Origin of the sequence: Lysinibacillus sp. HST-98 (genome assembly GCF_016757845.1) — a bacterium.
GTDB lineage: Bacteria > Bacillota > Bacilli > Bacillales_A > Planococcaceae > Lysinibacillus > Lysinibacillus capsici.
In genome coordinates this window covers 1-57,671 of record NZ_JAENHX010000007.1, presented here as the reverse complement: position 1 = coordinate 57,671, position 57,671 = coordinate 1, and the positions used below count along the sequence as shown (strand labels likewise).

Here is a 57,671-nt window from a genome sequence, read left to right as displayed (position 1 = left end):
AACTTTGCAGAAATCTATTGTCGTTGCACAAGAAGCGGCTGATGAAGTGAGAAGAAATTCTCAAAAAGAGGCAAAGCTCATTGTAAAAGAAGCTGAAAAAAATGCTGATCGCATTGTCAATGAAGCATTGACGAAGGCTCGTAAGGTGACGATTGAAATTGATGAGCTTAAAAAGCAATCTAAGGTATTTCGTAATCGTTTCAAGATGCTTGTAGAAGCACAGCTGGATTTACTTAATGCAGATGACTGGGATCATTTGCTGCAATATGATATCGATTTAACAGAAATTCAAGCATCTGTTGAAGAAGCACAGGATTCTGAGGATATTTAACTTTTCTTTTTAATTGCTGTAATTGACAAATGAAACTTGACGCGATTGTTTGAATTTCATATACTTTGTAATAGTAATTATTTTGAACAGATATGCATAAAAGCAGAGACGAAGACAGTATTTGTTAGGCGTTGTTAAGCGATTTGGGGACAGTGAGAGCCCAAACATACAACTAGCATTGAACATCACTTCTGAGCTAAATAACTGAAAAAAGTAGGTTATTTCGTGATGCACGACGTTAAACGTGCTTTTAAGAGGTAGTGCAAATTTTTGTACTACAATTAGGGTGGTACCGCGAGTAGAAGCTTCTCGTCCCTTAGTGGGATTGAGGGCTTTTTTTGTTTGTTTCCGAATCGTTTTAGATAATTTTGCCAATAACTGTCTTATGAGAAAAATGTCTACCTGTTTGTGTAAAATAAAGGAGGAATTTTAATGGTTGAATACAAAGATACTTTATTAATGCCAAAAACAGATTTCCCAATGCGTGGAAATTTACCGGCAAATGAGCCAAAAATGCAAGAAAAATGGAATGGCATGGATATTAACAAATTACAGATGGAGCGTACGGAAGGTCGACCAGAATTTGTTCTACATGATGGTCCTCCCTATGCAAATGGTGATATCCATATCGGCCATGCTTTAAATAAAGTATTGAAGGATATGATTACACGTCATCGCTCCATGACTGGCTACCATGTCAATTATATTCCAGGTTGGGATACACATGGTTTACCAATTGAGCAAGCATTGACTAACAAAGGTGTAAAACGTAAAGAAATGTCAGTAGCAGCATTCCGCCAACTTTGTGAAGAGTATGCTTATGAGCAAATTGACAATCAACGTACCCAATTCCGCCGTCTAGGCATTCGAGGTGATTGGGAAAATCCATATATTACATTAAAGCCTGAGTTTGAAGCTCGTCAAATTGAAGTATTCGGTAAAATGGCGGAAAAAGGTTATATCTATAAAGGGTTAAAGCCGGTTTATTGGTCTCCTTCTTCTGAATCTGCTTTGGCGGAAGCTGAAATTGAATATAAGGACATCAAATCTCCATCCATTTATGTAAGCTTTGCAATTAAGGATGCGAAGGGTGTTGTTCCAGCAGATGCTAAATTTATCATTTGGACAACAACACCATGGACATTACCAGCAAACTTAGGGATTTCTTTGAATCCTGAATTTATCTATGTAGTAGTTGCAGTGGCTAATAAAAAATTCATCATTGCCAAAGAGTTATTAGAGTCAGTGGCAACTACGCTTGGATGGGTAGACTATGAGGTTGTACAAGAGGTAAAAGGAGAGGCATTAGATCGTATTGTAGCACAACATCCATTCTACGATCGTGAATCGCTTATTATGGTAGGTGAACACGTAACTGCTGAGGCGGGTACAGGTTGTGTTCATACAGCCCCAGGGCATGGTGAAGACGATTATCATATTGGTAAACAGTATGGTTTAGGTATTCTTAGCCCTCTTGATAATAGTGGCTGTTATACAGATGAAGCACCGGGCTTTGAAGGCGTGTTTTATAATGATGCGAATAAACTCGTCACAGAAAAACTAAAAGAAGTAGGAGCGTTAGAAAAGCTTGATTTCTTTACGCACTCCTATCCACATGACTGGCGTACGAAAAAGCCTGTTATTTATCGTGCGACACCACAATGGTTTGCATCTGTTGAAGCATTCCGTGGGGAGCTATTAGAGGCTGTAAAAGCAACAGCATTTACACCAGCTTGGGGAGAAACTCGTCTTTATAATATGATTCGTGATCGCGGAGACTGGGTAATTTCACGTCAACGTGCGTGGGGTGTGCCGATTCCGATTTTCTATGCTGAAAATGGTGAACCTATTATTACACCTGAAACAATTAGTCATGTCTCAGCATTATTCCGTGAGAATGGATCAAATATTTGGTTCCAAAAAACAGCAAAAGAGTTATTACCAGAAGGCTTTACACATCCAGGTAGCCCGAATGGCGAATTTACAAAAGAAAATGATATTATGGATGTATGGTTTGATTCCGGTTCATCACACCAAGGTGTACTAGTAGAGCGTGGTATGAAATATCCAGCTGATCTCTATTTAGAGGGCTCTGACCAACATCGTGGTTGGTTTAATTCATCTCTTATTACATCTGTAGCTATTAACGGCTATGCACCATACAAAGGACTTTTAACACATGGTTTTGTTCTTGATGGTGAAGGACGTAAGATGAGTAAATCTTTAGGGAATGTGATTATTCCACAAAAAGTAATGGATCAGTATGGAGCAGACATACTTCGTTTATGGGTTGCTTCTGTTGACTATACAGCAGATGTGCGCATCTCGATGGATATGTTAAAGCAAGTATCTGAAGTGTATCGTAAAATTCGTAATACTTTCCGTTTCTTACACGGCAATATTGCTGATTTCGATCCTAAGAAAGATCGTGTAAGTTATGCTGAGCTTCGTGAAATGGATCAATATGTATATATGCGCTTACAGGATGTCTTAAAAACTGTGCGTGCTGCCTATGATCGCTATGATTTTGCTGCTGTCTATCATGTAGTCAATAATTTTGTTGCTGTAGAGTTATCTTCATTCTATCTTGATATTGCCAAAGATGTAGTCTATATCGAGGGTCATGACAATAAGGATCGTCGTGCGATGCAAACAGTTATTTATGATACATTGATGACATTGGTAAAAATCATGACACCAATTATCCCACATACAACGGATGAAATGTGGTCTTATCTACATGCTCAAGGTATTGTAGAAGAAGTTTCTGTTCAATTAACAGATTTCCCAGAGGTAGATGTTCAAGCGAATTTTGACAGCCTACGTACAAAATGGGAAAAAATTATTGATGTACGCGATGATATTTTAAAAGCATTAGAGGAAGCACGTAATGCGAAAACAATTGGTAAATCACTTGAAGCAAAAGTCACTGTCTATGCGAAAGAAGATGTTGTCGCATTATTGAACGATGCCAACATTGACTTTGCACAACTTTCCATCGTTTCAGCTTTTGAGGTAGCTGCCATCGAGGAGGCACCTGCTGAAGCTTTAACACTTGAGCATGTTTCCATCGTTGTTGAGAAGGCTACAGGTGAGAAATGTGAGCGTTGCTGGTCAATTTCTGAAACAGTTGGTTCAAATCAAGCACAACCTACAGTATGTGCTCGCTGTGCAGAAGTTGTAGAAAAGTATTACGTTTAATCTATAAATAACAAGAATCTGCATTTTAATGTAGAGGATGTGCAAGTCTCCTTGATGGAGGCTTGCTTTTTTCATGGAAGTTTTTTGCAGATTCTTTTCTATTATTTAAATAAAATTTCTGTCGTATTGCGATAATCTGTTGGAGAGATACCTACATATTTTTTAAATGTTAAACTATAGTAATTTGGTGTATTGAAGCCACAGGTGGAGGAGATTTTTTCTATGGTGTAGTCGTACTTACGTAAAAAAGGTAAGGTTTTGATAATGCGTGTATAAGCAACATAGTCAACAAAATTGCGACCTGTTTCTTTTTTAAATAGTCTACTAAAATGAGTTGGGCTAAAGTTAATATATTTTGCAACATCACGAATGGTCAGTTGTTCGTCGTAATGTTCTTCAATATACTGAATAGCTTTTTGAAGCTGCTCATGCTTTGTTAAATCTTCGTAATATCTGATGTGTATATTATGGATAGGTGGTTTTCTACGCGCTTTTCTAGCCTGACTATAGGATTCCTTCACTTGCATAGCATCCTGAAATACACCTCCAACCCCCATAAAAAGATGAATAGAACAATCCCTTTTTAGGGTCTCGATAACCTCTAATAAACTGGCTTCACCCTCGGTCCAATGTTTGAAAGAGTTGTACTCACTAGGAATTCGCATAAGAAGTAATAAATAGCGTTCAAAATGTAAAAAGGATAAGGAGGCTTTCTCAGCAAAGTGCTGACGAAAAACAGTTGTAATACTACTACTTGCATCGTGTGGGACAGCTTTCTTATTAGCCCCATCAATATAGCCTTGAATTAAAAATACAATATTAGGTATACAGCTTGTCGATAAAAATGAAGCAGATTGTATTATTTCTTGTTCATTGTCAATTTCTCCACGGATCAGGCGTTTTAAAAATGCTTCTCTAAATGGAGAGGTATGTTGTTGGGATACTTGTTGTGATAGCTCAAGCATTGTAAGTGTACTCGCCTTTTTTTCCTGATAGAACGTATACAGCTTTTTTACGATTCGTAAAAATTTTGATTTTTGTAATGGTTTTATGAGAAGTGCAGGTAAAGCTAATTCAATTGCTATACCAGTCGAGTAGGTAAGGTGTTCTGTAACAAACGGGACAATAATACTATTAGGATAATTTCTTTTTAATCGATTAATCTTTACCCAATCAAATAACCGATTGACTTCATAGACAATAATGACCTCATCTTCTGGCTTTGGCACTTTACACTCCTCTAAAGCGTTTGGTAAAACCTCTTTTAACCATTCACTCATTTGCTGCTTGTCAAATGAGCTTTCCATATACCATACCACCTTTAAAATGCTATCAGCCCCCTACGAATAAAAAGATAAAAATATTTTAACTTAAAATAGCAATTTTTTGTACTAATACAGCAATATTTTATATCTATATTAAAGTGGAAATAGAATAGAATAATTGTAGTGAATAATAATTTGAAATTTCAGACAATTATTCATTTATCAGAAAAGGGGGAGTTAGCTTATGGCGGAAGTAGGCAGTCATGATTATGACTATGTAGAAGCAGGAACAATTGATGTGAAAGATCTACCACCTTTAGATGCAACAACAAACAAAATTATGAAAGATGAATTTACAACAGGTTTAGGTTTATCGATATTTTACTTTATTTTGATTTTTAGTATCCCTGTTATGAATTGGTTTGCGCCAGCATTTGCGTTTAAGAAGATGTGGGGTGGTATGACAGTCACATGGTTTGTGACAACGATTGTAATGATGGCTATGGCATTTATTATTGCATATGTTCATACGGCCATGTACGAGAAACGTCTAAAAAAATACGATATAGCAAATAAGTAGTTGGAATAAAGGGGGAAATGTTGAATGATGGAAGCTCTATTAGAACCAAAGATGTTAATGACCATTGCTTTAATGGGAACAATTGTATACATTACGTATTTAACAAAAAGAAATGCAACAGCATCGGATTTCTTTGTAGGTGGCCGAAGTTTCGGATGGTTTACAAATGGTTCTGCGATTGGTGGGGATTACTTAAGTGCAGCAACATTCCTGGGCATCGCAGGGTTAACATTTCAACTTGGATATGATGGTGCTTATTATGCGTTTTGCTTCTCCATTGGGCTAACATTATTAGCGATTTTTGTGGCAGGTCCTTTAAGACGCTTTGGTGCATTTACCGTTGCAGATTTTTTAGGCTATCGTTTTCATAGTAGACGAGCACGCCTTGTAGCGGTAGCAGTGGTTTTAGCGATTTCTGGATTTTATGCAGCTCCCCAATTATTAGGTGCTGCACAAATTTTAAGTATGTTTTTCGGTACTTCTTATGAATTCGGCATTATATTTACTTGTGTTGTTATGATTTTTTATGTGGGTATTGGTGGTATGAAAGGAACAACCATCAACCAAGCACTAGAGTTGTGGATTCGTCTTGGTGCGTTTATCGTGATGTTAATTGCAGCAGTTTATGGCGGTTTACATTATGATAAAATTTTAGCAGCCATCCATTCATTTAGTGGTCCAATCACAGGCACTTCACCATATGCTTTAGATGGCAATGATATCAATTTTGATGGTGCTGCTTGGACAGGCACGGGCTTCTATTTCCCCACGTTCTGGCAAACAATTAGTATGACGATTGGGTTAGCGCTAGGAACAATTGGACTTCCACATATATTATTGCGCTTTTATACAAATCCAAGTGCTAAAGCAGCCCGTAAATCTGCACTCATGGCTATTGGGATTGCAAGCGCGTTCTTCTTGTTAGCTGTTTATTTAGGTGTTGTAGGTCGATCTATTTTCATTTCTGGGACAGCTAGTGAGGAAGTTATGCGTGATTTAGTGCTGGGTGGGAATAATATGGTGATTCCTACTACAGCCCTTGCACTAGGTGGCAAATGGCTACTTGGATTAGTTATTGCAGGAGCATTTGCAGCTATTTTCTCCAATCTTTCAGGATTGTTTATTACAAGCTCAGGTGCACTAGCTCATGATTTATATGCCAATATCATGAAAAAGGATATTACACAAAAACAACGAGTGATTGCTGGGAAAGTGGCTATTGTATTATTAGGTATTTTATATGGAGCATTGGGTTTACTTGTAAAGGATGCATCCATTGGTCATTTAGTGGCGCTCGCTTTTACTGTCGCTGCAAGTACATTTACCCCAATATTCATTTTAGGTATTTGGTGGAGAGGCATGACAGAGAAAGGAGCCATTGCAGGATTATTAATAGGACTTGGCGTGTCTATGTGGATGATCTTTTTACCAGGAACATTACCAAGCTTCTTGCAGTTTAAAATTCCAGGTATTGTGACAGTGCCTGTGGGCTTTTTATCTGTTATTATCGTGTCATTAATAGATCGCAAAGTTCCTGCTGATGTTAATGACTTCATGAAGCGAGTACATTCAAAAGAATCTGAAACTGTCTAACCAATAAGTTATGGCTATTTCTATTGCTTAAACGTAATAGGGATAGCCTTTTTATATTTCTTGGAGAGATTTAGAATCAGCCATATTTAGATATGATATTAGTTATTGTGAATGGTACTGTTATGGTAGAATAGGTAAGATGTTGAGTGAACGGAGGAATGTCTGTGTATAAATATTATGGATTAGCTGCTTTTGTCGTTTTACTGGATCAATGGACAAAATGGCTGATTGTGAAAAATATGGAATATGCTGAACGCATTGCTGTATGGGACCCCTGGTTTGGTATTTTGTCTCATCGAAATAGAGGGGCAGCATGGGGGATGCTAGAGGGGCAAATGTGGCTGTTTAGTATTGTCACAGTTGCTGTTATCTGTGCGATTGTCTATTTCTATCATAAAGAAGCAAAGGGAAAGCCTGTTTTTCAAGTTGGCTTAATGCTCTTGCTTGGTGGTGCAGTAGGAAACTTTATTGACCGTTTATTTAGAGGAGAAGTGGTCGATTTTGTAGATGTTTTAATTCCAATTATTAATTATGATTTCCCTATTTTTAATGTGGCAGATGCTGCATTAACAATAGCAGTTGTCGTGCTGATGATTGGCTTAATTATGGAAGATAAAAAAGAGAAGAAACAGGTGAAACAATGACGCAAGTAACATATACAATCGAAGAACAGCAGCAAGGAGAGCGCATTGATAAAGCACTTTCCAGCTTACAATCTGAGTGGTCACGTACGCAAATTGGGAACTGGATTAGTGATGGAGTCATTAAAGTAAACGGTGATGCTGTAAAGGCAAAATATAAGGTTAAAGCTGGTGACATCATCGCTATTGATGTACCAGAAGTGGAAGAATTGGATGTTGTCCCGGAAAATTTAGATTTAGATATTGTTTATGAGGATGCAGATGTTCTTGTTGTGAATAAACCAAAGGGTATGGTGGTACATCCAGCACCGGGCCATATGGGAGGTACACTAGTAAATGGGTTAATGTATCATTGTAAAGACTTATCCGGGATTAATGGTGTACTACGACCAGGGATTGTCCATCGTATCGACAAAGATACATCGGGTTTATTGATGGTGGCTAAAAACGATACGGCTCATGAATCATTAGTCAATCAATTAGTTAATAAAACAGTTACTCGTAAATATATTGCTCTTGTCCACGGGCATATTGCACATGATAAGGGGACAATTGATGCACCAATTGGACGTGACCAAAAAGATCGCCAAAAACAGGCAGTTGTCGATAATGGTAAACATGCTGTCACACACTTCCAAGTTGTTGAACGTTTTGGTGACTATACGCTTGTGGAATGTCGTTTAGAAACGGGACGTACACACCAAATTCGTGTGCATATGAATTATATTGGTTTCCCACTTGTTGGAGATCCAAAATATGGACCGAAAAAGACAATCGACTTTGGGGGACAAGTTTTACATGCAGCGACTTTAGGATTCGATCATCCTTCATCTGGAGAATATTTGGAGTTTGAAACACCACTTCCAGCTGATTATGAACAATTATTAAACGATTTACGAAATAGGCATTGACGTATACGAAAAGAAAGTCTATACTAACGACAGTGAATGAACAACATAACTAAATATTCACCTTTAATGGCAGTCCAGAGAGGCTGAGAAGGGACATGTGATAGTGTTGTGAAAATTTGTGCTGCAAATTTTTCCAACATGCTTTTTCGACACGTATACAACCCTCTCAGGCTATTCGCCTCGAGAGGTTTTTTTATGGACACATGGCCGATAATAGATTGAAGAGAGGAGGATACGAATATGGCACAAAATGAATTATTAGATGGCCCATCAATGACACGAGCATTAACACGTATTGCCCATGAAATTATTGAACGTAATAAAGGAATCGATGAATGTATTTTAGTTGGCATTAAAACACGAGGTGCCTTTCTAGCCAGACGTTTGGCGCAGCGAATTGAAAAAATTGAAGGTAAACCGATTCGTACAGGGGAACTTGATATTACACTTTACCGAGATGATTTAACAACGAAACATGAAAACGAACAAGCACATGTAGAACAAGTTGATATCGAGTATCAAGTGAAAAATCAAAAAATCATCTTAGTGGATGATGTACTTTATACAGGTCGAACAGTACGTGCAGCTCTAGATGCTGTAATGGATTTAGGAAGACCTGCACAAATTCAGCTAGCTGTTCTAGTAGATAGAGGACATCGAGAGCTACCAATTAGAGCAGACTATGTGGGAAAAAACGTTCCAACTTCTGGCTCTGAGCGCATTGTTGTCAATTTACAAGAAGTAGACGGAGAAGATTGCGTCATTATTTACAAAGAAGACGAACAATAAAGTGAGGAAACAGTATGTCAAATGCAGTTTTAGATATTAAGGATAAACCGACCCCGCTCCAGCTAGTGACATTAAGCTTCCAGCATATGTTTGCGATGTTTGGTTCAACGATTTTAGTACCGCAGTTAGTAGGTCTTAGTCCAGCGATTGCCCTTTTAACAAGCGGAATTGCTACATTATTCTTCCTATTAATTACGAAATTCCAGGTACCGGCTTATTTAGGCTCATCCTTCGCCTTTATTGCACCAATCCTACTTGCTGCAGGTGGTTTAAATGAAGACGGTTCGAGTGTAAACCCAGGCAATGCCATGATCGGTGCTATGGCTGTCGGCATTACGTACGGAATTGTATCCTTAATCATTTGGAAAAGTGGTTATAAGTGGATTATGAAAATCTTGCCACCGATTGTGGTAGGTCCAGTAATTATGGTAATTGGGCTTGGACTTTCTGGTACGGCTGTGAATATGGCAATGAACGTTAATGGAGAGTATAGCTTTTTACACTTCTCAGCTGCTTTAGTTACGGTCTTTACAGCTATCATCTTTACGATTTTCTTTAAAGGAATTTTAAGCACTATGCCAATTTTGATAGGCCTAATTGTAGGTTACATTTACTCCATGATAATTGACATAGTAGACTATACACCGATTGCCAAAGCAAAATTCTTCGCTATGCCTGATTTCTTAATACCGGGTGTGCATTATGAGTTTGAAATAACAACAAAAATTCTACTTATCATGGTACCGATCGTTATTGTAACAATTTCAGAACATATTGGTCATCAACTGGTATTAGGAAAAGTAGTAGATCGGGATTATATTAAAGAGCCAGGACTACACCGTTCGCTACTAGGTGACGGACTTGGCACATTTGTGAGTGCTTTAATCGGAGGCCCTCCGAAAACAACGTATGGTGAGAATATTGGTGTACTAGCCATTACTCGAGTATACAGTATCTACGTTATTGCAGGTGCAGCAGTGGTTGCTATCTTACTATCATTCTTCGGGAAAGCAATGGCAGTAATTGCAACGATTCCAACCGCAGTACTTGGTGGAGTTTCCATCTTACTCTTCGGAATTATCGCAGCAAGTGGCTTACGTATGCTAGTAGATAATCATATTGATTTTGGTAACAGTCGTAACCTAGTAATTGCTTCAGTGATTCTAGTCATTGGTATTGGCGGTGCCAAGTTTGTTATCTCAGAATCATTGAGTGTTGAAGGAATGGCACTAGCGGCGATTATTGGTGTGCTATTGAATGCGATTCTACCAGGTAAAAAAGAAGCTGATATACCCGTACAATACAATCAAAATAAAGATTCATAGTAGTACCTTTTAATGAATTGTCCAGAGAGGCAAAAAAAGGGAAGTTGTGGACAGGCTGAAGTAGGATATATGTCTTGCTGTAGTTTGTCACGCCTCCTCATGCCTCGTTGATGACATCAACGGGGCTTTTACTTTATATACAGAGAACGTCATATATAGACGTTCACGATTCACAACCTAATGGAGGTCACATGATGAAGAACTTATTATCGATGGAACATTTAACAACAGAAGAGATTAACCAAATCCTAGATCTTGCGCAAGCATTTGAAAATGGTGAAACATCATCGTTATCTCGCACACACAAAGTGGCCAATTTATTTTTTGAACCAAGTACTCGCACAAAAACAAGCTTTGAAATGGCAGAATACAAAATTGGCTGTCATGTTATCCCTTTCGATGCAGGGTTTTCGAGTGTTACGAAAGGGGAAACGATGTACGATACTGTCAAAACATTGGAAATGATTGGTTTAGATGCAGTCATCATTCGGGCGTCAGAAGATGAGTATTACAATGAGCTACTGGATGGTATTAATGTAGGGATTATTAATGCAGGGGATGGTGCTGGGCAACACCCTTCACAATCCTTATTGGATCTTTATACCATCAAAAAGGAGTTTGGCTATTTCGAAGGGTTGAATGTCACTATTGCAGGAGATATCTCTCATAGTCGAGTAGCGAAATCAAATGCTACAGCATTACAAAATTTAGGGGCAAATGTTCATTTCCTTTGTCCAGAAGAATGGTCTGGCAGTTTTGAAGCCCATCATTCATGGGATAATCTGATCGAAATAAGTGATGTCATTATGTTACTACGTGTGCAACATGAACGTCATAAAGTAAATAAAAGCTTCTCAAAGGAAGGTTACCATCAAGATTTTGGTTTAACAATTGAACGAGAAAAGCAAATGAAAGAATCAGCCATTATTATGCATCCAGCACCCGTCAATCGTGATGTTGAAATTGCCTCTGAATTAGTTGAGTGTGATCGCTCTCGGATTTTTGAACAGGTGCGGAACGGTGTTTACACACGGATGGCTATTATGGAAACCATTTTAAAGGGGAGAGAATAACATGACAAAGGTACTTCAAAATGTACAAATGCTAGATGAACAAGGTGAATTGAAGACAGTCAATATTGCAATGGCAGACGGAAAGATTACGGCTATTGGTCTAGATGTGACTGTAGCAGGTGCAGAACTGATTGAAGGACATGGTTTAATCGTAGCACCAGGCTTTATCGATGTTCATACACATTTACGAGAGCCAGGATTTGAGCATAAGGAAACCATTGCAACAGGCTCGGCTTCAGCAGCAAAAGGTGGCTTTACGACAATTTGCGCAATGCCTAATACAAAGCCAGTACCTGATTCGGTTGAAAACATGAAACTCATCAATGGGCTCATTAAGGACAGCGCGGTTATTCGAGTACTCCCATACGGTTCCCTAACAAAGGATATATCAGGTGAGGTTCGAACAAATATTGAAGAACTAAAAGCACATGGAGCAGTGGCATTCTCAGATGATGGTGTTGGTATCCAGCTAGCCTCAACGATGTATGAGCAAATGAAAGATGCGGCCCAGCACGATATGGTCGTTGTAGCCCATTGTGAGGACAACTCATTAATCTATGATGGTGTGATGCATGAAGGAAAGCGTAATAAAGAGCTAGGCCTCCCAGGAATACCTTCCATTTGTGAATCCGTACAAATTGCACGAGATGTCCTACTTGCAGAAGCAGCAGGCGCTCGTTACCATGTTTGTCACGTATCAACGAAGGAATCTGTGCGTGCGGTAAGAGATGCAAAGGCTGCAGGAATCCGTGTCACAGCAGAAGTTTGTCCACATCATTTATTACTAGAAGAAATGGATATTCCATCTGATGATGCTAATTGGAAAATGAACCCACCATTACGCGCAGCTGATGATAAAGATTCTCTACATGCAGCACTACTTGATGGCACAATCGACTGCATTGCAACAGATCATGCGCCACACACAATAGAAGAAAAATGCTGCGGTATGGTTGGCGCACCATTTGGTATTGTAGGTTTCGAAACAGCTTTCCCACTACTTTATACACAGTTTGTAGAAACAGGAAAGTGGACGTTAAAACAATTAATTGATTGGATGACAGTGAAAGCAGCTGAGATTTTTGATCTGCCATATGGCACATTAGAAGTGGGTGCTTCAGCTGATATGATTTTAATTGATATTCAAAAAGAACAAACGATTGATGCAGAAGGCTTTGTATCAAAAGGTCGTAATACACCATTCAACGGCTGGGTGGCAAAGGGTTGGCCAGTACTAACGATTTTTGAAGGCAATATCGTATATCAGGAGGCAGAGTAATGAAAAAACGTTTACTAGTTTTAGAAGATGGCACAGTATTCACAGGTACAGCATTTGGTAGCGAGCGCGCTTCACAAGGTGAGGTTGTATTCACAACAGGGATGACGGGTTATCAGGAAACGATTTCAGATCCTTCATTCTATGGACAAATTGTCACTTTAACTTATCCTTTAGTTGGTAATTACGGCATTAACCGTGATGACTTTGAATCGATTACGCCAGCAATTCGTGGATTTGTTGTACGTGAATTAGCTAAAAATCCTTCAAATTTCCGCTGTGATTTAACTTTAGATGATTATTTGACATCAAAGGATATCCCAGGAATTGAAGGGATTGATACACGAAAATTAACACGTATTATCCGTAGTAAAGGTTCCGTAAAAGCGATTTTGACAGCTGCTGATGAAGAAGTAAATGTGGATGAAATAGTAGCACAATTACAAGCAACGCCAGCCATTACGCACCATGTTCGTGAAGTATCACCAAAAGCGGCCTATCCATCTCCAGGGCGTGGTAAACGAGTTGTCCTAATTGATTATGGAATGAAGCATGGGATTTTACGTGAATTAAACAAACGTGATTGTGATGTGCTAGTAGTACCTTATAATACGTCAGCTGATGAAATTTTAGCTTGGCATCCAGATGGCATCATGCTGTCAAATGGACCAGGAAATCCTGAAGATGTTCAAGAAGGCATTGAAACAGTACGTAACTTAATTGGAAAAGTGCCAATGTTCGGTATTTGTTTAGGCCATCAAATCTTTTCTTTAGCAAGTGGTGCGAAAGCCTTTAAATTACCATTTGGTCACCGTGGTGGTAACCATCCAGTAAAAGATTTACGCACAGGTCGTACAGATTTAACATCTCAGAACCATGGCTATGCCATCGATATTGAATCATTAAAAGATACCGATTTAGAATTAACACATATCGCGTTAAATGATGGAACATGTGAAGGTGTGCGTCATAAAAAATATCCAATTTTCACAGTGCAATATCACCCAGAAGCATCACCAGGTCCAGAAGATTCAAACCACTTATTTGACGAATTCATCGAAATGATGGAAGTAGAAGCAGGGAAGGGGAAACAACATGCCTAAACGTACAGATATTGAAACTATTTTAGTAATCGGCTCAGGCCCAATTGTTATCGGACAAGCAGCAGAATTTGACTATGCAGGAACACAAGCATGTCTTTCATTAAAAGAAGAGGGCTACCGCGTTATTTTAATCAACTCAAACCCTGCTACAATCATGACAGATACAGAAATTGCAGACAAAGTCTATATTGAGCCAATTACTCTTGATTTTGTATCGCGTATATTACGTAAAGAACGCCCAGACGCGATTTTACCAACACTTGGTGGTCAAACGGGCCTAAATATGGCGATCGAATTAGACAAATCAGGTATTTTAGATGAGCTTGGGATTGAAATCCTTGGTACTAAATTAGATGCCATCCATAAAGCAGAGGACCGTGATTTATTCCGTAATTTAATGTATGAGTTAGGAGCACCAGTTCCTGAATCTGATATTATTCATAACTTAGATGAAGCGAAAAGATTTGTTGCGAAAATTGGCTATCCTGTCATTGTTCGACCTGCCTTTACACTTGGCGGTACAGGGGGCGGTATTTGCTATAACGATCAAGACTTAGAAGAAATTGTGACATCGGGTTTAAAATATTCACCTGTAACGCAATGTCTATTAGAGAAATCAATCGCAGGCTATAAAGAAATTGAATACGAAGTAATGCGTGATGCAGCTGACAATGCCATCGTTGTATGTAATATGGAAAACGTTGACCCAGTTGGAATTCATACAGGTGACTCAATCGTTGTTGCACCAACGCAAACACTATCCGATCGCGAAAACCAAATGCTACGTAATATTTCACTCGATATTATTCGCGCATTAAAAATTGAAGGTGGCTGTAACGTACAGCTTGCACTTGATCCATATAGCTTTAATTACTATGTGATTGAAGTAAATCCACGTGTCTCTCGTTCATCTGCTTTAGCATCAAAAGCAACAGGTTATCCAATTGCTAAGCTAGCCGCTAAAATTGCAGTAGGCTTAACGTTAGATGAAATTAAGAACCCTGTAACTGGCTCAACATATGCTTGTTTTGAGCCTGCACTGGACTATATCGTAGCAAAAATTCCTCGCTGGCCATTCGATAAATTCGAATCTGCTAAACGTAATCTTGGTACGCAAATGAAAGCTACTGGTGAAGTAATGGCGTTAGGTCGTACTTTTGAGGAAGCTATGCTAAAAGCGGTTCGTTCTCTTGAGACAGGTCAAGTACACTTAGAGTTAAAACATGCTGAAGAAAATTCAGATTCTTGGATTGAAAAACGTATACGCAAGGCTGGGGATGAACGTCTATTCTTCATCGGTGAAGCTTTACGTCGAGGTGTAACAATTGAACAAATTCATGAATGGTCAGCAATCGATCTATTCTTCTTAAATAAATTTAAAAATATTGTGGATATGGAACAAACGCTTGCCGACAATAAGAATGACCAAGATGTACTACGAACAGCTAAACGTTTAGGCTTTGCAGATAAGAAAATTGCTGAGCTTTGGGAAACAACACCAGAAGAACTGTATGCTTATCGTAAAGAGCATGGTATTATGCCAGTCTATAAAATGGTGGATACATGTGCAGCAGAATTTGAATCAGAAACACCATATTTCTATGGCACATATGAAGACGAAAATGAATCGATTAAGTCAGAAAAACCTTCTGTGGTGGTACTTGGTTCAGGTCCAATCCGTATTGGCCAAGGGGTAGAATTTGACTACGCCACAGTACACTCAGTATGGGCGATTCAAGAAGCGGGTTATGAAGCGATCATCATTAACTCAAATCCAGAAACAGTGTCAACAGACTTCTCAATTTCCGATAAATTATACTTTGAACCACTAACAATTGAGGACGTTATGCATATTATCGACTTAGAACAACCAATTGGTGTAGTTGTTCAATTCGGTGGTCAAACGGCTATTAACCTTGCTGATAAATTAGCTGCTAATGGCGTGAAAATCTTAGGTACGTCTCTTGAGGATATAGATCGCGCAGAAAACCGAGATAAATTTGAGCAGGCGCTACGTGAATTAGATATTCCACAACCTCAAGGAGAAACAGCGGTTTCTACAGAGGAAGCTCTTGTCATTGGTGAGCGTCTAGGCTTCCCAGTGCTTGTTCGCCCTTCTTATGTACTTGGTGGACGTGCAATGGAAATTGTTTATAACCAAGAAGAATTACAGCACTATATGGAAAACGCGGTAGAGGCATCTCCAGATCATCCAGTATTAGTAGACCGTTACTTAACAGGACAGGAAATTGAAGTAGATGCTATCTGTGACGGTGAAAATGTGTTAATTCCAGGTATTATGGAGCATATCGAGCGTGCAGGAGTTCACTCTGGTGACTCGATCTCTGTTTACCCACCGCAAAAATTAACACAAGCACAAAAAGATACATTAGTTGACTATACAACTCGTCTTGCGAAGGGGCTAGGCATCATCGGCTTAATGAACATCCAATATGTGATTTCACAAAACGAAGTATTTGTTATCGAGGTGAACCCACGTTCATCACGTACAGTACCATTCCTAAGTAAGATTACAAATATCCCAATGGCTAATATTGCAACAAAAGCAATCCTTGGCAAATCCATTGTAGAGCAAGGCTATCCAACAGGCCTAGCAGCTGAGCAAAGAGGTGTATTTGTAAAAGTACCAGTGTTCTCATTCGCTAAATTACGACGTGTAGACATTACATTAGGACCTGAAATGAAATCTACTGGTGAAGTAATGGGGAAAGATGCAACATTAGAAAAAGCTCTTTATAAAGGCTTAGTTGCAGCAGGTATGGAAATACGAACAGAAGGTACAGTATTATTCACTGTGTCTGATAAAGATAAGGAAGAAGCGATTGCATTAGCAAAACGCTTCTCAACAGTAGGCTATCGCATTGTAGCAACTGAAGGTACAGCAAAAGCATTTGAAGCAGCAGGCGTACGAACTGATGTAGTAGGCAAGATTGGGGCGAAAGGACAAACATTGATTGACCTTATCCAAAATGGGGAAGCTCAGCTTGTTGTCAACACTTTAACAAAAGGCAAGCAACCAGCTCGGGACGGCTTCCGAATTCGTCGTGAGTCTGTAGAAAATGGTGTACCTTGTCTAACATCTTTAGATACAGCAGAAGCAATGGTATGTGTTATCGAATCTATGACATTTACAGCAGAACAAATGCCAAAAGCGGAGGTAGTACACTAATATGATACGTCAAGAGAAAATGACGGTCGTCTCTCAAAAGCAAATTGCGACAAACATTTTCGAACTGACACTTCATGGTGAACTGGTTCAGGAGATGACTCCTGGCCAGTTTGTCCATGTAAAGGTGTCGGATTCACTGGAGCCGCTTTTACGTCGACCAATTAGTATTGCAAATATTGATAAAGACAACAATGAGTTTACAATGATCTATCGTGCTGAGGGGCGTGGTACGAAAGTTCTGGCAACAAATCGAGAAGGTCAGCTGGTCAACGTACTTGGACCAATTGGGAATGGTTTCCCAGTAGAAGCGGTGCAAGAGGGAGGTACTGCACTACTAGTTGGTGGTGGCATTGGTGTCCCTCCATTACATGAGCTAGCTAAGCAATTGAATGCTCGTGGTGTGAAAACAATCCACGTCTTAGGCTTCCAAACAAAAGACGTTTGCTTTTATGAGGATGAATTTAGTGCACTTGGTGAAACGCATTATGTTACGGTGGATGGCTCGAAAGGTACAAAAGGCTTTGTAACAACAGTTTTAGAGTCTCATGCTCCTGAATTTGATGTTTTTTATTCCTGCGGACCCTTACCAATGTTAAGAGCATTAGAAGGCTTTTATCCTGAAAAAGAGGGCTATTTATCATTTGAAGAACGTATGGGCTGTGGTATTGGAGCTTGTTTTGCATGTGTATGCAAAACAACTGATCAGGTTGAAAAAGACTATGTTAAAGTTTGCTCTGATGGTCCAGTTTTCCCGAAAGGAACGGTGGCACTATGAGTCGTTTAACTATTCAAATACCAGGTTTAGATTTAAAAAATCCTATTATGCCAGCCTCAGGTTGCTTTGGCTTTGGTCGTGAATATGCACAGCTTTATGATTTATCTATACTAGGGGCTATCATGATTAAGGCAACAACGGTCGAAACGCGTGCAGGTAACCCTACGCCACGTGTTGCCGAAACAGCAGCGGGGATGTTAAATGCCATTGGTCTACAAAATCCAGGCATTGAAAAAGTGATGAATGAGGAATTAAAATTTTTAGAGGATTATAATGTGCCCATCATCGCCAATGTTGCTGGAACAGAGACAGCAGACTATGTAGAAGTAGCACGCCGTATTTCAACAGCTTCAAATGTTAAAGCGTTGGAGCTGAATATTTCGTGCCCTAATGTGAAATGTGGTGGTATTCAATTTGGAACAGATCCTGCCACTGCACGTGAGCTTGTCAAGGCTGTCAAGGCTGTGTCAGAAGTGCCAGTCTATGTGAAGTTATCACCCAACGTGACGAACATCGTTGATATTGCCCTAGCTGTTGAAGCAGGTGGAGCAGATGGTATTACCATGATTAATACATTGGTTGGTATGCGTTTAGATGAGCGTACAGGTAAGCCAGTCATAGCTAATGGCACAGGTGGACTGTCTGGTCCTGCTGTAAAACCTGTAGCAATACGAATGGTTTATGAGGTGTACAAGGCTGTCAATATTCCCATAATTGGTATGGGCGGTGTTACGGAAGCACAGGATGTCATTGATTTTATGTCCGCAGGTGCGTCAGCTGTTGCAGTAGGAACAGCTAACTTTGTTGACCATTTCGTTTGTCCGAACATTATTGAAGAATTACCAGCAAAGCTGGATGCATTAGGTGTAGAATATATAACAGAGATTATTGGAAGGAGCCATCGTTGATGAATACGAAACCTATACTAGCTCTTGATTTTCCAGGAGAAAAAGAAGTATTCGATTTTCTTAAAAAGTTCGACGAGCCTCTTTTCGTGAAAATTGGAATGGAATTATATATGCAAGAGGGACCTGATATCGTACGCAAAGTAAAGGATTTAGGTCATGATATTTTCCTTGATTTAAAATTACATGATATCCCAAATACAGTAGGCTCTGCGATGAAGGGGTTAGCAAAATTAGGGGTAGATTTAGTTAATGTCCATGCTGCGGGCGGACGTCCTATGATGGAAGCAGCTCTAGAAGGACTTGAAGCAGGAACACCAACAGGCAAAGAACGTCCTGCACTAATAGCCGTTACGCAATTAACATCCACAACAGAAGAACAAATGCAAGCAGAACAAAAAATTGCTCTTTCATTGCAAGAGTCTGTCCTACACTACGCAGGGCTGTCAAAGGAAGCTGGCTTACAAGGTGTTGTTTGCTCTGTCCATGAGGCCAAGGCGATTGCTGAGGTGTGTGGAGATGAGTTTCTACGTGTCACACCTGGAATTCGTTTAGCTGGAGGTGCTGCACACGATCAAAAACGTATAGCAACACCTGATGGGGCAAAGCGTGATGGTTCATCACTCATCGTCGTTGGCCGTGCTGTAACAGGTGCACAGGATCCAGTAGCAGCATATAAAATCGTAAGTGAATTATGGGAGGCATAAATTATGACATTACAAAATGAAATTGCACACGCTATGTTAAAGGTTGGAGCAGTAGAATTAAATCCTACAGAGCTATTTACATGGGCTTCTGGTATTAAATCACCTATATACTGTGATACACGTTTAACAATTTCCGATCCAGTTATTCGTAAACAATTAGCAAATGGTTTAGCCTCTGTCATCAAAGAAAACTTCGGAGCGACAGAAATTGTAGCAGGAACAGCTACAGCAGGTATCCCACATGCGGCGTGGGTAAGTGATATTTTAGAATTACCAATGGTTTATGTACGCTCTAAAGCGAAGGAGCATGGCCGTGGTAATCAAATTGAAGGAAAATACGCAGCAGGACAAAAAGTAGTGGTTGTGGAGGATATCGTCTCTACAGGTGGTTCTTCCATTACAGCAGTAGAAGCATTGCGCGCAGCAGGCTGTGAGGTGCTTGGAGTTGTTTGTGTTTACACATATAATCTTCCACGCGCTGAACAAGCATTTGATGAGGCTGGCATCCAATACATTTCATTAACAAACTTTGATTATCTGATTGAAGCAGCAAATGAATCAGGCGCTATCAAAGAAGAGGATATTCCATTCTTAAAAGAGTGGCATGGAAAGTTAAAGGCTGGAGAGCTGTAATTGCAAACTGTTCCATAGGTCATAGTTGATGATCTATGGAACAGTTTTTTCTTCCTATTAAATAGGAAACAAATAAGTTAAAATTGGATACTAAAGCCATTAAAGTGGTGAATTCCTGTACCAAATCGTACAAGGTTATTTTTACGTAGCATTTTAACTGCCGTTTTTACTTCTAATAAGATAGAAGGATCAACTCCTAGTGTATGATGTGAGCCGAAAATTTTTGTTAGAGAAGATAAGTTAGCGATTCTTTCTAAAGACTGAACTAAGTCCTCTGGGCTAGTTGTCGGGAAAAAGGCATAGATAGGCGCTTGATCATATAGTAAATCTCCCGTGAATAAATAACCATATTTATAATCCAAAAGCGCAATATGTCCTGGAGAATGCCCTGGGGTATGTAGTACAGTAAGCTTTCGGTTTCCTATATCCAAAACATCTCCATCTTCTAGAACACCAGAAGGCTGCCCTTGAAAAGGTTGGTAGGTCGATGGATCGAACGTTATTGGTGTAGGTAACGTGATGTTACGGCCAACATCTCTTCTAATCTGGTCGATAGATAGTTTAGGTATTCCATTAATTAGCCAATCTACTTCATCTTTATGAACATAAATATCATCAAACTGCCCATGACTACCAATATGATCCCAATGAACATGAGTTGTAATAACTGTAATAGGCAAAGAAGTTAATTGTAGGATAATTCTATTAATATTATCAATTCCCAAACCTGTATCAATCAGAATCGCACGGTTGTCTCCTAACAATAAAAAGGAATGCACTTTTTCCCAATGTCCATACTCACTTATAGCGAATGTTTCATTGTTTATTTCTTCTACTGTAAACCAAACATCATTAATTTTTACCATAACTGACACCCCCCTTTTCTATATCCGTAAACTGATACAATATTTGATAATACTATTTTATTGAAAATTTTAACATAAAAACATGTAATTGCCTCATATAATATTCTAAATAGTATTTCTATATTTGAAATTAAAGAAAAAAGTAAACAACTTGAGATATTAAGAAGTATGTAAGGTAGCAATAAATTATAATTGTTAAATTATTTTTTTAAAGTAATTTGAAATACTAGCACTTTAAAGCCTAAAATTATTTATTGAAAACAAAAATGAATAAAATATAACTTTTTCATAAAAAGTAATTTTTAATTTTTGCTTTAAAATACTGAATTTATTGAATTTTTGGGTATTTAATTTCTGTAAAAAATATAGTAAGAAATTCTATTTATTATATTTATAAAATATTTATTTGAAGGAAATGTAACTTTGAGAATAAAAAGTAAAATGTTTCTGAAATCGAAATAATAAAATTACTATTTTTTTGAGAGAGAGGTATGGTGGAAATTTATATTTTGGTTTGTAATAATTTGAAAAATGTACTTGCGTTTATACATGTTTTCTAGCTAAAATAATATCACGGTTTAATTTTCAGATAATTCTATCAGTGATTTAATGATTTAAAGCAAAAAAAATATTAAATTCACGCTTATCTAATAGAAAAGGAGTGGATAGGAGAGAAAAGTTAAATATGATTCTGATATAAGTATCAAGTTTTATTTTCAGAATATTGAATAATAGAGGAGAGATTGTTTGAATACAGCAAAAGACTTATTAACAATATCTAATTTGACTACAAGTTTTCGAATTAAAGATACATACCACGCTGCTGTAGATGATGTCTCACTTTCGCTAAAAAAAAATGAGGTATTAGCAATAGTTGGAGAATCTGGTTGTGGTAAAAGTACTTTAGCGACTACAATTGTAGGCTTGCATAATGAAGTAAATACAAAGGTATCTGGCGATATTTTTTATAATAACCAAAATTTAGCTAAATTGAATGAACAACAATTTAATAACTTACGTGGAAATGACATAGGATTTATCTTTCAAGACCCACTTTCAGCACTTAATCCATTAATGAGGATTAATGAACAAATTGAAGAAGGATTAATCTATCATACTAAGCTTACAAAACAACAGCGTGAAGAGAGAGTTTTAGAACTATTAAATCAAGTTGGTATCGCTAACCCAAACCGTGTGGCTAGACAATTTCCACATCAGTTATCTGGTGGTATGCGTCAGCGGGTCATGATTGCTATTGCCTTATCATGTAAGCCTACTATTTTAATTGCAGATGAACCGACAACAGCTTTAGATGTTACGATTCAGGCTCAAATTTTAGATCTATTAAAAACATTGCAGACTGAAACGGAGACAGGCATTATTCTCATTACTCATGATTTGGGTGTTGTAGCAGAGATGGCTGATCGAGTTGTAGTTATGTATGCAGGGGAAGTAGTTGAAGAAGCTCCAGTTCAGGAACTATTCAATAATCCAAGACATCCTTACACTCGTTCGCTATTAAATTCAATTCCACAAACACATAGCGAAAATGAAAGACTAGAAGTCATTAAAGGGATGGTACCATCTTTAATAAATTTACCTCGAGAAGGTTGTCGTTTTTCAGGACGAATCCCATGGATTGATGCATCTTCACACGAGACAAAACCACAATTACATGAAATTGCACCAGGACATTTTGTGAGATGTACCTGCTGGAAACACTTTCATTTTGAAGGTGAAGAAGGGGGCGGGACTGTATGAGCTTTATGCAAATTAAGGATTTAAATGTTCATTATCCAATACGTGGTGGATTTTTTAATACCATTGTTGATCGAGTTTATGCAGTAGATGGTGTGACAATGGAGTTTGAAAAAGGGAAAACCTATGGACTAGTAGGAGAATCAGGATCTGGAAAGTCTACTACAGGCAAAGCAATAATAGGTTTAGAAAAAATTACCTCTGGCCAAATCGTTTATGAGGGCGAAAATGTGACAAATCAACAGAGAAAGCGTGATTCTGCCTATAACAGAGATATTCAAATGATCTTTCAAGATTCTCATTCGAGTATGAACCCTAGAAAACGCGTTCTTGATATTCTAGCAGAGCCAATTCGAAATTTTATGAAGCTTAGTGATCAAGAGGAGCGCAAACGTATTAAAGAGTTGCTTGCAATTGTAGGGATGTCAGAGGACGTTTTACTCAAATATCCCCATGAATTTTCAGGTGGACAAAAGCAGCGACTTGGCATTGCACGAGCGGTTGCATGTAACCCTAAAATGATTATCGCTGATGAACCTGTTTCTGCGTTAGATTTATCTGTACAAGCACAGGTCTTAAATTTTATGAAAGATATCCAAAATGAATACGGTCTTACTTACTTATTCATTTCTCATGATTTAGGTGTTGTTAAACATATGTGTGATTATATTTCTATTATGTATAAAGGACGCTTTGTGGAAACTGGTACAAGACATGATATTTATAAGAATCCTCAGCATATTTACACGAACCGCCTTTTATCAGCCATTCCAAATATCGAACCACAGACTAGGGATGAACGTAAATTAATTCGACAAAAAGTAGAAGAAAATTATCAAAAAGAGCAACATAAATATTATGATAAGCATGGAAAAGTCTACCCACTGAAATCCATTTCAGACACACATATGGTTGCAATGTCAGGGGGAATGTGAAATGTGGAAAACAATTGTTAGAAGAGTTATTTTAATGATCCCTCAAATGTTTGTACTAAGTTTAATTATTTTTGTTTTAGCAAAACAAATGCCAGGTGATCCTTTTACAGGGTTAATTACTCCAGAAACTGACCCTGCACGAATCGAAGAACTAAGGATTCAAGCGGGTTACTATGACCCTTGGTATATTCAATATTACCATTGGGTAATCAATGCCTTTCAGGGGGACTTTGGACAAAGCTATACATATAAACTTGCAGTGTCCACATTGATAGGTGAGCGTGCATTAAACACATTCTGGCTCGCTTTGCTTAGCACTATTCTTGTTTATTTAATAGCTATTCCATTAGGAATGATAGCGGGACGTAAACAGGATACTTTGTACGATAAGTCGATTACTTTGTATAGCTTCATAAGTTATGCAATACCGACCTTTGTGTTGGGTTTAATTTTCTTATATATTTTTGGATATCGTTTAATGTGGTTTCCGACAAGTGGAACTGTTGATGTAGGTGTAGAGCCGGGAACGCTCGAGTATTATTGGAATCGCTTGTATCATTTAATATTACCTGCGATGACATATGCAATACTAGCTACAACTACAATTATTCAGTACTTACGTTCAGAAATTATTGATGCTAAGACACAGGATTATGTTAAAACAGCACGTAGTAAAGGTGTACCAATGAAAATAATCTATAGAAGACATATTTTCCGTAACTCCTTATTACCAATTGCAGCCTTTCTTGGCTTTACAATAACAGGATTATTGGGTGGCTCAATATTCATAGAGACAATTTTTGGCTTCCCAGGTATGGGGCAATTATTCATCCATTCTGTAACAAGTCGCGATTATAGTGTTATTACCGCTCTTGTCATGCTTTATGGCTTCTTAGCGTTATTAGGTAGTCTATTGTCAGATATAATTATGAGCATTGTTGATCCACGTATCCGCATAGACTAGCAGCTAAATTGAACGCATAAGGAGAGGTGAATAAAATGGAGCAAAAAAATGATGTAGTGAAAGTTGAAAGTAATCCACCAACAGGAATTCAAGTTGTAATACGTGAATTCAGAAAAGATAAATTAGCATTATTTTCATTTATAGGTATCACTTTACTTATAGTTGTGATATTAATTATGTCTGCTTTTATGAATCAGGATGAGATATTACGGATTAAATTATTAGAGCGATTTACAGAACCCGGTGTTAATGGATATATTTTAGGGGCTGATGAAGCTGGGCGTGATATGTATGGACAGCTTATTATTGGTGCCAAAAACTCTATTTTAATTGCAATTGCGATCACGCTTATTGCAAATGCTTTAGGAATTGCACTAGGAATAATAATGGGCTATTATGGTGGCTTTATTGATAACCTATTTATGCGTATCATTGATTTCCTTATGACATTACCAACATTAATGATCATCATTGTATTAGTTACAATTATTCCAAAATATGGTGTTTTAGAGTTGATTTTGATTTTAAGTGCCTTTCAATGGATAAGCACTGCGCGCCTCGTTCGAAGTAAAGCTTTATCCGAAGGGCGTAGAGATTATGTGAGTGCCTCGAAAACAATGGGGACTAGTGATTTTGCCATTATGTTTAAAGGGATACTACCAAATTTAAGTTCGTTGCTAATAGTAGAGTTAACGTTAAACTTTGCTGGAAATGTGGGTATTGAAACAGGTCTATCATTTTTAGGCTTTGGATTACCCCCTTCTACACCTAGCTTAGGGACATTAGTAAGCTATGCAACAAACCCGATAGTATTATCTACAAAATGGTGGATTTGGTTGCCCGCATCATTATTAATTTTAGTTTTGATGCTTGGTATAAATTATGTTGGTCAAGCGCTAAGACGTGCGGCTGACGCAAAACAACGATTAGGATAAAAGGGGAGGATTTACACATGAAGAAGAATTGGTTATTCCTATCTATACTTTTTGCATTCATGCTAATTTTAGCAGCCTGCAATGGTGGTGGAGGCAGTGGGTCTGATAAAGGCTCAGAAACAGATAACACAGAAAAGTCGGGTGAAACAGAAAAATCTGGTGAATCTGAGGCAACTAATGATTCATTACTTCCAATGGAGGTAACAAATGAAGGAGACGCAATCCAAGGTGGTACATTACGCGTAGGACTTGTAGCAAGCTCTCCATTCCAAGGGATTTTCAACTATGAGCTTTATGAAGATGCCTATGACTCAGATATTTTAGCATATATGACAAATTCAATATTTGACGTTGATGGTGACTTCCTTATTACTGATAAGGGCGCTGCAAAATTAGAAGTTGACACTGATGCTAAAACAGCAACAGTCACATTGCAAGGTGATTATAAATGGTCTGATGGTACACCAGTAACAGCAGAAGATTTAATATATCCTTACGAAATTATTGGACATCCTGATTATACAGGTGTACGTTACGATGATGACTTCAGAAATATTGTAGGGGCAGAAGAATATCATAATGGCAAGGCTGATACAATCTCAGGTATTACAAAAGTAGATGATAAATCAATTAAAATTCAATTTAAAAAAGTATCACCTGCAATTTATTATGGTGGGGATGGCTTATGGGGTTATGCAGAACCAAAACATCAATTAGAGTCAATTCCAGTAAAAGATTTACTAGCTTCAGATGCAGTACGAAAAAATCCGGTCACTCTTGGCGCATTTAAACTTGATAAAGTTGTTAATGGTGAATCTGTACAACTTGTAGCTAACGAACATTACTTTAAAGGAAAGCCGAAAGTTGATAAAGTTGTAATCGAAGTTGTTCCACCAACTTCAATTGGTGAGGCGTTAAGAACAGGGAAATATGACCTAGCAACATCTTATCCAACTACTCAATTTGATAGTATTAAATCTTTAGAAAATATTTCTGTACTTGGTCGACCAGAATTGTCATATTCTTATATCGGCTTTAAGTTAGGAAAGTATGATACAACAGCAAAAGTAAACGTGTTTGATGAAAAATCAAAAATGAACAATGTAGAGTTACGACAAGCAATTGCGTTCGCAACAGATGTTGAGGGAGTTGCTGAAAAATTCTATCAAGGCTTGCGTGTACGTGGCAACTCTTTAATTCCACCAGTATTCTCATTCTATGATGAAACATTAGAGGGTTACCATTACAATCCAGAAAAAGCAAAAGAGTTATTAGATAAAGCTGGTTTTAAAGATGTTGATGGTGATGGAATTCGTGAAGATAAGGATGGTAAAAAATTCTCTATTCGTTTAGCTTCTATGGCTGGGTCAGAAACGGATGAAGCAATTGTTGAATACTTCCGTCAAAATTGGAAAGAAGTTGGTTTAGATGTACAGTTAACAACTGGACGTCTTATCGAGTTCAATGCATTTTATGATAAAGTACAAGCAGATGATCCGGAGATCGATATGTTTATGGCAGCTTGGAATACAGGAACAAATCCATCTCCAGCGGGTTTATATAGTGTAGGTGCTGAATTCAACTTTAGCCGCTATGTATCACCTGAGTTAACAAAATTATTAGCAGCGATCGATTCAGAAGATGCTATGGATCAAGAAAAACGCTCTAAAGCTTTCCGTGAATGGCAAGAATATATGAGTGATAAAGCAATGGTAGTTCCAACATTCTTCAGAACTGAAGTTATTCCTGTTAATAAGCGCGTGAAAAATTACAATGTTGATTATGCAAATCCTACACAATTACAAGATATTGAATTAACAGCAGATGCTCCAATAAAATAATAGGTATCAAAGAAGCAGTCTTTCTTGATAGAAGAAAGACTGTTTTTTCAAAACCTATTTCAGGATGCTGTGAATGAAAGAAGAAAAGTTAATAAAATTTACTGTAAACATTCAATAACAATTATGAAAGTCTGGTATAGATGCCTTATATAGAGAATTACTTATTATGCAGGTTTAGACTACAGTTAAATGAGGGTATAAATTAAAAAAACTCCCATCACAGTTTTTATACTGTCGATAGGAGTTATAGCTTTTAGCGATTCCCAACCCAAGTTTTTACTAGATCAGCAGTACCATAAACATAATGCTGGTCACCTACTTCATGGTAGGTTGCACTTTCGTCAACCTCTGTATGCTTGTACTGAATACGTTGACGGCGCTTCTCTGACATTGGATCAGGAAGTGGGATAGCTGATAATAAAGATTTTGTATACGGATGAACAGGGTGATTGTAGATATCATCTGCTTTACCGATTTCCATGATTTTACCGCGGTACATTACAGCAATACGGTCACTGATGTATTTTACCATAGATAAGTCATGGGCAATGAAAAGATATGTTAAGCCACGTTCTTTTTGTAGTTGTTTTAGTAAGTTAACAACTTGCGCTTGGATGGATACGTCTAGCGCAGAAATCGGCTCATCCGCAATGATAAACTTAGGATCTAAACTTAGTGCACGGGCAATCCCAATACGTTGACGTTGACCACCAGAGAATTCGTGTGCGTAACGATTCGCGTGCTCTTTGTTTAAACCTACAGCTTCAAGTAACTCTTGGATTTTTGCACGACGTTCTTTTTTATCCTTGTAAAGGCCATGAATATCAAAGGCTTCACCAATGATCTCACCAGCCGTCATACGAGGGTTTAAAGAAGCATAAGGATCTTGGAAAATCATTTGCATTTGACGGTTAAATTTCTTCAACTCAGTTTTGGATTTTTTTCCATGGACATTTTCACCATCGAAAACAATCTCGCCACCTGTAATATCATATAATCGAATGATTGAACGACCAGTTGTTGACTTACCACAACCTGATTCACCCACAAGACCAAGTGTTTCACCTTCGTAAACATCGAAGCTGATACCATCTACAGCTTTAATAGGATTACTTGGCGAACCAAAATGCTGCTGTAAATTTTTGATTTCAAGAATTTTTTTCGCACCAGTTTTAGTCATTTTCTTGTGCCTCCTTTGCTAAATACCCTTCAATACGTTTAGCAACCGCATCTGGAAGAGGAATCTTTGGTGCATCAGGATGCAACAACCAAGTCTTTGCAAAATGTGTTTCACTTACTTGGAACATTGGTGGCTCTTGTTCATAATCAATCGCCATAGCATACTCGTTACGAGCTGCAAATGCATCACCCTTAGGTGGATTCGTAAGATCGGGTGGTGAGCCTGGAATCGTACGTAATAGCTCGTCCGTATCATTATCTAAATCTGGCATTGAACCAAGTAGACCCCATGTGTAAGGATGCTTTGGATTATAGAAAATATCATTCACAGTACCATATTCAACGATTTGTCCAGCGTACATTACTGCTACACGGTCAGCGATATTCGCCACTACACCTAAATCGTGTGTAATGAAAATGATAGATGTTTTCGAGTTTTTCTGAATTTCTTTCATTAATTCTAAAATTTGCGCTTGAATGGTTACGTCTAGAGCTGTTGTCGGCTCATCTGCAATTAATAGCTTAGGATCAGCTGCAAGGGCAATGGCAATAACAACACGTTGACGCATACCACCTGAAAATTCATGTGGGTATTGGTTATAGCGTTTTTCAGGGAAGGGGATACCTACCTGTGTTAAAAGCTCAATCGCACGTTTTTTCGCTTCATTTTTAGAAACTTTTTTGTGTTGCAAAATGACTTCAGTTATTTGACGTCCGACCTTCATTGTTGGGTTCAAACTTGTCATAGGGTCTTGGAAAATCATTGCAATTTCATTTCCGCGTACTTTAGACATTTCTTTATCAGTTAATGGAACTAAATCACGACCATTAAATAAAATTTGTCCTGACTCATAAATACCAGGTGGCTGTGGAATTAGTTTCATTAATGCATTACTCGTAACACTTTTACCAGAGCCTGATTCACCTACTATAGCGAGTGTTTCACCCTCCTTTAAATCAAAGTTAACACCACGTACAGCACGGACAAGCCCTGCATAAGTTTTAAAGTTAATTCTTAAATCTTTTACTTCTAGAATTGTTTTACTCATTTCGGCCACCTCCTTATTTACGTAGTTTTGGATCTAGAGCGTCACGTAAGCCGTCACCAACTGCGTTAAACGCAAAGATTGTTAGTGAGATAAATACTGCTGGGAAAATCAAGCGCCATGGAGCATTGGCAATAGCTTTATTACCATCAGAGGCCATTGTACCCCAAGAAGCTGTCGGAGCAGGCACTCCAAGACCAAGGTAGCTTAGGAATGATTCAGTGAAAATAGCAGATGGAATTGTTAACGTCATCGTTACTAAGATTGCACCAAGAGCATTCGGAACTAAGTGTTTAATAATTAAATGGCCTGTACTAGCACCTAATGTACGAGCGGCAAGAACATACTCTTGATTTTTAATAGATAGTACTTCACCACGAACGATACGTGCCATGTTAATCCATCCAGTGATGGACAGGGCAATAATCATAGGAATTAAACCAGGTTGCATAACAACTAAAAGTACGATTACTACTAGAAGGTAAGGTACAGCTGTTAAAACGTCAGCAATACGCATCATGATGTTATCAACGCGACCGCCTGCTAAGCCCGAAATACTTCCCCATAAAACACCGATAATTAAGTCAATAATCGCTGCAGCAATTCCGATAAATAGGGAAATACGAGCGCCTTCCCAAATACGAACGAAAATATCACGACCAAGGTCATCCGTTCCAAACCAAAATTGTGCAGATGGTGGTGCATTGTAAACACCTAGCTGATCACTTGCTTTATATTGAGAAAGCATTGGTACGAATGTAGCCATTAAAATAACAATGATTAAAATGATTATCCCAATGATGGCTAATTTGTTATGAGAGAAACGGAGAAATACTTCTTTCCAAAAGGAGACTGATTTATCAGCTAATTTTTCCGTTGCTTCATGATTGCCACCAACAATTTTAAACTTATCTTTTTCAATTTGTTGCTGTGTCATTATTTTTTCGCTCCTTTCAGTTTAATACGCGGATCAATCACACTATATAGAATATCAACGATTAATACCGCAAATAAAAGGATGATGGAATAGAACACCGTCGTACCCATAATGACTGTATAGTCACGGTTTGTAATACTTTGAACGAAGTGCTTCCCAAGTCCAGGAATAGCGAAAATTTGCTCAACAATGAAACTACCTGTTACAACACCAGCTGTTAATGGACCAAGGTATGTTACGACTGGCAGAAGGGCATTTCGTAATGTATGACGGAATACGATTGTCCATTTACCAATACCTTTTGCACGAGCCATTTTTACATAATCACTATTGTTTTGTTCAAGCATACTTGAACGTGTTAATTTTGCGATAAAGCCCATATGTGAGAAAGCGATTGCAAGGGCTGGTAAAATACTATAAATAAAGCCCTTCCACCCACTAATAGGGAACCAGCCTAGCTTAAAGGCTAAGAAATACTGCATTAAACCTGCTAAGATAAATGAAGGTACTGATATACCGAGCACCGCAAAGGACGTTGCCAAATAATCCGGGAACCTATTATGATATAGCGCGGAAACTACGCCAATTAATACACCGAATCCAACTGCTAATAGCATAGCTTCAATCCCTAATGTTAATGAAACAGGGAAACTTTCAGAAATCATATCATTTGTAGAACGCGCTTTATATTTCATTGACTCACCGAAATTGAATGTGGCCGTATCGATTAAATAATCTTTATATTGAATATACCAAGGGTTATTTAATCCATACGTTTCGTTTAACTTCTCCTCAATTTGAGGTGGGAAATTACGTTCACTCGCGAAAGGACTACCAGGAGCGAGACGCATTAAGAAAAACGTAACCGTTACGATGACGAAAAGCGCGAGAAGTATATACATCAGCCTTTTCAAAATATATTTAATCACATAAAACTCCTCCTTCTATTTGTCAATTTTCAGACAAATATATGCCTTCGTATTTTAAAAAGAGCTGACTCGCGCCGAAGTGGCTACGAGGCAGCTCTTCGCTGTAGAGCTAAATAAGCGAATTATTGTTGATTATTTCTCTACTTTAACCTCTTTAAGAGAGATGTTACCAAGGATGTCTGCCTTCATGTTTTTCACATAATCTTGTACTACAGATAGGTTCGTGTAGTAGTAGATTGGAATAACTGGGAAATCATTCACAGCAACTTTTTCAGCTTGTTTTAAAAGCTCAAGACGTTTAGCAGGATCTGCTTCAACGTTAGATTGATCTAATAATTTTTTGTATTCTGCACTTTCCCAACCAGTATCGTTGTTACCGTTTGCAGCAGTGTCATACATCTCTAAGAATGTATAAGCATCGTTGTAGTCACCAACCCAGCCCATACGGCCAACTTGGTAATCTAATTGGTTAAGTTTTTCTAAATATACTTGCCATTCAGAGTTATCTAGACCTACAGTGATACCAAGGTTTTTAGTCCAGCCCTCTTGAACGTATTGAGCGATAGCAGCGTGTGCTTCACTTGTGTTGTAAGAAAGGTTAATTTTGATATCTGCTGGGTTTGTAATTCCAAGTTCTTTCATACCAGCTTCAAGTGCTGCTTTAGCACCTTCGATATCGTTATCTTTGAAGTAACCACGGTCTTCTTCAAAGCCATGAACTGCGATAGGAACCATACCTAATGCAGGTTTTTGCTCACCTTTAGTAATGTTGTCAATTAAACCTTGACGATCAACTGCTAAAGCTAACGCTTTACGGATGTTAGCGTTTCCAGTGATTTTATCTTTTGTATTAAGCTTGTACCAGTAAACAGAAGCTTGGTCATTGATATTTAATGAACCATCAGCTTTGAATGCATCGATTGAATCAAGTGCCACAGATTGGAATGGTGCACCTAAGTAGTCAATTTCTCCAGCTTTGAAGCTTGTTGCTGCAGTTGCTTCAGACTCAACCATACCGATATTAACAGTTTCTAAAGAAACTTTATCAGCATCCCAGTACTCTGGGTTTTTCTTTAATACGATTGTATCATTGTGTCTCCATTCAGCTAATGTGAAAGGACCGTTTGTTACATAGTTTTCACCAGCATCTGCATACCACTCATCATTACCTTCAACTACTTTTTGGTTTAATGGTGCATATGTTTTGAATGCTGTTAATTCTAAGAAGTAAGGTGTTGGGTTTTCTAAAGTTACTACTAATGTTTTTTCGTCTTGTGCTTTAACGCCTACATCATCAGCAGAACCTTCACCATTGTTGTATGCTGCAGCACCTTTAATTGGGTAAAGGATTGAAGCATATTCAGAAAGATTGTCTGGGTTTAATGCCCATTTCCAAGCGTATTCGAAGTCACCAGCTACTACTGGATCTCCGTTTGACCATTTAGCATCACGTAATTTGAACGTGTATGTTTTTAAATCTTCACTAACTTCCCAGCTTTCAGCAGCAGCTGCAACTGGACGAGCGTCTGCATCAAGTGTTGTTAATCCTTCAAAAGTATTTGTAAGAATAACACCAGAAGTTGTATCTGTTGCTAATGCAGGATGAAGTGATGGCGGCTCAGAAGCTACTACAACATTTAATTCGCCACCTGATGAAGTTGTTTCTTCTGAAGAACCAGAATCTTTTCCTTCGTCTTTTGATTTGTCAGACGAATCTCCACCGAAGCCACATGCAGCAAGTACTAAAGAAAATACTGCAAGAACTGTTAATAATAAAAACTTTTTGTTTTTATTCATGTGAATCCCCCTTATACAATTTTTAAGCCTTTTGTGAAGCTCCTATTTAATATACCAAAAAAATCATTGTGTACAAAATAAAAAAGATTCGAATTTATATAGTATTATCTGACATTTAGGAGAATAATAAATTTTTCCGATTTATCACACTAAAGAGGGAAAGTGTATATATATTAAAAATTTGATATTTACTTATTATGAATATCAAAAATAAAGTAAAAACAAAAAAATGATTTACTATACGGAAAATTCCTATTTTTTTGATAATATTATGGATATTTGAAAAATGAATCAAAAGTCATGGATGTAATACCTTGAGGAATTTGTATAGATTTGTAGAAAATCTATGTAAAACTCAGTGAATTAGTTTCTTTTACAGGTAATTTCTTGTAATTTACTATCGCAAAACATGAATATTTATATCTATTAATGATATATAAGAAACTTGTTTTGTATTTTTCTAAGATTATCCATTTGTGGGGAAGGAAAAGAAAAAAATGAGCATTTGTATGAAAAAAGGTACCCATACTAAGAAAAAATTGGATTTAGTGACAAGCTAGTTTATGAGATTAAGTTTTTTTGAAATAATTTTAGAACCAGTTGTATATACATGCATATATGCAGTTGGTTACTGTTTTATTCATCAGTCAAAAAATAAAAGGAATGCTTCAATTCGTCCTATATTCTTCCAAAGAGAACCGTTTTAATCATATTGTTTTTTTGAGGATGTCATTTGTCTTACTGAAGAGGATTGATCATGCAAATAATTACTAAAAATCTGTTTATTCATCGAATGAAAACGTTATCAATAGCTATTCAGAAGGATATCTTCCACTTTTTAAGTGGTGTACTATGAAAAAAATATAAAAAAACAGTGCATCCCATCTATAAAATGCACTGTTTTCTATTTAAAGTTTAAATTGATTGATTTGATTCTGTAAATCTAAGGACTTTTCGCTTAGATCTGCGGCAACTTGGTTTACTTGTTGTACTGTTATAGATTGTTCTCTTGTTGCTGAAGCTACAATTTTTGTATTATCCGCGCTCGTTGAAGCACCATGGGCGATTTCTGCAACTGACGCTGCAACCTGTTCAGCACTAGCTGAAATTTCTTCAGAGGTAGCTGATATATCTTCAATCTGATCTGTCATCGTATTAATGGCTTTCACAATTCCTTCAAAGGCTTGTCCAGCATGTCCGATGATTTTAACGCCCTCTGTGACAGAATGAAGTCCATCAAAGACTGCCTTTTCTACATTATGTGTATCCTGTTGAATATCTAGCGTTAAGGCAACGATTTGGTTGGCTGATTGTTTGGATTCCTCAGCTAACTTACGAACCTCATCTGCTACAACCGCAAATCCTTTACCATGCTCTCCGGCTCTAGCCGCTTCAATTGCTGCATTGAGTGCCAGTAAATTTGTTTGATCTGTAATGGCTGTAATGACAGCTGTGATCTGACTAATCTCATCTGATTGCTTACTCAATTTTTGAACAAGATTATTAATCATTTGTGTTGATTCATGGATAATATTCATTTGCTGCTGAGCTTCTTCTACCGTCTCATTTCCATTTGTTGCTAATTCTGAAGTTGTGATAGCATTCTGATGTAGTTGTTGAGTTGCCTCAGCTATTCGTTGAACACCTACAGCCGTTTCATCCATTGCGTGTGCGCTTTCGTTAGCTGCTACTGTAGCTGTCACTGCAGCATCAGCTGTTTCATTAATCCGTATTGTTATTTCATCAGCAGTGGCAGTTATTTCTTCAGTGGAGGCAGAAAGTTCCTCTACTGAAGCTGTTAAATGCTCTGCATTGTCCTGTATATGCGTTAATAAATTTTTCAGATTACCCTTCATGGCATTAAAAGCTGTTGAAAGCTGACCAATTTCATCTTTTGATTGATGGGTGATATCTGGATGAATTAATTCACCATTAGCTACATGGCTGGCTGCCAGAACGACAGATTTTAAAGGGCGTGAGATTGTCCGTTGTATATAGAAAATAAGGAAAATACCTAGAGCGATACCAATAATGATTGCGATAATGGAAATAATTTGGGAATTAAATACAGCCTGTTTAGATTCTTTTGTCACAATATCTAGTTGTTCCTTTTGATAGTTTCCAATTTTATCGGATACATCTTGTATACCTTTATTCGTTTGTTGTACTTCACCATTTACCTTTTGCAAAGCACCTTCTAGATTACCAGCTTCAAATAGAGCTATTGCTTCGGTTGCTGCCTTGTTAAAAGTATCATTATGAACTTTTAATTCCTGTGCATATGTTTCCATTTCAGCTGAATTTGATTTTTCAATGATTTCTTCCACATGTGTGTCGAGCATACTTGCATATTTTGAGAAACTCTCTTTGTTAGCAGGTTTGTCTTCGATGATGATGGCACGAATGAAAAGACCTTGCATAGCCATTTCGAATTGAATATCATCTGCTAATTCTACAAGGGCAACATGTCCTTCTAATGCATTTTCAATCTTTTTTTCAATGTTTGAAAATAACAGAAACATAATGAACAAAGAAATGATTAATGTGAGAATAATTGCAAAGAAACCAAAGCTTAATTTTTTACCTACAGACATATAGATACGCCCTTTCCTTAAATGCTCTATAAAATTTTTTATACTTTAATTTAGCGTTTCTCAGTAGTAGAAGTCAATATTCGTTGAAGGAAACAGTGCAGATTATTCATGTGCTTTTATATTGTTATTATAATAAGGAAGATTGTCTGTAAAAATCAATCAAGATAAGGTTGTTTTCATCGTTTTATAGTACGGATTACGTGTACGCGTTATAAAAAAGAAGAAACCGATACAATTTGTATCGGTTTCTTCCTTTATGACTGTTTCTTTAACTGTAAAATGACTGTCTCATCAGGGTCAATATACAGTGTCTTTTGTTCAAAATAGATGACGAAACCAGGTTTGGCACCATTTGGTTTTTTGACCTGTTTTATTTCGGTATAATCTACAGGCACAGAAGAGGATTCTCTGGCCTTAGAAAAATAGGCGGCTAGTGTGGCAGCTTCTCGCAACGTCGTTTCATCTGGTTCACTTGAATGAATGACAACATGAGATCCAGGAATATCTTTTGTGTGTAACCAAATATCAGTCCGCTTTGCTAGTTTAAATGTCAGCATGTCATTTTGTTTATTGTTTTTTCCAACAGAGATTATTACACCTGTAGAAGAAACATAGCGTTCTGGTTCAGGTTTCGCTTGTTTTTTCTTTTTCTTCGCATGACGTAGTTTTAAGTAACCTTGCTCTGCTAACTCTTCACGAATTTCCTCAATATCTCCAGGAGAAGCCTGCTGAACTTGCTGTGCTAGCATTTCGAAGTAAGAAATTTCATCAGTCGTTTTTTCTAGCTGCTCTTGAACCATGACCAAGGCATTTTTTGCCTTTGTGTACTTTGTATAATAGCTTTGGGCATTTTCAATCGGTGTTTTACGTTCGCTTACTGGAATCGTTATTTCTTCGCCAGTTTCACTATAGTAATTTGTGACAGTAACTTCCTTGACTCCTTTTTCAAAGGCATAGATATTAGCCATTAATAGCTCACCATATAGTTGGAATTGATCGAGCTTGGAGGCACGTTCATAATCTTTCGTTAACTTTTTTGTTTTTAAAGCTAGTTTGTCAATCTCATTTTGTAGCCAGCGCTCTAAATCGCCTGCTTGTTGTTTTACACGATCTCGCTCTGCACGTGCAAAAAATACACGATCAAGAAGCTCATGGACATTAGGATAGATTGTTATATCCCCATCGTGCAAGTGCGTTAATTCGATAGGGGAAAAGTGTACTTTATGATTGAAGAGTACGTACATTGGCTTCATTCCACCGTTAGCAAAGGAGGTCATAAAATCCTTGAAACAAGCTAGCGTATTTGAAGTCTTTTTCATTCGATACAATAATTCTTCCGCGTGGAGAGGTGAAAAACCAGCTAATTGTTGCACTAGCTCTTTAGAGGTTTTCCCTTCAGCAAAAAATGCTGTTAGCTCTTCATCTGTCACTGTTAAAGGATTCCATTTGTTTTGTGAGGGTGGTGCAATATACGGTTGCCCTGGTAGTACAGTACGGAAGCTATTGACTGAAGGCGGTAGATGTTTTAGGCTGTCAATAATTTTTCCCTGCTCTTGATCAATCAACAGTAGATTACTATGTCTACCCATAATTTCAGCATGTATTTCTCTTACAATTGGATCTCCAATTTCATTTTTACTTTCAATTTCTACTATTATAATGCGATCAAAATCACGCTGTTTTATGGAAGCAATAAAACCACCCTCTATATGCTTACGCAAAAGCATACAAAACATTGGCGGCTCTGCTGGATTTTCAATCACGTGTTCAGTAAGGTGTACACGTGCATAAGAAGAGTGGATGGAAAACAGTAATTTATGATTCTTTCCGTTCGCTCGCACATGTAAAATAACCTCTTGTGCATTAGGTTGGTGTATTTTGGTAATCCGACCAGTGACTAGCTGTTGTAAGTCGGCAGTTATTGAATAAGTAAATAAGCCATCAAATGCCATATGAATTCCTCTTTCCAACGATATCAAGCATCTTGGTACTTTCGTATTTTTTTCTTAATGTATCTGCATTCACTATTTTTAAGCTTCTGCAAATACTCTTTTGGTATGTTTATCATAGCATTTTTTAGGTGAATATTAAAATATAGCTTCAATTGTGGTAGAATTAGCTTTTACTTTATCCAAATTTTTTTGGAGAGTCGTCATAATCGACAAAGCTTATGTTATAATAATCCCAGTATGCAAAGAAAGGTGTGACGAACCTTGGTGCGTAGTATGACTGGTTTTGGCAGAGGTGTCACAACAACTAGAGACTTTCAATTAACCGTGGAAATGCGCTCGGTCAACCATCGTTTTTTAGAAATTAATGCAAAATTTCCGAAAGAATGGCTTGAAGCTGAAATATTTGCAAAGAAACTAATTTCTCAAGCTTTGTCACGCGGCAAAATTGATGTGATGGTATATGTGAAGGACTTAGAGAACGTAGAGCAATCTATTGAGATTAATTGGTCATTAATTGAAGCGTATCGTAAGGCAAAAGAGCAATTAGCAAGTAAAGTACCACTTGAAGAAAAATGGACGATGCAAGAGCTTTTATCGTTAGAGCAGGCACTTGTACAGCAAAAACCCCAGCTTACACCAGAGGATTTGCTCAGTGCTGTTGAACAAGCGATTTCACAAGCGATTGAACAGCTCGTTCAAATGCGTGAGCGTGAAGGGCAAGAATTACAAGAGGTTGTTGTACAATATAAAGAACAGTTAATGGAGCAAGTCAATCAGATTCGTTTGTGTTCTTCGCTTGCTGTTGAAAAATATCGTACACGATTAATAGAGCGAATTAATGAAGTTGCAAATGGCACATTGCTAGAAGATCGTTTACTAGCGGAAGTAGCAATTTTTGCAGAACGAGTAGACATCTCCGAAGAATTAGACAGATTAGATAGTCACTTCAATCAACTGAAGGAAACATTACTTGAAAAGATTTCGGTTGGGCGTAAATTGGACTTTTTAATGCAGGAAATACATCGCGAGATTAATACGATTGGTTCAAAAAATCAATCTACAGAAGCAGCGGTTGCTGTTGTTCAGGCGAAAACAATTTTAGAAAAGATGCGTGAGCAAGTGCAAAACATCGAATAACTTGCACGTATCTGTTATAAATTAAGGGAGATATAGAGAATAAATGATAAAAGAACGTGGATTATTAATTGTTCTGTCTGGCCCCTCTGGTGTAGGTAAAGGGACAGTGCGAAAAGAATTATTTTCTCAGCCGAATACGAATTATGAGTATTCCATCTCGATGACAACACGAAATCCTCGCGAAGGTGAAGTAGATGGTATAGACTATTTTTTCAAGACACGTCATGAATTTGAAGTGTTAATTGAACAAGGTGGCTTATTAGAGCACGCTGAATTTGTCGGTAACTATTATGGAACACCATTAGCTTATGTAAATGAAACACTTGATGCAGGTCGTGATGTATTTTTAGAAATCGAAGTGCAGGGTGCAGCACAAATTCGTAAAAAAGCACCAGATGCCTTATTTATTTTCTTAGCCCCTCCAAGTTTAACGGAATTAAAAGATCGTTTAGTAGGACGTGGGACAGAAACGGAGGATATCATTGCCAAACGAATCGCTACTGCAAGTGAAGAGCTTGAAATGATGAGCTTGTATGATTATGTTGTGGAAAATGATGAAGTGACGAATGCCTGTGATCGTATAAATGCGATTATTAAAGCCGAGCATTGTCGTAGAGAACGTGTTGAAAAAAGATATTTGTCAATGTTGAGAGGAGAATAAAACAATGCTATACCCATCAGTAGACGCTTTAAAAAAAGAAATCGATTCAAAATATTCATTAGTGAGCCTTGCTTCTAAACGTGCTCGCCAAATGCAAGAAGAGCAAGACACAGAACGCTTACACAAGTATGTTTCCCATAAATATGTTGGGAAAGCACTTGAAGAAGTAGCGGCAGGTGTACTTACGAAAGTATCACAGGATGAGTCAACTGTGTATGAGGACGAAATCTAACATCATGTAAAGAGCTTTACTATGTTTACATGCATGCTAGTCTAGTTAGCAGTAGATTTTGATTATACAGAATGCCGAAAGCTCCCAGGGAATCCTTCTTTGGGAGCTTATCATTTGAAAGGACGACACCTAGCATGAATAAAAATATTTTACTTTGTGTTTCAGGCGGGATTGCCGTATATAAGGCTGTGGCACTCGTAAGCAAGCTATCACAAGCAGGAGCCAATGTAAAAGTCATCATGACAGCCTCTGCTAGACAGTTTGTAAATCCATTAAGTTTTCAAGTGATGTCCAAAAATGATGTTTATTTTGACACGTTTGATGAAAAAGATTCAAGTGTGATTGCTCATATAGACTTAGCAGACTGGGCTGATTTAATTTTAGTAGCGCCCGCTACAGCAAATATAATAGGAAAAATGGCCAATGGTATAGCAGATGATATGATCACAACAACCCTGCTTGCTACGACAGCACCTGTATGGATTGCACCAGCCATGAATGTACACATGTACGACCATCCAGCGGTAAAACGTAATTTGGATAGGCTATCAGCTGATGGCTACAAATTTATTGAGCCTTCCGAAGGTTTTTTAGCATGTGGCTATGTCGGGAAGGGCCGTCTAGAGGAGCCAGAGAAAATCACTGCACTTGTTCAAGATTTTTTTTCGAGAAAAACAAAACCACTAACAGGTAAAACAGTCATAGTGACTGCGGGTGCCCTGCATGTACCATTGGATGAACAGCATGTAATTAGTCCACAGGCAAATGGAGCCATAGGCCGAGCTTTAGCACATGAAGCAAGAATGCTAGGCGCACATGTAATTGAAATAGAAAATTCTAATTTGTTTGGTGCTATACAGCAACTGGAGGCTTATAAAATCCAATACCCTCAGGCAATATTAATCCATGCAGCAAATGTGCCGACTATAAAGGAAACGCCGATCATTTCGGTAGAAGGCATAAAAGCGATCACTTTCGGGCAAAAAGTGCAAGGAACACCAATGCTTAATATACTTTCTGAGAGATGGATTGATTTTAGTGAAAAAGCGCAGCTTAACGGACAGTTTTTGGCGACAATGAACCCACAACTTTTTGCTCAGGCATTATGGTCATATATTATAAAGGGTGAGGAACAATGAGCTTCTTGATAGCAGAGGTCATTGTAGATGTCTCTACTTACCATGTAGACCGTCCATTTGATTATCAAGTACCTGTAGAATGGATTAGTGTTATCGAGTTAGGAAGTCGTGTGAAAGTGCCATTTGGTCCAAGGAATGTCCTGGGTTTTGTTGTTGGATTGAAGCAAGAAACAGATGTACCGTTAAATAAACTAAAGGCAATCAATCAAATTTTAGATATGGAGCCAGTCCTGACAGAAGAGATGTTGCGAATGGCGAAGTGGTTGAAGAACGATACGATTTGCTATGAAATAGATGCCTTGCAAGTGATGTTACCATCTGCACTTCGAGCCAAGTATGAAAAAATGATTAAGCTACAACAAGGTCAACAATTGCCACTAGAGGTACAGGCTATATTCGGGAAGCGTCAACGAGCAAATTTTAAAGAATTTGAGCGAGCAGGTTTACTACCCCTATTGAAACAATTGGTTGCAGATAACATTGTTACAATCGAAAATGTTGTGAAGCAACAGGGAAATGTGAAAGAAATTCGAATGGTTCAAATAACAGCAGACCACCAACTTATTGAACGTGCCTTAGAGCAGTCATCCAGGGCAGTTAAACAACGGCTATTATTGCAATGGATGTGCCAACACTTAGGAGAGGTTTTTACTCCCCAACAAATTTGTGACGAAGCAGGGGTCTCTATATCAGTATTAGAGGCAGTAATTGACAAAGGAGCTGCTCAATTTATTCAAGAGGAAGTATTTCGTGATCCATTTACGAAGGAAGTTTCACGTACACAAGCCTTACAATTAACGGATGAGCAGCAGGTTGCTCTCCAAGCTATTACTACAGCTATGGATCAGCAAATGGCGCAAACCTTTTTATTACATGGTGTGACCGGGAGTGGCAAAACAGAGGTTTATTTGCAGGCTATTCAAAAGGTATTAGAAGAAGGAAAAGAAGCCATTATGTTGGTACCTGAAATCTCTTTAACTCCACAAATGACCGAACGATTCCGCAGTCGCTTTGGTGAGATGGTTGCTGTGATGCATAGTGGATTATCTGTAGGTGAGAAATATGATGAATGGCGTAAAATTCAACAAGGCAAAGTGAAGGTCGTAGTTGGAGCTCGTTCAGCTATTTTTGCTCCCTTTACGAATATAGGGCTTATTATATTGGATGAGGAACATGAGTCAACTTATAAGCAAGAAGATTCACCGCGTTATCATGCAAGAGATGTAGCCATCTGGCGTAGCGAATTTTATAAATGTCCTATTATTTTAGGGAGTGCAACACCAGCATTAGAATCATTTGCAAGAGCTAAAAAGGGAGTATATAAGCTACTCTCCTTAAAACACCGTGCTTTACATCAGGCTTTGCCGACTGTTTTTATTGCAGATATGCGTGAAGAGCTGAGACAAGGTAATCGTTCGATGTTTTCCCAATCATTGATAGAAGCAATCCGTTTAAGACTTGAGAAAAAAGAGCAAATGGTGCTGTTTTTAAACCGTCGTGGCTATTCATCATTTGTACTCTGCCGAGATTGTGGAACAGTTGTCCAATGTCCAAATTGTGATATTTCATTAACCTATCATCGAACAACTGAAAAATTGAAATGTCATTATTGTGGTTACGAGGAACATGTTCCACAAATATGTCCGCAATGTCAAAGTGATCATATCCGTTATTTTGGTACAGGTACACAAAAGGTGGAAGAGGAACTGTATAAGTTGTTTCCTGAGGCAAGAGTATTACGTATGGATGTAGATACTACGAAGCATAAAGGGGCACACGAAGAAATATTGGAGATATTTGGGGCAGGGCAAGCAGATATTTTGCTTGGTACTCAAATGATTGCAAAGGGTCTAGATTTTCCAAATATTACGCTAGTTGGTGTACTTAGTGCTGATACATCCTTACATTTACCTGATTACCGCGCAGCAGAGCGAACATTTCAGCTATTAACACAGGTAAGTGGACGTGCTGGGAGACATGACAAGCTAGGGGAAGTCATCATTCAAACGTATACACCTGAGCATTACGCAATTGAATTAGCTAAATCCCAAGAGTATGAACCATTTTATGAACGTGAGATGTTTTTACGTCGCAGATCCAACTATCCACCTTATTATTTTGTAGCTCTTATTCAATTATCCCATGAAGATGTCATGATGGCTGCTGAATATGCTAGCCGGGTGGCTGATTGGTTACGAGGAAACTTATCGAATCAAGTCGCAATAATAGGACCAACAACTGCGAGTATTGCTCGTCTCCAAAATAGATATCGTTATCAATGTTTGATAAAATATAAAATTGAACCAAATCTAATTCCTGTGTTACAACGTCTACTTGCCATGTATAGAGCAGAGTGGATTAAGCAAGGAATATTAATGACGGTAGATTTAGATCCATCTACTATATAGTTAGCGTGTAATAGTAGCACGATTTTTAATAAAAGTATCAATTAGCTAGTGGACTAGCTTTAAAGCAGAAATGAGGAAATAATCATGGCTATAAAAAAAGTAATTGAAAACCCTGCAAAGGTACTATCGACAACGTGTGCTGAAGTGACAGAAATAAATGATGAAATAATTACGTTACTTGATGATTTATATGACACAATGGTGGAATATGATGGTGTTGGAATTGCGGCACCACAAATAGACGTAGGGTTACGGGTAGCAATTGTTGAACTAGGTGAAGAACGTGATATTTTAGAAATGATTAATCCAACTGTCGTTGAAACGGACGGAGCAGAAGTAGATATTGAAGGATGCCTGAGCTTTCCAGGTTTATATGGAGAAGTAGAACGTCCTAGCTATGTCAAAATTGAAGCATGTGATCGTGAAGGACGTGTTTATGAATTAGAGGCAGGTGGCTTTGATGCACGTGCGATCTTACATGAAATTGATCATTTAGATGGTGTGCTTTTCGATTCAAAAATCAAGCGTATTGTCACAGCAGAAGAACTAGAAGAAATGTACGCCGAAGAGGAGGAATAAAATGACATCTATCGTTTTTATGGGGACACCTGACTTCTCCGCACCTATTTTGCGTATGCTACATGATGAAGGATATGCTATTAAAGCAGTTGTAACACAACCAGATCGTCCAGTTGGGCGTAAACGAGTACTAACACCGCCGCCAGTAAAGGCAACAGCGTTGGAACTTGGCTTGCCAATTATTCAACCCGAAAAATTACGTGGCTCCGAGGAGTTACAGCAGATTCTTGCTCTACAGCCTGATCTAGTGATAACAGCAGCATTTGGACAGATACTACCCAAAGAATTATTAGATGCACCAGCTCTAGGCTGCATTAATGTCCATGCATCACTATTACCAAAATATCGTGGAGGTGCTCCAATTCACCAAGCCGTCATGGATGGTGAAAAAGAAACAGGAGTAACGATCATGTATATGGCAGAAAAGCTTGATGCGGGAGATATTATCTCTCAAAAAGCAATCCCTATTGAAGAAGATGATCATACTGGTGGACTTTTTGATAAGCTAAGTATGGTTGGCTGTGAATTACTCAAGGAAACACTTCCTTCTATTATAAATGGTACAAATAATCGTACAGTTCAAGATGAAGAACAAGTTACCTTTGCAAGTAATATTTCAAGGGAACAAGAACGGATCGATTGGACGAATGATGCTATTACTTTATACAATCAAGTGCGAGGTCTTCATCCGTGGCCTGTTGCTTATACCACTTTTGAGGATGGTAATTTTAAAATTTGGTGGGCATCGATTGGCAAAAGTAAGCATGAGGCGAATCCAGGTACAGTTGTTGCCATTGATAAAGATCATTTTGAGGTAGCAGCTGGAAACGGGACAACTTTAGCATTATATGATGTGCAACCAGCTGGGAAAAAGCGCATGACCACAGAGGAATATTTACGTGGGACAGGTTCTAAATTACAGATTGGGGACCAATTCAAATGAGTAAAAAAAGTGTAGTGATTTGGGATGGCAATGTACGAGATGCCGCATTGTCAATTCTATTAGCAGTTGATAAAAATCAGGCTTATAGCAACTTATTGCTAAATGAAACAATTAAACGACATAAAATTGAAGCAAAAGATCGTGCTTTATTGACTGAAATAACGTATGGAACTTTACAGTATAAAATGACACTTGATTATTACTTAGAGCCATTTATTCGCGGTTCAATTGATCATTGGGTTCGCTGGTTATTAAGAATCTCGTTGTATCAAATCCATTATTTAACACGTATCCCTCCTCACGCTGCAGTAAACGAAGCAGTAGAAATTGCCAAGCGTCGAGGACATCGTGGAATTGCTTCTATGGTCAATGGCATCTTAAGATCCGTGTTACGCAGTGGTGTCCCTTCAACAGATGATATAGCAGATCCAATTGAGCGTCTTTCTATAGAAACAAGTCATCCAATGTGGTTAGTTCAAAGATTTGTTGATAACTACGGTCTTGAAGTAGCGACTGAAATGTTGCATGAAAATAATAGACCGCCTGTGCAGACTGTGCGTGTTAATACAACAAAAGCAACTGTAAAACAAGCAATTGCTGAGTTAGAGGCAGAAGGATTAACGGCTATTCAAAGCGATGTTATACCAGAGTGCTTATACATTACAAACGGTCAACCAGCTCGTACAAAAGCCTTCAAAGAAGGTATGATTACTATTCAGGATGAAAGTTCAATGATACCTGCTAATGTGCTAAATCCATCTCCAGGTATGCGTGTGTTGGATATGTGCGCGGCACCTGGTGGAAAAACAACACATATTGCCGAAATAATGCAAAATGAAGGATCTATTTTAGCAACAGACCTTCATCCACATAAATTAGATTTAATCGACCATAATACAGAGCGTCTAGGGCTTGATATTGTTGAAACAGCCCCAATAGATGGACGGAAAGCACCAGAATTTTTACAAGCAGCGTCTTTTGATGCTATCTTAGTCGATGCACCATGTAGTGGACTAGGCGTTATGCGACGTAAGCCAGATATTAAATATACAAAGCGAGAAGAGGATTTAGAAAGTCTTCAAAAAATCCAATTAGCTTTACTTGATGCAGCAACGAAAGTTTTGAAAACAGATGGTAAGCTTGTATACAGTACGTGTACAGTAGACATACAAGAAAACGAAGGCACTGTGAAAGCCTTTTTAACAGCACATCCAGAAATGGAAGCTATACAACTAGAATCTTTACCAACAAAATTAGCGGAAAAGCAAGCTAATGGCATGCTTCAAGTCTTTCCACAAGACTTTGGCAGTGACGGTTTCTTTGTCGCCGCCTTTCGTAAAAAAGGAGAATCCAACTAATGGTGGATCAAGAGAAATTTAATGAACGTATTAACGATTTAGTCGAAGAAGCAGAAGAAAAGCCCGTTCGACGCGTAAAAAAAGAAAAGCCAAATTTAAAAGAATCCATTTATTCGTTACAACCTCATCAATTAGAAGAATGGCTAAAGGAAAATGGCGAAAAGCCTTTCCGTGCTGCTCAAATTTTTGACTGGCTGTATAATAAACGTGTAAAGACATTCGAAGAAATGTCAAACCTTTCAAAGGGATTACGCGAAAAACTAACTGCAAATTTTGCATTATCCACACTATCAACCATTATTAAACAAGAATCTAAAGATGGTACCATTAAATTTTTATTCCAATTACAAGATGGCTATTCTATAGAAACTGTGTTAATGCGCCATGAATATGGAAATTCTGTCTGTGTAACAACACAAGTAGGCTGCCGAATTGGCTGTACGTTTTGTGCATCCACTTTAGGTGGTTTGAAGCGACATTTATTAGCAGGAGAAATTGTGGAGCAAGTTGTCAAAGTACAGCAAACATTAGATGAATTGGGCGAGCGAGTATCTCATATTGTCATTATGGGTATTGGTGAACCTTTCGATAACTATGATGCAATGATGAATTTCTTAAAAGTGATCAATCATGAAAAAGGTTTAAATATCGGAGCACGTCATATCACGGTTTCAACATCGGGTATTGTACCTAAAATTTACCAATTTGCGGATGAACAATTACAAATTAACTTTGCTGTTTCTCTGCATGCGCCAAACCAAGAAGCACGTCAAAAGCTAATGCCAATTGCCCGTGCTTATAAATTGGAAGAATTAATGGATGCTGTGCGATACTATACAAAAAAAACAGGTAGACGAGTGAGTTTTGAGTATGGGCTGATGTCTGGTGAAAATGATTCAGTAGAAATAGCAGAGGAACTATCTGCTTTAATTAAAGGAATTAAATGTCATGTCAACTTAATTCCTGTAAACTATGTACCGGAACGTGATTATGTTCGTACATCTCGTAGTCAAATTTTTGCTTTTGAAAAAACATTAAAGAAAAATGGTATTAACGTAACGATCCGCCGAGAGCAAGGTTCAGATATCGCTGCTGCGTGTGGTCAATTACGTGCACAAGAGAGATCTGAAGAAACGAGGTGACCAGTATTGGAATACACAGTCGAAAGTGATATTGGTTTAAAACGATCCATTAATGAGGACCGTGCTGCATTCTTTAAACGTCCAGATGGGCTTGCACTAGCACTTGTAGCGGATGGCATGGGTGGTCATAATGCTGGTGATGTAGCAAGTGATATGGCAATTCAACAAATGGAATCCTTTTTTTTACAGGCAGACACACATCATTTTGAATCCACAACATCAAAAAAAGAATGGTTATTACAAACAGTTAAGCAATTGAATAAAACAATATATGACTATTCTTTATCACATGAAGACTGTAAAGGAATGGGCACGACATTTATTGCAGTGTTAATCGAAGAACAACATTGCTTCATTGCACATGTGGGGGACAGTCGTGTGTATTATTTCTTTGAAGATGGTGCACAACAAATAACAAGAGATCATTCATATGTGAACGTCTTGGTCGAAAATGGTGAGATAAGCGAAGAAGAGGCTTTGACACATCCAAAGAAAAATTTCATCTTAAAAGCGGTTGGGACAGAGGACACAATCGAACCAGACTTTTATGAAGTAGATTTAGCATCAGAATCGTATTTACTCATTTGTTCAGATGGATTAAGCAATAAACTAACTGTTTATGAAATGGCATCGATAATTACGTATCCAGACTCCATTAAGGAAAAGGGACGTAAACTTGTAGAATTAGCAAATGCCAGCGGGGGAGAAGACAATATCTCCCTCGTGCTATTAACAAAAAGGGATGAGGAGGTGTAAGAATGCTTGTAGGTAAAAGAATTAGTGACCGTTATAAAATTTTAGAACTCATTGGTGGCGGAGGTATGTCCAATGTTTATTTAGCACACGATATGATCTTAAATCGTGATGTAGCCATTAAAATATTACGCTATGATTTTTCCAATGAGGATGAATTACATCGACGTTTTCAACGTGAGGCACTGTCTGCTACAAGTCTTACACATCCGAATATTGTTAGTGTTTATGATGTAGGTGACGATGGAGATCTACACTATATTGTGATGGAATATGTTCAAGGAAAAACATTAAAGCAGTACATACAAGAATTTGCACCAATTTCTCCTGCTAGAAGTGTGCATATTATGAAGCAATTAACGTCTGCCATTGCCAATGCCCATGAAAACCATATTATCCACCGTGATATTAAACCGCAAAATATTTTAATGGATGCGGAAGGTAATGTGAAAATTACGGATTTTGGTATTGCGATGACGTTAAGTGCTACATCATTTACTCAAACAAATTCTGTGCTTGGTACAGTCCATTATTTATCACCGGAGCAAGCTCGCGGCGGTACAGCTACAAACAAATCAGATATTTACGCTCTCGGTATTGTATTATATGAATTATTAACAGGTGAACTTCCATTTTCTGGTGAATCTGCTGTTTCAATAGCACTTAAGCATTTACAAGCCGAAACGCCTTCTGTTCGAGCATTTGATGCAACGATTCCCCAAAGCTTGGAAAATGTAGTATTAAAGGCTACTGCCAAAGATGCATCCCATCGTTATACGACAGTGGAAGAAATGTATGAAGATTTGGAAACTGTACTATCACCATCTAGAATCAATGATCCCAAATTTGTCATACCTGTGGATAATGATGTAACGAAGGCTATTCCTATCATTAAAGAGCAGATGCATAAAAAAGACGAAGATTTAACTAAAACAAGAGTTATTGAACCAATTATGGAAGCTAAAGCTCCATCTCAACCACAACCTAAAAAGCCTGTAGAAAAGCCAGTTCCTGTTAAGGCAAAGAAGAAAAATTGGCCCAAATATGTTGCAGGACTATTCATTGCAGCGATTGTCATTTTCTTATTCTTTATTTTTGCAAAAGATTTATTTAGCCCGAAAAAAGTGGCTATACCAGATGTAGCCAATTTAACAATAGAGGAAGCGACAAAAAAATTAGAAGCAGATGGATTTGTTGTTGGTGAAGAGCATCAGGAGCGAAATCATGAGGAAATAGAGAAGGGGAAAGTTATTGAAACGGACCCATCAAAAAATTCATTACGTGAAAAAGGCTCAGAGGTAGACTTAATCGTTAGTTTAGGTGTAGAGATGACGACAGTTGATAATTATGTAGGACAAAATTATAGTCAAGTTGAAGCTTTAATAAAAGGAAAGTATAAAGACGTAATAAAAGAGGATGTCCCTTCTAATGAGCCAGAAGGAAGAATCATTGAGCAAAGCATACCACCAAATTCTGAGGTAGTAGCGAAAGAAGAAACAATCACGTTTAAAGTTAGCCAAGGAGTTAGAATGGTAAGGGTTGAAAACGTTGTAAATTATACGAAAGCTGATATGGATGACTATGTGAAAAGAGCAGGTCTCAATTGGCGTATATCTCGTGAAGAACATCATGAAACCATCCCAGCTGGCAGTGTAATTTCGCAATTGACAAAAGCGGGTACTTTGGTAGAAGAAGGTTCTATGATATCGGTTGTAATCAGTAAAGGGCCAGCAAAACAGCCTGATAAACTACGTCTCATACCTGTAGTCATTGAGTATAAACCTACAGAAGAGGGAATAGCTCAAAATATTCGAATTGAAATTCAAGATAAAAATCATACATTGTCTGAACCTGTTGAAGTATTTGAAATTCTAAGTGATACGCCATACAATATTCAGCTTACAATTGAAGATGGCAAAGATGCAAGTTATAGAATAATTCGTGACTCAGAAATAATTTTAGAAGGCAAAGTTAATTATAATGATGTCGATTAAGGAGGAATTGGATGGCGCAAGGCCAAATAAGAAAAGCATTAAGTGGTTATTATTATGTATTTGATGGACATCAACTGATTCAATGTCGAGGACGCGGGGTATTTCGTAATCGTGGCGAATCCCCACTTGTTGGCGATATTGTAGAGTATACAATGGAAACTGAAGGCTCTGATGGGACTATACAAAAGATTTTAGAGCGTCAAAATGAATTAGTACGTCCGCCAATTGCGAATATTGATCAAGGCATTTTGGTGTTTTCTGTAAAAGAACCGAATTTCAATACCATTTTACTGGATCGTTTTTTAGTTGTGTTAGAATCCTTCCATGTACACCCGATTATTTGTTTAACAAAAATGGATTTGCTAGAAAATGATGAACGTGAGGAATTACAAAATTATATAGCAGATTATGAAAGCATGGGCTATACAGTTTTGCAAACATATAAAGATGAAGAAGAATTAGTAGAACGATTACGTCCTATTTTAAAGGGAAAAACCACTGTTTTAGCTGGCCAATCGGGCGTTGGGAAATCAACTTTACTTAATACGCTCATTCCAGAGTTGAATTTAAAAACGGGTATTATATCCCAAAGCTTAGGACGGGGGAAACATACCACTCGTCATGTTGAACTGATAGAGGTCTGTGATGGTTTATTGGCAGATACGCCTGGGTTTAGTTCCTTTGATTTTGACGAAATTGAGAAAGAAGAATTGGGGGTATGTTTTCCTGAGATGGCAAGAGTGGCGGATGATTGTAAATTTAGAGGTTGCTTACACTTGAAAGAGCCAAAATGTGCAGTAAAGGCAGCGGTAGAAGCAGGGGAAATTCGAGACTACCGCTACAAGCATTATGAACAATTTATGCAAGAAATTATGGATAGAAAGCCGAGGTATTAATGATGATACAAATAGCCCCATCAATTTTAGCAGCAAATTTTGCAAATTTAGGTGAAGAAGTAAAGGAAGTAGAGCAAGCAGGTGCACAACTTATTCATATTGATGTAATGGATGGTCACTTTGTACCGAATATCTCATTTGGTTCCATTGTATTGGATGCTATCCGTCCATTAACGAAGTTACCATTAGATGTGCATTTAATGATAGAAAATCCAGATCAGTATATCGAACAGTTCGCAAAAGCTGGAGCAGACTATATTACGGTACATGTAGAAGCATGCCGTCATTTACATCGAACAATTCAATTAATCCGTTCTTTTGGTGTAAAAGCGGGTGTCGTATTAAATCCACATACACCGATAGAATCAATTCAACACATTTTAGAAGATATTGATATGGTATTATTAATGACTGTTAATCCTGGATTCGGTGGACAAAAATTTATCCATTCTGTTGTATCTAAAATTGAAGCATTATCAACAATAATTAAGGAGCGGGGCTTAGATATTGCCATTGAAATTGATGGTGGTATTACTGCTGAAACAATTGTGCCATGTGCACAGGCTGGAGCGACAATTTTTGTAGCTGGGTCAGCCATCTATAGTAAAGAAGATCGAACAGCTGCTCTTCAAGAGATTTTATTAGCTGGCGAGGCAGCGATTAAAGGATGACGACAGTCGTTGTTTGTGCAGGTGGTCCAAAAAATGAGCTTTGTTCATTTTCATCGTTTCAGCAACAACAGGATGTTGTGTTTATCGGGGCTGATCGTGGCGCCTTATATTTAATTGAGCACGGAATAACGCCCGATGCCATTGTAGGTGATTTTGATTCTTTAACAGATGAAGAATATAGACAAGTGATGGCACAAACCAATAATCAACAACGTTTCCAAGAAGAGAAAAATGAAACAGACACGGATTTAGCATTGCTGAAAGCCTATACGTTTGCACCACAAGAAATTATTTTGACAGGTGTGACGGGTGGGCGTTTAGATCATTACGAGGCAGCTGTCCGTTCTATTTATCGGTTACAAAAAGAGCATCCTCAAATTGAGTTAAAGATAATCAATCATACTAATATGTTGCAATTTTTACTACCAGGCACACATACAATTTATGCAGATGCTCGATACCGTTACTTGTCTTTTTTTGCTCACGAGGAGCCTATTCAAGGTGTAACATTACGACAAGTAAAATATGAAACAACGAATGAGGAAATTTCCTTAGGAACATCTCGATTTACAAGTAATGAAATAATAGGAACTTCAGGGTCTATATCTTTCTCGCAAGGCATATGTTTAATGATAAGAAGCATAGATTAGCGTAAGGGGGAGAGAGTCCTGAAAGTATATACGTTCCAATTGCCGAAATTCGTGAGTAGTATCACGCGTACGTGTATTAACCTATTTAAAAAAGATAAGAAAGTAAAAAAATCCGACTAGTGTTAGTCGGATTTTTTACTTTCTTATAGAATACTAATCAAGAAAAAAATCGATTGCGCTCAATGCGAAATCGATTTTTTAGAAGCAGCGATTAAACGCGCTCGATTTTACCTGATTTTAATGCACGAGCAGAAACCCATACACGTTTTGGTTTACCGTCAACTAAGATACGAACTTTTTGAAGGTTAGCACCCCAAGTACGTTTGTTAGCGTTCATAGCGTGGGAACGGTTGTTACCAGTACGAGCTTTACGTCCAGTGATTACACATTGTTTTGGCATGTTGTATTCCCTCCTTACTGTTGATGCTGAAAGATTATTATTTCAGTTCGGTATTTCACATACCATAATAATTTAACATACGATGGCGTTCAGTGCAACAGTTTTCACATAACCTTTCAAGAAAAAAACCTTTACAGACATAAAACGTTTATGAAAAGTAGTGAAGTTTAAAGGAGAATAGTTCTCTTATCCTTTTCCTCGATAACCAAGTTTTAGCGATACACGTCTACCAGTATCAACTAATCGCTCAATTAATGTATTAATATGATCTTGAGAGACATTAAAGTTTACAAAACCAATACTAACTGCTCCTATCACTTCACCAAAACCATCTAAAATAGAGACAGCAATGGATGAAGTACCTGCAGTTCGTTCTCCGTGACTTATTGCATAGCCTTGTTGCCGAATTTGATGAAGCTGCGCCTCTAATTCGGCCATTTCATCTTTAGTTACTAGTTGCTCTAGAATTTCTTTGGATTGTATTGCTGACATTGAGGCAAGTATGGCCTTATTGGCCGCTCCGATATGCATAGGTATGCGGATACCCAATTGATCATAAATACGAATCGGATTTGCTGCACTGTCTATCCGTTCTATAATAATCGTATCTAATCCAGCTGGTTTACTTAAATAAACGCTTTCTTCAACCTCCCTGGCTAATCGTTCTAACTCAGGTCTAATTTTGCTAATATAATCCATCGTATCATACACTTGTAAGCCAAGTTCCATCCATATGGTTCCAAGCCGATAATATTTTGTCTGTTCATCTTGCTCAATCATCCCTTGTTTAATCATGGCTTTTAAAATTCTATGTAAAGTACTTAGCGGTAAATCGCATTTTGTAGAAAGCTCTGAAATGGACAAGCTACTGTCGTTTGCATCAGCAGCTAAAACCTTGGCAATTGTCATTGCCCGCTCTAATAATTGCAATTTGTCCCACCTCCCTTCATCCTATTTTATTTTTATTCTCCACCTACGTCTAGTTCCAATATTCCCGTACAAATCAGAAGTCTAAACAAATGCTTTATTTTTAATACACGAAAGCTACAAAAAGATCCTTTAAGGCCTATTTAATAAATGTTAATACAGCTTTTTTTCCAAGGGTGAATGCAATCTAGATTGAAAGAAAAATAAAAGTTTTCTAAATATATTGACAGTATAGCATAAAACGAATATATTCTTCATATAAACTTTCCTCTTAACGGAAACGTTTTCCACTACACGGAAATGAGGTGAAAGGAATGCATTATTGTTCATCAATGTATGCGCCTTTGAAACACGTTATTGTAAAAGATCCAAAAGATGCTTTCCAAAGCCAAACACATCTTAGTGAGGAATGGAAAACATTTAACTACTTATCTGAGCCTAATTATGAAGAAGCTCTAAGGGAATACGCTGAATTTATTGGGATTCTTGAAAAGTATGTGGAGACTATTGAATATCTGCCTATAGCAGATGAAGTAGGATTAGATTCTCTCTATGCACATGATCCAGTTAAATTCACACCAAATGGTGCCATTATACTGAAGTCAGGCAAAAAATTAAGACAACCAGAAGCAGCAGTATACAAGGACTTTTTACAGCAAAAGGGTATTCCAGTAATTGGTGAACTTACTGGAGAGGCAGTTTCAGACGGTGGAGATATTGTTTGGCTAGATAATCGAACGCTCGTTGTGGGTAGAGGTTATCGAACAAACGATGAAGCCATTCGTCAGTTAAAGGAAATGACAGCCGATATGGTAGATGAATTTATAGTTGTACAACTACCACATGATCTTGGTGAAGCTGAATGTTTACATTTAATGTCTTTCATAAGTATGGTAGACCGAGATTTAGCTGTTGTGCATTCGCGTTTAATGCCAGTATTTTTCAGACAACTGCTAATTGAGCGTGGCATCCAGCTAGTAGAAGTACCTAAAGGTGAATATGATTCGTTAGGCTGTAATGTGTTAGCGCTTGCACCAAGGGTATGTGTGATTCCTCAAGGCAACAAAAAAACAAAGCAACAGCTACTTGATGCTGGAGCAACTGTGTACGAATATAAAGGCGATGAAATTACTGTTAAAGGAACAGGTGGGCCGACTTGCCTAACTTGCCCAGTAGTAAGAGGATAAAGGAGAAGATGAATATGTTTAAAAATGTTATTGTTAAAAATCCAGGAAATAGTTTTGTAAACGGTTTAACAACTAGTGATTTAGGAAAGCCCATTTTAGAAAAATTATTTGAACAACATGAACACTATGTAGAGGCTTTAAAAAAATGCGGTGTAGAAGTTACACAATTACCAGCAAATGAAGCATTTCCAGATTCAACATTTGTAGAGGATACAGCTGTCTTAACGCCTGAATTTGCTATTATCTCGAATCCTGGAGCAGCAGCTCGTAACCGCGAAATTGAAGAAATCGAACCAGCTGTAAAGCAATTCTATGAAAAAATTTACTATATTAAAGGTTCTGGAACACTTGATGGTGGAGATGTATTACAAGCAGAGAAAAAATTTTATGTAGGGATCTCAGAGCGCACAAATGAAGAAGGCGCTCAGCAATTTAAAGAGATTGTTGAACAAGAAGGTTATGAAGCAACTATTATTCCATTAAAAGAATTCTTCCACTTAAAAACTGGAATTGCCTATGTTGGGGAAAATCGTATGGTGCTAGCTGGTGAATTTGTCGATCATCCTGCATTTGAATCTTACGAAAAAATCGTGATTCCTAAAGAGGATGAATATTCAGCTAACTGTATTCAAGTAAATGATTATATTATTATTCCAGCTGGCTATCCAGAAACAAATCGTAAATTACTGGACCTTGGCTATCAAACAATTGAACTTGATATGTCTGAATTTAGAAAACATGATGGTGGTTTAAGCTGTTTATCATTACGTTTTTAAGTAAATCTACCAATACCCAATCAATTTAAAAGAGAAAATTGATTGGGTACTTTCATTCTTGAAAAATCAGAATATTTAATATTTTTACATTATATGGGAAGTAGGGATGGATGTTGAATAAAGGGGATCAGCTTCACGATAATCAATTAAAACGTTCGATGAAAAGTCGCCACTTGTTAATGCTTTCACTTGGTGGTGTTATTGGAACAGGCTTATTTTTAAATGTAGGCTATACCATTAATCAGGCAGGACCCGGAGGCGCACTGATTGGTTACTTATTTGGTGGCTTAATTTTGTTTATGGTCATGAATTGTCTTGGGGAATTGGCTGTTTACATGCCTGTTACAGGCTCTTTCCAAACATATGCAACACGTTTCATTAGTCCTTCAGCTGGTTTTTCATTAGGTTGGATGTATTTTGTCGGGTCTGCTGCCACAGCAGGCGTTGAATTTACGGCTGCAGGTATTTTAATGCAGCATTGGTTTTCTAGTGTACCAATTTGGATATGGTGTGCTGTGTTTATGGTTCTTTTATTTGTCTTAAATGCTTTAACAACGAAGGGCTTTGCTGAAGCAGAGTTCTGGTTTGCTAGTATAAAAGTTGTTGCAGTGATTGCATTTATCATTATTGGTGGAGCGGCAATCTTTGGTTTAATTCCATTAGCAGATCGTCCTACTCCACATCTCACAAATTTAGCACCTTCTGGTTTATTCCCAGCAGGTATTACGATTATTTTTGTCACAATGATGAATGTAATTTTTTCTTATCAGGGATCAGAGCTGGTGGGTATTGCAGCAGGGGAGACCGAGAACCCTGAAAAAAATATTCCACGAGCGATTCGTACAATTCTATTCAGAATCATCGTTTTCTATATTGCTTCCATTATTGTATTATCAGCAATATTCCCAGCATCAGAGCTTGGGCTTATGGAAAGTCCATTTGTCACGTTAATGAATTTAGCTGGTGTACCATATGCCGCTGGTATCATGAACTTTGTTATTTTGACAGCTATTTTATCAGTCGGTAATTCATGTTTATATGCATCAACACGTTTATTATTTTCCATGTCACAAGAGGGGATGGCGCCCAAGTTATTTGGTCGATTAACGAAAAACAAAGTACCTTTAAATGCGCTTATTTTTACGATGGTATTCTCACTCTTATCTTTATTAACTAGTGTAATGGAAGCCGATGCTGTATTTGTATTACTAATGTCAGTAGCAGGTATATCTGTCACAATTTCATGGATGGGGATATGTGCTTCTCAGTTAATGTTCCGTTATCGCTATGTGAAGTCGGGAGGAAATGTGGCTGATCTAAAATTTAAAACACCACTATTCCCGTTGATTCCAGTATTTTGTATAATCTTTTGTGTTTTAATTTTAGTATTTTTAGCGTTTGATCCAACACAAAGGATTGGTTTACTATACGGGATTGGCTTCTTTATTGCCTGTATGATCTTTTATCAATTGAAATTAAAAAAAGCCGCGACTGCTGCTACAGATAGCAAAAGTGAAGAAACACTAGAAGTTCGTTAATCGTACCTCTAACGAATGTGAGTAAAGGAGAATTTTATGAATACTTTTATGTGGGATACACCCGAAAAACTACGTGCCCTACTATGTGAACTTGTGAGCTGGGAAAGCCGAACATTAACGGCGGGCGAAAATAAATTTGCCTTTCGCTTAAAAGATAAATTGTTAACGCTTCCATACTTTGAAAAGCATCCAGACTTGATTGAATTACATGATGCAGGGCTTGGCAGAAATGCAGTGACAGCCTTCTAT

The 57,671-nt window shown here is 37.8% G+C and carries 50 protein-coding genes, 1 pseudogene and 1 other annotated feature (1 of these 52 running past the window's edge); of the genes and pseudogenes, 40 read left to right on the top strand and 11 right to left on the bottom strand.

The features are described 5' to 3' along the window. Window positions 1–331, top strand: partial view of a DivIVA domain-containing protein gene (locus JIN86_RS15880; protein WP_004227329.1) — the 3' portion only. It extends 194 nt beyond the left edge of the window; only the last 331 of its 525 coding nucleotides appear in the window; its start codon lies beyond the left edge, outside the window; the stop codon is at window positions 329–331. 96 nt (window positions 332–427) lie between these two features. After that, window positions 428–651, top strand: a binding site (T-box leader). A gap of 112 nt (window positions 652–763) precedes the next feature. Further along, window positions 764–3,532 carry an isoleucine--tRNA ligase gene (ileS, locus tag JIN86_RS15875; protein WP_004227333.1) on the top strand — a complete coding sequence of 923 codons (2,769 nt, stop codon included), beginning with the start codon at window positions 764–766 and terminating at the stop codon, window positions 3,530–3,532. A 101-nt stretch (window positions 3,533–3,633) separates the two neighbouring features. On the opposite strand, the gene JIN86_RS15870 is transcribed toward ileS, so the two are convergent. Then, on the bottom strand, window positions 3,634–4,839 hold the full coding sequence (locus tag JIN86_RS15870) for a helix-turn-helix transcriptional regulator (protein ID WP_004227340.1): 1,206 nt from the start codon (window positions 4,837–4,839) through the stop codon (window positions 3,634–3,636). 202 nt (window positions 4,840–5,041) lie between these two features. Here JIN86_RS15870 and JIN86_RS15865 point away from each other — a divergent pair, with 202 nt between their 5' ends. From JIN86_RS15865 to pyrE, 14 genes are all read left to right on the top strand, one after another. After that, window positions 5,042–5,377 carry a DUF485 domain-containing protein gene (locus tag JIN86_RS15865; protein ID WP_004227342.1) on the top strand — a complete coding sequence of 112 codons (336 nt, stop codon included), beginning with the start codon at window positions 5,042–5,044 and terminating at the stop codon, window positions 5,375–5,377. A 24-nt stretch (window positions 5,378–5,401) separates the two neighbouring features. Continuing rightward, window positions 5,402–6,970, top strand: coding sequence for a sodium/solute symporter (locus JIN86_RS15860; protein WP_004227344.1), 1,569 nt, complete (start codon window positions 5,402–5,404; stop codon window positions 6,968–6,970). Between the two features lie 164 nt (window positions 6,971–7,134). Then, the gene (lspA, locus tag JIN86_RS15855; protein ID WP_004227346.1) at window positions 7,135–7,614 is read left to right on the top strand and encodes a signal peptidase II; all 480 of its coding nucleotides are present in this window, start codon (window positions 7,135–7,137) and stop codon (window positions 7,612–7,614) included. Next, window positions 7,611–8,522 carry an RluA family pseudouridine synthase gene (locus JIN86_RS15850; RefSeq protein ID WP_004227348.1) on the top strand — a complete coding sequence of 304 codons (912 nt, stop codon included), beginning with the start codon at window positions 7,611–7,613 and terminating at the stop codon, window positions 8,520–8,522. Before lspA ends, JIN86_RS15850 begins: the two co-directional genes overlap by 4 nt. Before the next feature lie 240 nt (window positions 8,523–8,762). Further along, entirely contained in the window at window positions 8,763–9,311 is a 549-nt protein-coding gene (pyrR, locus tag JIN86_RS15845; RefSeq protein WP_004227349.1) for a bifunctional pyr operon transcriptional regulator/uracil phosphoribosyltransferase PyrR, read from the top strand. 14 nt (window positions 9,312–9,325) lie between these two features. After that, window positions 9,326–10,636 carry a uracil-xanthine permease family protein gene (locus JIN86_RS15840; protein WP_004227350.1) on the top strand — a complete coding sequence of 437 codons (1,311 nt, stop codon included), beginning with the start codon at window positions 9,326–9,328 and terminating at the stop codon, window positions 10,634–10,636. 194 nt (window positions 10,637–10,830) lie between these two features. Then, window positions 10,831–11,709, top strand: coding sequence for an aspartate carbamoyltransferase catalytic subunit (locus JIN86_RS15835; RefSeq protein WP_202342370.1), 879 nt, complete (start codon window positions 10,831–10,833; stop codon window positions 11,707–11,709). 1 nt (window position 11,710) lies between these two features. Continuing rightward, entirely contained in the window at window positions 11,711–12,988 is a 1,278-nt protein-coding gene (locus JIN86_RS15830; RefSeq protein ID WP_202342369.1) for a dihydroorotase, read from the top strand. After that, window positions 12,988–14,088 (top strand): glutamine-hydrolyzing carbamoyl-phosphate synthase small subunit, encoded by a 1,101-nt coding sequence (gene carA / locus JIN86_RS15825; RefSeq protein ID WP_004227353.1) that lies wholly within the window; start codon window positions 12,988–12,990, stop codon window positions 14,086–14,088. Before JIN86_RS15830 ends, carA begins: the two co-directional genes overlap by 1 nt. Beyond that, window positions 14,081–17,278: a carbamoyl-phosphate synthase large subunit gene (gene carB / locus JIN86_RS15820; protein ID WP_202342368.1), complete on the top strand. Its 3,198-nt coding sequence runs from the start codon at window positions 14,081–14,083 to the stop codon at window positions 17,276–17,278. Before carA ends, carB begins: the two co-directional genes overlap by 8 nt. 1 nt (window position 17,279) lies before the next feature. After that, the gene (locus JIN86_RS15815) at window positions 17,280–18,053 is read left to right on the top strand and encodes a dihydroorotate dehydrogenase electron transfer subunit (protein WP_004227355.1); all 774 of its coding nucleotides are present in this window, start codon (window positions 17,280–17,282) and stop codon (window positions 18,051–18,053) included. Continuing rightward, on the top strand, window positions 18,050–18,961 hold the full coding sequence (locus tag JIN86_RS15810; protein WP_004227356.1) for a dihydroorotate dehydrogenase: 912 nt from the start codon (window positions 18,050–18,052) through the stop codon (window positions 18,959–18,961). The genes JIN86_RS15815 and JIN86_RS15810 overlap by 4 nt, the downstream gene beginning before the upstream one ends. Further along, window positions 18,961–19,665: an orotidine-5'-phosphate decarboxylase gene (gene pyrF / locus JIN86_RS15805; RefSeq protein WP_004227357.1), complete on the top strand. Its 705-nt coding sequence runs from the start codon at window positions 18,961–18,963 to the stop codon at window positions 19,663–19,665. Before JIN86_RS15810 ends, pyrF begins: the two co-directional genes overlap by 1 nt. Window positions 19,666–19,668: 3 nt before the next feature. Then, entirely contained in the window at window positions 19,669–20,298 is a 630-nt protein-coding gene (gene pyrE, locus JIN86_RS15800) for an orotate phosphoribosyltransferase (protein WP_004227358.1), read from the top strand. 77 nt (window positions 20,299–20,375) lie between these two features. Here the strand turns inward: pyrE and JIN86_RS15795 are convergent, their stop codons facing one another. Next, window positions 20,376–21,164 carry an MBL fold metallo-hydrolase gene (locus tag JIN86_RS15795; protein ID WP_009373531.1) on the bottom strand — a complete coding sequence of 263 codons (789 nt, stop codon included), beginning with the start codon at window positions 21,162–21,164 and terminating at the stop codon, window positions 20,376–20,378. A gap of 747 nt (window positions 21,165–21,911) precedes the next feature. Here JIN86_RS15795 and JIN86_RS15790 point away from each other — a divergent pair. The 5 genes from JIN86_RS15790 to JIN86_RS15770 are packed head-to-tail and all read left to right on the top strand — an operon-like array spanning window position 21,912 to window position 27,597. Continuing rightward, entirely contained in the window at window positions 21,912–22,925 is a 1,014-nt protein-coding gene (locus JIN86_RS15790; protein ID WP_004227360.1) for an ABC transporter ATP-binding protein, read from the top strand. After that, window positions 22,922–23,857, top strand: a complete 936-nt coding sequence (locus JIN86_RS15785) for an ATP-binding cassette domain-containing protein (protein WP_202342367.1) — start codon at window positions 22,922–22,924, stop codon at window positions 23,855–23,857. The genes JIN86_RS15790 and JIN86_RS15785 overlap by 4 nt, the downstream gene beginning before the upstream one ends. Window position 23,858: 1 nt before the next feature. Next, window positions 23,859–24,821, top strand: a complete 963-nt coding sequence (gene opp4B, locus JIN86_RS15780) for an oligopeptide ABC transporter permease (RefSeq protein ID WP_004227362.1) — start codon at window positions 23,859–23,861, stop codon at window positions 24,819–24,821. A gap of 35 nt (window positions 24,822–24,856) precedes the next feature. Continuing rightward, window positions 24,857–25,756, top strand: coding sequence for an ABC transporter permease (locus JIN86_RS15775; protein WP_004227363.1), 900 nt, complete (start codon window positions 24,857–24,859; stop codon window positions 25,754–25,756). Between the two features lie 17 nt (window positions 25,757–25,773). Further along, window positions 25,774–27,597, top strand: coding sequence for an oligopeptide ABC transporter substrate-binding protein (locus tag JIN86_RS15770; protein ID WP_004227364.1), 1,824 nt, complete (start codon window positions 25,774–25,776; stop codon window positions 27,595–27,597). Window positions 27,598–27,850: 253 nt separating this feature from the next. Here JIN86_RS15770 and JIN86_RS15765 read toward each other — a convergent pair whose 3' ends face one another. From JIN86_RS15765 to JIN86_RS15735, 7 genes are all read right to left on the bottom strand, one after another. Continuing rightward, window positions 27,851–28,777: an ABC transporter ATP-binding protein gene (locus JIN86_RS15765; protein WP_004227365.1), complete on the bottom strand. Its 927-nt coding sequence runs from the start codon at window positions 28,775–28,777 to the stop codon at window positions 27,851–27,853. Beyond that, window positions 28,770–29,825, bottom strand: a complete 1,056-nt coding sequence (locus JIN86_RS15760; protein WP_004227367.1) for an ABC transporter ATP-binding protein — start codon at window positions 29,823–29,825, stop codon at window positions 28,770–28,772. The genes JIN86_RS15765 and JIN86_RS15760 overlap by 8 nt, the downstream gene beginning before the upstream one ends. A 13-nt stretch (window positions 29,826–29,838) precedes the next feature. Further along, the gene (locus JIN86_RS15755; RefSeq protein WP_004227369.1) at window positions 29,839–30,759 is read right to left on the bottom strand and encodes an ABC transporter permease; all 921 of its coding nucleotides are present in this window, start codon (window positions 30,757–30,759) and stop codon (window positions 29,839–29,841) included. After that, window positions 30,759–31,688 carry an ABC transporter permease gene (locus JIN86_RS15750; protein WP_004227372.1) on the bottom strand — a complete coding sequence of 310 codons (930 nt, stop codon included), beginning with the start codon at window positions 31,686–31,688 and terminating at the stop codon, window positions 30,759–30,761. Before JIN86_RS15750 ends, JIN86_RS15755 begins: the two co-directional genes overlap by 1 nt. Window positions 31,689–31,820: 132 nt before the next feature. Then, a complete protein-coding gene (locus tag JIN86_RS15745; protein ID WP_004227373.1) occupies window positions 31,821–33,485 on the bottom strand; it encodes a peptide ABC transporter substrate-binding protein in 1,665 nt (554 codons plus the stop codon). Window positions 33,486–34,393: 908 nt separating this feature from the next. Continuing rightward, a complete protein-coding gene (locus tag JIN86_RS15740) occupies window positions 34,394–36,079 on the bottom strand; it encodes a methyl-accepting chemotaxis protein (protein ID WP_202342366.1) in 1,686 nt (561 codons plus the stop codon). A 254-nt stretch (window positions 36,080–36,333) separates the two neighbouring features. Then, entirely contained in the window at window positions 36,334–38,031 is a 1,698-nt protein-coding gene (locus tag JIN86_RS15735; RefSeq protein ID WP_202342365.1) for an Rqc2 family fibronectin-binding protein, read from the bottom strand. 261 nt (window positions 38,032–38,292) lie between these two features. Between JIN86_RS15735 and JIN86_RS15730 the strand changes: the two genes are divergently transcribed. The 15 genes from JIN86_RS15730 to spoVM all read left to right on the top strand — a co-directional run bounded on the left by JIN86_RS15730 (window position 38,293) and on the right by spoVM (window position 52,714). Then, on the top strand, window positions 38,293–39,168 hold the full coding sequence (locus JIN86_RS15730) for a YicC/YloC family endoribonuclease (protein ID WP_004227378.1): 876 nt from the start codon (window positions 38,293–38,295) through the stop codon (window positions 39,166–39,168). 43 nt (window positions 39,169–39,211) lie between these two features. Continuing rightward, complete coding sequence (gene gmk / locus JIN86_RS15725; RefSeq protein WP_202342364.1) at window positions 39,212–39,829, top strand: guanylate kinase; 618 nt, start codon at window positions 39,212–39,214, stop codon at window positions 39,827–39,829. Between the two features lie 4 nt (window positions 39,830–39,833). Next, entirely contained in the window at window positions 39,834–40,061 is a 228-nt protein-coding gene (gene rpoZ / locus JIN86_RS15720) for a DNA-directed RNA polymerase subunit omega (protein WP_004227380.1), read from the top strand. Between the two features lie 134 nt (window positions 40,062–40,195). After that, complete coding sequence (gene coaBC / locus JIN86_RS15715) at window positions 40,196–41,200, top strand: bifunctional phosphopantothenoylcysteine decarboxylase/phosphopantothenate--cysteine ligase CoaBC (protein ID WP_202342363.1); 1,005 nt, start codon at window positions 40,196–40,198, stop codon at window positions 41,198–41,200. Then, complete coding sequence (priA, locus tag JIN86_RS15710) at window positions 41,197–43,608, top strand: primosomal protein N' (RefSeq protein WP_202342362.1); 2,412 nt, start codon at window positions 41,197–41,199, stop codon at window positions 43,606–43,608. Before coaBC ends, priA begins: the two co-directional genes overlap by 4 nt. Window positions 43,609–43,692: 84 nt before the next feature. After that, the gene (gene def, locus JIN86_RS15705; RefSeq protein ID WP_202342361.1) at window positions 43,693–44,187 is read left to right on the top strand and encodes a peptide deformylase; all 495 of its coding nucleotides are present in this window, start codon (window positions 43,693–43,695) and stop codon (window positions 44,185–44,187) included. Window position 44,188: 1 nt separating this feature from the next. After that, the gene (gene fmt, locus JIN86_RS15700) at window positions 44,189–45,130 is read left to right on the top strand and encodes a methionyl-tRNA formyltransferase (RefSeq protein ID WP_202342360.1); all 942 of its coding nucleotides are present in this window, start codon (window positions 44,189–44,191) and stop codon (window positions 45,128–45,130) included. Beyond that, window positions 45,127–46,488 carry a 16S rRNA (cytosine(967)-C(5))-methyltransferase RsmB gene (gene rsmB / locus JIN86_RS15695; RefSeq protein ID WP_202342359.1) on the top strand — a complete coding sequence of 454 codons (1,362 nt, stop codon included), beginning with the start codon at window positions 45,127–45,129 and terminating at the stop codon, window positions 46,486–46,488. The genes fmt and rsmB overlap by 4 nt, the downstream gene beginning before the upstream one ends. Continuing rightward, window positions 46,488–47,630: a dual-specificity RNA methyltransferase RlmN gene (gene rlmN / locus JIN86_RS15690; RefSeq protein WP_202342358.1), complete on the top strand. Its 1,143-nt coding sequence runs from the start codon at window positions 46,488–46,490 to the stop codon at window positions 47,628–47,630. Before rsmB ends, rlmN begins: the two co-directional genes overlap by 1 nt. A 6-nt stretch (window positions 47,631–47,636) precedes the next feature. Continuing rightward, the gene (locus JIN86_RS15685) at window positions 47,637–48,386 is read left to right on the top strand and encodes a Stp1/IreP family PP2C-type Ser/Thr phosphatase (protein WP_004227404.1); all 750 of its coding nucleotides are present in this window, start codon (window positions 47,637–47,639) and stop codon (window positions 48,384–48,386) included. Between the two features lie 2 nt (window positions 48,387–48,388). After that, on the top strand, window positions 48,389–50,377 hold the full coding sequence (gene pknB / locus JIN86_RS15680) for a Stk1 family PASTA domain-containing Ser/Thr kinase (protein WP_202342357.1): 1,989 nt from the start codon (window positions 48,389–48,391) through the stop codon (window positions 50,375–50,377). Between the two features lie 11 nt (window positions 50,378–50,388). Beyond that, a complete protein-coding gene (rsgA, locus tag JIN86_RS15675) occupies window positions 50,389–51,273 on the top strand; it encodes a ribosome small subunit-dependent GTPase A (RefSeq protein ID WP_202342356.1) in 885 nt (294 codons plus the stop codon). A gap of 2 nt (window positions 51,274–51,275) precedes the next feature. Then, window positions 51,276–51,944: a ribulose-phosphate 3-epimerase gene (gene rpe, locus JIN86_RS15670; protein ID WP_202342422.1), complete on the top strand. Its 669-nt coding sequence runs from the start codon at window positions 51,276–51,278 to the stop codon at window positions 51,942–51,944. Beyond that, window positions 51,941–52,594, top strand: coding sequence for a thiamine diphosphokinase (locus JIN86_RS15665; RefSeq protein WP_202342355.1), 654 nt, complete (start codon window positions 51,941–51,943; stop codon window positions 52,592–52,594). The genes rpe and JIN86_RS15665 overlap by 4 nt, the downstream gene beginning before the upstream one ends. Before the next feature lie 18 nt (window positions 52,595–52,612). Then, window positions 52,613–52,714, top strand: a complete 102-nt coding sequence (gene spoVM, locus JIN86_RS23980) for a stage V sporulation protein SpoVM (RefSeq protein WP_099805045.1) — start codon at window positions 52,613–52,615, stop codon at window positions 52,712–52,714. 91 nt (window positions 52,715–52,805) lie between these two features. Here the strand turns inward: spoVM and rpmB are convergent, their stop codons facing one another. Together rpmB and JIN86_RS15650 are read right to left on the bottom strand one after the other, a co-directional pair. Continuing rightward, on the bottom strand, window positions 52,806–52,994 hold the full coding sequence (gene rpmB, locus JIN86_RS15655; protein ID WP_004227417.1) for a 50S ribosomal protein L28: 189 nt from the start codon (window positions 52,992–52,994) through the stop codon (window positions 52,806–52,808). A gap of 186 nt (window positions 52,995–53,180) precedes the next feature. Beyond that, the gene (locus JIN86_RS15650; protein WP_004227420.1) at window positions 53,181–53,924 is read right to left on the bottom strand and encodes an IclR family transcriptional regulator; all 744 of its coding nucleotides are present in this window, start codon (window positions 53,922–53,924) and stop codon (window positions 53,181–53,183) included. A gap of 311 nt (window positions 53,925–54,235) precedes the next feature. Between JIN86_RS15650 and JIN86_RS15645 the strand changes: the two genes are divergently transcribed. From JIN86_RS15645 to JIN86_RS15630, 4 genes and pseudogenes are all read left to right on the top strand, one after another. Beyond that, window positions 54,236–55,108: a dimethylarginine dimethylaminohydrolase family protein gene (locus JIN86_RS15645; RefSeq protein ID WP_202342354.1), complete on the top strand. Its 873-nt coding sequence runs from the start codon at window positions 54,236–54,238 to the stop codon at window positions 55,106–55,108. Between the two features lie 14 nt (window positions 55,109–55,122). Further along, on the top strand, window positions 55,123–55,884 hold the full coding sequence (locus tag JIN86_RS15640; protein WP_082148185.1) for a dimethylarginine dimethylaminohydrolase family protein: 762 nt from the start codon (window positions 55,123–55,125) through the stop codon (window positions 55,882–55,884). 110 nt (window positions 55,885–55,994) lie between these two features. After that, complete coding sequence (locus tag JIN86_RS15635) at window positions 55,995–57,422, top strand: amino acid permease (RefSeq protein ID WP_202342353.1); 1,428 nt, start codon at window positions 55,995–55,997, stop codon at window positions 57,420–57,422. A 36-nt stretch (window positions 57,423–57,458) separates the two neighbouring features. Then, window positions 57,459–57,671, top strand: a pseudogene (locus JIN86_RS15630) (amino acid degradation protein); the annotation flags it as partial.

Coding starts and splice junctions, on each gene's coding strand:
- rlmN (WP_202342358.1), top strand. CDS start 46,488: ATGGTGGATCAAGAGAAATTTAATGAACGTATTAACGATTTAGTCGAA.
- JIN86_RS15850 (WP_004227348.1), top strand. CDS start 7,611: ATGACGCAAGTAACATATACAATCGAAGAACAGCAGCAAGGAGAGCGC.
- JIN86_RS15755 (WP_004227369.1), bottom strand. CDS start 30,759: ATGACACAGCAACAAATTGAAAAAGATAAGTTTAAAATTGTTGGTGGC.
- JIN86_RS15835 (WP_202342370.1), top strand. CDS start 10,831: ATGAAGAACTTATTATCGATGGAACATTTAACAACAGAAGAGATTAAC.
- rsgA (WP_202342356.1), top strand. CDS start 50,389: ATGGCGCAAGGCCAAATAAGAAAAGCATTAAGTGGTTATTATTATGTA.
- JIN86_RS15745 (WP_004227373.1), bottom strand. CDS start 33,485: ATGAATAAAAACAAAAAGTTTTTATTATTAACAGTTCTTGCAGTATTT.
- JIN86_RS15760 (WP_004227367.1), bottom strand. CDS start 29,825: ATGAGTAAAACAATTCTAGAAGTAAAAGATTTAAGAATTAACTTTAAA.
- ileS (WP_004227333.1), top strand. CDS start 764: ATGGTTGAATACAAAGATACTTTATTAATGCCAAAAACAGATTTCCCA.
- JIN86_RS15665 (WP_202342355.1), top strand. CDS start 51,941: ATGACGACAGTCGTTGTTTGTGCAGGTGGTCCAAAAAATGAGCTTTGT.
- JIN86_RS15775 (WP_004227363.1), top strand. CDS start 24,857: ATGGAGCAAAAAAATGATGTAGTGAAAGTTGAAAGTAATCCACCAACA.
- pyrF (WP_004227357.1), top strand. CDS start 18,961: ATGAATACGAAACCTATACTAGCTCTTGATTTTCCAGGAGAAAAAGAA.
- fmt (WP_202342360.1), top strand. CDS start 44,189: ATGACATCTATCGTTTTTATGGGGACACCTGACTTCTCCGCACCTATT.
- rpoZ (WP_004227380.1), top strand. CDS start 39,834: ATGCTATACCCATCAGTAGACGCTTTAAAAAAAGAAATCGATTCAAAA.
- pknB (WP_202342357.1), top strand. CDS start 48,389: ATGCTTGTAGGTAAAAGAATTAGTGACCGTTATAAAATTTTAGAACTC.
- JIN86_RS15870 (WP_004227340.1), bottom strand. CDS start 4,839: ATGGAAAGCTCATTTGACAAGCAGCAAATGAGTGAATGGTTAAAAGAG.
- carB (WP_202342368.1), top strand. CDS start 14,081: ATGCCTAAACGTACAGATATTGAAACTATTTTAGTAATCGGCTCAGGC.
- JIN86_RS15810 (WP_004227356.1), top strand. CDS start 18,050: ATGAGTCGTTTAACTATTCAAATACCAGGTTTAGATTTAAAAAATCCT.
- JIN86_RS15860 (WP_004227344.1), top strand. CDS start 5,402: ATGATGGAAGCTCTATTAGAACCAAAGATGTTAATGACCATTGCTTTA.
- rpe (WP_202342422.1), top strand. CDS start 51,276: ATGATACAAATAGCCCCATCAATTTTAGCAGCAAATTTTGCAAATTTA.
- JIN86_RS15840 (WP_004227350.1), top strand. CDS start 9,326: ATGTCAAATGCAGTTTTAGATATTAAGGATAAACCGACCCCGCTCCAG.
- coaBC (WP_202342363.1), top strand. CDS start 40,196: ATGAATAAAAATATTTTACTTTGTGTTTCAGGCGGGATTGCCGTATAT.
- JIN86_RS15735 (WP_202342365.1), bottom strand. CDS start 38,031: ATGGCATTTGATGGCTTATTTACTTATTCAATAACTGCCGACTTACAA.
- priA (WP_202342362.1), top strand. CDS start 41,197: ATGAGCTTCTTGATAGCAGAGGTCATTGTAGATGTCTCTACTTACCAT.
- JIN86_RS15635 (WP_202342353.1), top strand. CDS start 55,995: ATGTTGAATAAAGGGGATCAGCTTCACGATAATCAATTAAAACGTTCG.
- JIN86_RS15815 (WP_004227355.1), top strand. CDS start 17,280: ATGATACGTCAAGAGAAAATGACGGTCGTCTCTCAAAAGCAAATTGCG.
- pyrE (WP_004227358.1), top strand. CDS start 19,669: ATGACATTACAAAATGAAATTGCACACGCTATGTTAAAGGTTGGAGCA.
- gmk (WP_202342364.1), top strand. CDS start 39,212: ATGATAAAAGAACGTGGATTATTAATTGTTCTGTCTGGCCCCTCTGGT.
- JIN86_RS15795 (WP_009373531.1), bottom strand. CDS start 21,164: ATGGTAAAAATTAATGATGTTTGGTTTACAGTAGAAGAAATAAACAAT.
- opp4B (WP_004227362.1), top strand. CDS start 23,859: ATGTGGAAAACAATTGTTAGAAGAGTTATTTTAATGATCCCTCAAATG.
- JIN86_RS15770 (WP_004227364.1), top strand. CDS start 25,774: ATGAAGAAGAATTGGTTATTCCTATCTATACTTTTTGCATTCATGCTA.
- pyrR (WP_004227349.1), top strand. CDS start 8,763: ATGGCACAAAATGAATTATTAGATGGCCCATCAATGACACGAGCATTA.
- JIN86_RS15640 (WP_082148185.1), top strand. CDS start 55,123: ATGTTTAAAAATGTTATTGTTAAAAATCCAGGAAATAGTTTTGTAAAC.
- JIN86_RS15785 (WP_202342367.1), top strand. CDS start 22,922: ATGAGCTTTATGCAAATTAAGGATTTAAATGTTCATTATCCAATACGT.
- carA (WP_004227353.1), top strand. CDS start 12,988: ATGAAAAAACGTTTACTAGTTTTAGAAGATGGCACAGTATTCACAGGT.
- JIN86_RS15830 (WP_202342369.1), top strand. CDS start 11,711: ATGACAAAGGTACTTCAAAATGTACAAATGCTAGATGAACAAGGTGAA.
- JIN86_RS15865 (WP_004227342.1), top strand. CDS start 5,042: ATGGCGGAAGTAGGCAGTCATGATTATGACTATGTAGAAGCAGGAACA.
- JIN86_RS15765 (WP_004227365.1), bottom strand. CDS start 28,777: ATGACTAAAACTGGTGCGAAAAAAATTCTTGAAATCAAAAATTTACAG.
- def (WP_202342361.1), top strand. CDS start 43,693: ATGGCTATAAAAAAAGTAATTGAAAACCCTGCAAAGGTACTATCGACA.
- rpmB (WP_004227417.1), bottom strand. CDS start 52,994: ATGCCAAAACAATGTGTAATCACTGGACGTAAAGCTCGTACTGGTAAC.
- rsmB (WP_202342359.1), top strand. CDS start 45,127: ATGAGTAAAAAAAGTGTAGTGATTTGGGATGGCAATGTACGAGATGCC.
- JIN86_RS15740 (WP_202342366.1), bottom strand. CDS start 36,079: ATGTCTGTAGGTAAAAAATTAAGCTTTGGTTTCTTTGCAATTATTCTC.
- JIN86_RS15645 (WP_202342354.1), top strand. CDS start 54,236: ATGCATTATTGTTCATCAATGTATGCGCCTTTGAAACACGTTATTGTA.